This window comes from Microcoleus sp. MON1_C1, from assembly GCF_036701945.1.
Taxonomy (GTDB): Bacteria; Cyanobacteriota; Cyanobacteriia; order Cyanobacteriales; family Microcoleaceae; genus Microcoleus.
Genome location: NZ_JAUBRO010000018.1, coordinates 1 through 57671 on the forward strand (window position 1 = coordinate 1; position 57671 = coordinate 57671).

General features: G+C 46.0%; 52 protein-coding genes, 2 tRNA genes and 1 pseudogene. 32 read left to right on the plus strand and 23 right to left on the minus strand.

Annotated elements, in window-relative coordinates:
* Positions 1 to 550: 550 nt before the first annotated feature.
* From QUA62_RS12250 to QUA62_RS12280, 7 genes and pseudogenes are all read right to left on the minus strand, one after another.
* Positions 551 to 1260, minus strand: a pseudogene (locus QUA62_RS12250) (IS1 family transposase).
* Between the two features lie 463 nt (positions 1261 to 1723).
* Complete coding sequence (gene aroF, locus QUA62_RS12255) at positions 1724 to 2785, minus strand: 3-deoxy-7-phosphoheptulonate synthase (RefSeq protein WP_190661930.1); 1062 nt, start codon at positions 2783 to 2785, stop codon at positions 1724 to 1726.
* Between the two features lie 199 nt (positions 2786 to 2984).
* Complete coding sequence (locus QUA62_RS12260) at positions 2985 to 3458, minus strand: PAM68 family protein (RefSeq protein WP_190733218.1); 474 nt, start codon at positions 3456 to 3458, stop codon at positions 2985 to 2987.
* Between the two features lie 95 nt (positions 3459 to 3553).
* Positions 3554 to 3823, minus strand: a complete 270-nt coding sequence (gene rpsO, locus QUA62_RS12265; protein WP_015174482.1) for a 30S ribosomal protein S15 — start codon at positions 3821 to 3823, stop codon at positions 3554 to 3556.
* Positions 3824 to 3973: 150 nt separating this feature from the next.
* Complete coding sequence (gene ruvA / locus QUA62_RS12270) at positions 3974 to 4597, minus strand: Holliday junction branch migration protein RuvA (RefSeq protein ID WP_190661926.1); 624 nt, start codon at positions 4595 to 4597, stop codon at positions 3974 to 3976.
* Positions 4598 to 4823: 226 nt separating this feature from the next.
* On the minus strand, positions 4824 to 5072 hold the full coding sequence (locus tag QUA62_RS29365) for a type II toxin-antitoxin system RelN family antitoxin (RefSeq protein ID WP_445301659.1): 249 nt from the start codon (positions 5070 to 5072) through the stop codon (positions 4824 to 4826).
* 38 nt (positions 5073 to 5110) lie between these two features.
* Positions 5111 to 7747, minus strand: coding sequence for an AAA-like domain-containing protein (locus QUA62_RS12280; protein ID WP_333404293.1), 2637 nt, complete (start codon positions 7745 to 7747; stop codon positions 5111 to 5113).
* Positions 7748 to 8715: 968 nt separating this feature from the next.
* On the opposite strand from QUA62_RS12280, the gene QUA62_RS12285 reads away from it, so the two are divergent.
* The 5 genes from QUA62_RS12285 to QUA62_RS12305 all read left to right on the plus strand — a co-directional run bounded on the left by QUA62_RS12285 (position 8716) and on the right by QUA62_RS12305 (position 11498).
* Positions 8716 to 8928, plus strand: coding sequence for a hypothetical protein (locus QUA62_RS12285; RefSeq protein ID WP_333404295.1), 213 nt, complete (start codon positions 8716 to 8718; stop codon positions 8926 to 8928).
* A gap of 259 nt (positions 8929 to 9187) precedes the next feature.
* On the plus strand, positions 9188 to 9760 hold the full coding sequence (locus tag QUA62_RS12290; RefSeq protein ID WP_333404296.1) for a hypothetical protein: 573 nt from the start codon (positions 9188 to 9190) through the stop codon (positions 9758 to 9760).
* 44 nt (positions 9761 to 9804) lie between these two features.
* Positions 9805 to 9969 (plus strand): hypothetical protein, encoded by a 165-nt coding sequence (locus QUA62_RS12295; protein WP_333177198.1) that lies wholly within the window; start codon positions 9805 to 9807, stop codon positions 9967 to 9969.
* A 23-nt stretch (positions 9970 to 9992) separates the two neighbouring features.
* On the plus strand, positions 9993 to 10709 hold the full coding sequence (locus QUA62_RS12300; protein WP_333404298.1) for a GUN4 N-terminal ARM-like repeat domain-containing protein: 717 nt from the start codon (positions 9993 to 9995) through the stop codon (positions 10707 to 10709).
* Between the two features lie 228 nt (positions 10710 to 10937).
* Entirely contained in the window at positions 10938 to 11498 is a 561-nt protein-coding gene (locus QUA62_RS12305; RefSeq protein WP_333404300.1) for a Uma2 family endonuclease, read from the plus strand.
* A 163-nt stretch (positions 11499 to 11661) separates the two neighbouring features.
* Here the strand turns inward: QUA62_RS12305 and QUA62_RS12310 are convergent, their stop codons facing one another.
* Complete coding sequence (locus QUA62_RS12310; RefSeq protein ID WP_333404302.1) at positions 11662 to 14271, minus strand: dynamin family protein; 2610 nt, start codon at positions 14269 to 14271, stop codon at positions 11662 to 11664.
* Between the two features lie 84 nt (positions 14272 to 14355).
* On the opposite strand from QUA62_RS12310, the gene QUA62_RS12315 reads away from it, so the two are divergent.
* Positions 14356 to 15627 carry a hypothetical protein gene (locus QUA62_RS12315; protein ID WP_333404304.1) on the plus strand — a complete coding sequence of 424 codons (1272 nt, stop codon included), beginning with the start codon at positions 14356 to 14358 and terminating at the stop codon, positions 15625 to 15627.
* A gap of 69 nt (positions 15628 to 15696) precedes the next feature.
* On the opposite strand, the gene QUA62_RS12320 is transcribed toward QUA62_RS12315, so the two are convergent.
* The 4 genes from QUA62_RS12320 to QUA62_RS12335 all read right to left on the minus strand — a co-directional run bounded on the left by QUA62_RS12320 (position 15697) and on the right by QUA62_RS12335 (position 20122).
* Positions 15697 to 16416, minus strand: a complete 720-nt coding sequence (locus QUA62_RS12320) for a DUF2786 domain-containing protein (protein WP_333404306.1) — start codon at positions 16414 to 16416, stop codon at positions 15697 to 15699.
* Positions 16417 to 16647: 231 nt separating this feature from the next.
* Complete coding sequence (locus tag QUA62_RS12325; protein ID WP_333404308.1) at positions 16648 to 17862, minus strand: DUF790 family protein; 1215 nt, start codon at positions 17860 to 17862, stop codon at positions 16648 to 16650.
* Positions 17863 to 17877: 15 nt separating this feature from the next.
* Complete coding sequence (locus QUA62_RS12330; protein WP_333287922.1) at positions 17878 to 18339, minus strand: DUF3598 family protein; 462 nt, start codon at positions 18337 to 18339, stop codon at positions 17878 to 17880.
* Between the two features lie 244 nt (positions 18340 to 18583).
* Complete coding sequence (locus QUA62_RS12335) at positions 18584 to 20122, minus strand: DEAD/DEAH box helicase family protein (RefSeq protein ID WP_333404310.1); 1539 nt, start codon at positions 20120 to 20122, stop codon at positions 18584 to 18586.
* A gap of 719 nt (positions 20123 to 20841) precedes the next feature.
* Here QUA62_RS12335 and ald point away from each other — a divergent pair.
* From ald to mutT, 6 genes are all read left to right on the plus strand, one after another.
* Positions 20842 to 21930 (plus strand): alanine dehydrogenase, encoded by a 1089-nt coding sequence (gene ald, locus QUA62_RS12340; RefSeq protein ID WP_333404312.1) that lies wholly within the window; start codon positions 20842 to 20844, stop codon positions 21928 to 21930.
* Positions 21931 to 22193: 263 nt separating this feature from the next.
* Positions 22194 to 22275, plus strand: a tRNA-Leu gene (locus QUA62_RS12345).
* A gap of 73 nt (positions 22276 to 22348) precedes the next feature.
* Entirely contained in the window at positions 22349 to 23125 is a 777-nt protein-coding gene (locus QUA62_RS12350) for a TrmH family RNA methyltransferase (protein WP_190733185.1), read from the plus strand.
* Positions 23126 to 23831: 706 nt separating this feature from the next.
* The gene (locus QUA62_RS12355; protein ID WP_333287912.1) at positions 23832 to 24791 is read left to right on the plus strand and encodes an RNA polymerase sigma factor, RpoD/SigA family; all 960 of its coding nucleotides are present in this window, start codon (positions 23832 to 23834) and stop codon (positions 24789 to 24791) included.
* Between the two features lie 221 nt (positions 24792 to 25012).
* A complete protein-coding gene (locus QUA62_RS12360) occupies positions 25013 to 25354 on the plus strand; it encodes a DUF760 domain-containing protein (protein ID WP_190733183.1) in 342 nt (113 codons plus the stop codon).
* 160 nt (positions 25355 to 25514) lie between these two features.
* A complete protein-coding gene (gene mutT / locus QUA62_RS12365) occupies positions 25515 to 25919 on the plus strand; it encodes an 8-oxo-dGTP diphosphatase MutT (protein ID WP_190733181.1) in 405 nt (134 codons plus the stop codon).
* A 54-nt stretch (positions 25920 to 25973) separates the two neighbouring features.
* On the opposite strand, the gene QUA62_RS12370 is transcribed toward mutT, so the two are convergent.
* On the minus strand, positions 25974 to 27212 hold the full coding sequence (locus QUA62_RS12370; protein ID WP_333404315.1) for a histidine kinase: 1239 nt from the start codon (positions 27210 to 27212) through the stop codon (positions 25974 to 25976).
* Positions 27213 to 27265: 53 nt separating this feature from the next.
* Between QUA62_RS12370 and QUA62_RS12375 the strand changes: the two genes are divergently transcribed.
* The 3 genes from QUA62_RS12375 to QUA62_RS12385 all read left to right on the plus strand — a co-directional run bounded on the left by QUA62_RS12375 (position 27266) and on the right by QUA62_RS12385 (position 31835).
* Positions 27266 to 28990 (plus strand): DUF2079 domain-containing protein, encoded by a 1725-nt coding sequence (locus QUA62_RS12375; protein ID WP_333404317.1) that lies wholly within the window; start codon positions 27266 to 27268, stop codon positions 28988 to 28990.
* 251 nt (positions 28991 to 29241) lie between these two features.
* Positions 29242 to 30429 carry a glycosyltransferase family 4 protein gene (locus tag QUA62_RS12380; RefSeq protein ID WP_190661880.1) on the plus strand — a complete coding sequence of 396 codons (1188 nt, stop codon included), beginning with the start codon at positions 29242 to 29244 and terminating at the stop codon, positions 30427 to 30429.
* A gap of 161 nt (positions 30430 to 30590) precedes the next feature.
* Positions 30591 to 31835: an MFS transporter gene (locus tag QUA62_RS12385; protein WP_333404319.1), complete on the plus strand. Its 1245-nt coding sequence runs from the start codon at positions 30591 to 30593 to the stop codon at positions 31833 to 31835.
* Positions 31836 to 31930: 95 nt separating this feature from the next.
* On the opposite strand, the gene QUA62_RS12390 is transcribed toward QUA62_RS12385, so the two are convergent.
* Positions 31931 to 32004 (minus strand) — tRNA-Arg (locus QUA62_RS12390).
* 78 nt (positions 32005 to 32082) lie between these two features.
* On the opposite strand from QUA62_RS12390, the gene moaC reads away from it, so the two are divergent.
* The 3 genes from moaC (at position 32083) to QUA62_RS12405 (ending at position 33316) form a co-directional block, all read left to right on the plus strand.
* Positions 32083 to 32604, plus strand: a complete 522-nt coding sequence (moaC, locus tag QUA62_RS12395) for a cyclic pyranopterin monophosphate synthase MoaC (protein WP_333077685.1) — start codon at positions 32083 to 32085, stop codon at positions 32602 to 32604.
* Between the two features lie 88 nt (positions 32605 to 32692).
* Positions 32693 to 32950 (plus strand): 2TM domain-containing protein, encoded by a 258-nt coding sequence (locus QUA62_RS12400; RefSeq protein ID WP_006633890.1) that lies wholly within the window; start codon positions 32693 to 32695, stop codon positions 32948 to 32950.
* 63 nt (positions 32951 to 33013) lie between these two features.
* A complete protein-coding gene (locus QUA62_RS12405) occupies positions 33014 to 33316 on the plus strand; it encodes a DUF3181 family protein (protein WP_333219336.1) in 303 nt (100 codons plus the stop codon).
* Positions 33317 to 33390: 74 nt separating this feature from the next.
* Here QUA62_RS12405 and murJ read toward each other — a convergent pair whose 3' ends face one another.
* Positions 33391 to 35004 carry a murein biosynthesis integral membrane protein MurJ gene (murJ, locus tag QUA62_RS12410; protein ID WP_333404321.1) on the minus strand — a complete coding sequence of 538 codons (1614 nt, stop codon included), beginning with the start codon at positions 35002 to 35004 and terminating at the stop codon, positions 33391 to 33393.
* Positions 35005 to 35496: 492 nt separating this feature from the next.
* Between murJ and sfsA the strand changes: the two genes are divergently transcribed.
* Complete coding sequence (gene sfsA, locus QUA62_RS12415; RefSeq protein WP_333404323.1) at positions 35497 to 36234, plus strand: DNA/RNA nuclease SfsA; 738 nt, start codon at positions 35497 to 35499, stop codon at positions 36232 to 36234.
* 1 nt (position 36235) lies between these two features.
* Here sfsA and QUA62_RS12420 read toward each other — a convergent pair whose 3' ends face one another.
* The 3 genes from QUA62_RS12420 to QUA62_RS12430 all read right to left on the minus strand — a co-directional run bounded on the left by QUA62_RS12420 (position 36236) and on the right by QUA62_RS12430 (position 39063).
* Entirely contained in the window at positions 36236 to 36463 is a 228-nt protein-coding gene (locus QUA62_RS12420) for a ketohydroxyglutarate aldolase (RefSeq protein ID WP_190661868.1), read from the minus strand.
* A 150-nt stretch (positions 36464 to 36613) separates the two neighbouring features.
* On the minus strand, positions 36614 to 37891 hold the full coding sequence (locus QUA62_RS12425) for a S8 family serine peptidase (protein WP_333404325.1): 1278 nt from the start codon (positions 37889 to 37891) through the stop codon (positions 36614 to 36616).
* A gap of 593 nt (positions 37892 to 38484) precedes the next feature.
* The gene (locus QUA62_RS12430; protein ID WP_333404327.1) at positions 38485 to 39063 is read right to left on the minus strand and encodes a PEP-CTERM sorting domain-containing protein; all 579 of its coding nucleotides are present in this window, start codon (positions 39061 to 39063) and stop codon (positions 38485 to 38487) included.
* A gap of 25 nt (positions 39064 to 39088) precedes the next feature.
* Here QUA62_RS12430 and QUA62_RS12435 point away from each other — a divergent pair, with 25 nt between their 5' ends.
* From QUA62_RS12435 to QUA62_RS12450, 4 genes are all read left to right on the plus strand, one after another.
* A complete protein-coding gene (locus QUA62_RS12435) occupies positions 39089 to 39382 on the plus strand; it encodes a hypothetical protein (protein WP_333404329.1) in 294 nt (97 codons plus the stop codon).
* A gap of 352 nt (positions 39383 to 39734) precedes the next feature.
* Entirely contained in the window at positions 39735 to 41057 is a 1323-nt protein-coding gene (locus QUA62_RS12440) for a 3-isopropylmalate dehydratase large subunit (protein WP_333077709.1), read from the plus strand.
* Positions 41058 to 41903: 846 nt separating this feature from the next.
* Entirely contained in the window at positions 41904 to 42662 is a 759-nt protein-coding gene (locus QUA62_RS12445; RefSeq protein WP_333404331.1) for a DNA-binding protein, read from the plus strand.
* A gap of 222 nt (positions 42663 to 42884) precedes the next feature.
* Positions 42885 to 43373: a gluconokinase gene (locus tag QUA62_RS12450; RefSeq protein WP_190661941.1), complete on the plus strand. Its 489-nt coding sequence runs from the start codon at positions 42885 to 42887 to the stop codon at positions 43371 to 43373.
* Between the two features lie 222 nt (positions 43374 to 43595).
* Here QUA62_RS12450 and QUA62_RS12455 read toward each other — a convergent pair whose 3' ends face one another.
* Positions 43596 to 44573: a carbohydrate kinase gene (locus QUA62_RS12455; RefSeq protein WP_333404333.1), complete on the minus strand. Its 978-nt coding sequence runs from the start codon at positions 44571 to 44573 to the stop codon at positions 43596 to 43598.
* Between the two features lie 178 nt (positions 44574 to 44751).
* On the minus strand, positions 44752 to 44952 hold the full coding sequence (locus QUA62_RS12460) for a hypothetical protein (RefSeq protein ID WP_333404335.1): 201 nt from the start codon (positions 44950 to 44952) through the stop codon (positions 44752 to 44754).
* A gap of 60 nt (positions 44953 to 45012) precedes the next feature.
* Between QUA62_RS12460 and QUA62_RS12465 the strand changes: the two genes are divergently transcribed.
* The 6 genes from QUA62_RS12465 to QUA62_RS12490 all read left to right on the plus strand — a co-directional run bounded on the left by QUA62_RS12465 (position 45013) and on the right by QUA62_RS12490 (position 49827).
* Positions 45013 to 45288 (plus strand): photosynthetic electron transport-dependent transcriptional regulator PedR, encoded by a 276-nt coding sequence (locus QUA62_RS12465; RefSeq protein WP_006633901.1) that lies wholly within the window; start codon positions 45013 to 45015, stop codon positions 45286 to 45288.
* A 34-nt stretch (positions 45289 to 45322) separates the two neighbouring features.
* The gene (locus QUA62_RS12470) at positions 45323 to 45604 is read left to right on the plus strand and encodes a hypothetical protein (RefSeq protein ID WP_190661939.1); all 282 of its coding nucleotides are present in this window, start codon (positions 45323 to 45325) and stop codon (positions 45602 to 45604) included.
* A 102-nt stretch (positions 45605 to 45706) separates the two neighbouring features.
* Positions 45707 to 46981, plus strand: a complete 1275-nt coding sequence (hisS, locus tag QUA62_RS12475) for a histidine--tRNA ligase (protein ID WP_333404337.1) — start codon at positions 45707 to 45709, stop codon at positions 46979 to 46981.
* A gap of 138 nt (positions 46982 to 47119) precedes the next feature.
* Positions 47120 to 47869: a Uma2 family endonuclease gene (locus QUA62_RS12480; protein WP_333404339.1), complete on the plus strand. Its 750-nt coding sequence runs from the start codon at positions 47120 to 47122 to the stop codon at positions 47867 to 47869.
* 96 nt (positions 47870 to 47965) lie between these two features.
* A complete protein-coding gene (locus QUA62_RS12485; RefSeq protein WP_333404341.1) occupies positions 47966 to 49099 on the plus strand; it encodes a DNA cytosine methyltransferase in 1134 nt (377 codons plus the stop codon).
* An 80-nt stretch (positions 49100 to 49179) separates the two neighbouring features.
* Positions 49180 to 49827 carry a hypothetical protein gene (locus QUA62_RS12490; protein WP_333404343.1) on the plus strand — a complete coding sequence of 216 codons (648 nt, stop codon included), beginning with the start codon at positions 49180 to 49182 and terminating at the stop codon, positions 49825 to 49827.
* Between the two features lie 51 nt (positions 49828 to 49878).
* Here QUA62_RS12490 and QUA62_RS12495 read toward each other — a convergent pair whose 3' ends face one another.
* Positions 49879 to 51090 (minus strand): class I SAM-dependent methyltransferase, encoded by a 1212-nt coding sequence (locus QUA62_RS12495; protein ID WP_333404345.1) that lies wholly within the window; start codon positions 51088 to 51090, stop codon positions 49879 to 49881.
* 234 nt (positions 51091 to 51324) lie between these two features.
* Positions 51325 to 52509: an NAD(P)H-quinone oxidoreductase subunit H gene (locus QUA62_RS12500; RefSeq protein ID WP_006633911.1), complete on the minus strand. Its 1185-nt coding sequence runs from the start codon at positions 52507 to 52509 to the stop codon at positions 51325 to 51327.
* 58 nt (positions 52510 to 52567) lie between these two features.
* Between QUA62_RS12500 and rsmH the strand changes: the two genes are divergently transcribed.
* The 3 genes from rsmH to QUA62_RS12515 all read left to right on the plus strand — a co-directional run bounded on the left by rsmH (position 52568) and on the right by QUA62_RS12515 (position 56631).
* A complete protein-coding gene (gene rsmH, locus QUA62_RS12505; protein ID WP_333216744.1) occupies positions 52568 to 53470 on the plus strand; it encodes a 16S rRNA (cytosine(1402)-N(4))-methyltransferase RsmH in 903 nt (300 codons plus the stop codon).
* 568 nt (positions 53471 to 54038) lie between these two features.
* A complete protein-coding gene (locus QUA62_RS12510; RefSeq protein ID WP_333287874.1) occupies positions 54039 to 55712 on the plus strand; it encodes a SpoIIE family protein phosphatase in 1674 nt (557 codons plus the stop codon).
* 496 nt (positions 55713 to 56208) lie between these two features.
* Entirely contained in the window at positions 56209 to 56631 is a 423-nt protein-coding gene (locus QUA62_RS12515) for an ATP-binding protein (protein WP_006633914.1), read from the plus strand.
* Positions 56632 to 56985: 354 nt separating this feature from the next.
* Here the strand turns inward: QUA62_RS12515 and QUA62_RS12520 are convergent, their stop codons facing one another.
* Entirely contained in the window at positions 56986 to 57411 is a 426-nt protein-coding gene (locus QUA62_RS12520) for a nuclear transport factor 2 family protein (protein WP_333287872.1), read from the minus strand.
* Between the last annotated feature and the right edge of the window lie 260 nt (positions 57412 to 57671).

A 57671-nucleotide genomic window follows, 5' to 3' on the forward strand; every position in this document is an offset into this window, starting at 1 on the left:
TCTCTATCTTGATTTTTTTGACGAGGTTAATAGTGCTTTAAGCTTTCAAACTATTCTTTTTTCTAGGTTCAGTTTTTACCTTCCGGTTCGGGTTCAGTGAACCGCTTCCCTTCTGGCGCTTTATTAATGTATCAACTCTCCCCAGAGTTGTCAAGCGTTTTGCGAAAATATTTTTGACTTTTTTTTGAACCTATACACACCAAGGGTTTCGGCTCTCATTCACCGCTCGGCTATCCGAAACCTGACTCCTCTTTAGGGCTTGGGTCTGCTTTTTGACCCCGGAAATACACTTGGGGCCGGGACTTGGTTGAGTCGATGGAAGGTAGTCGGGTAAGGTTCGAGAGTCACCTCTGTCCCCTCCCCTAAGAACGCAGCATGAGAGTTTCCAGCTCACTGCGCTCAAGCTTTGGGTCGTGCAACAAAAATCTGTGGGATACGTCGAGTTGAGTGAGTGTTGGTAGTGCTTTTATGTAAAGGATGGAGAAAATTGAGGCGGTTGAACTTTCAGCATTCCTAATCGGATTTGGTGATTGTAGTCATGAATGAAGTTTCAAATAGCACCCTTGTGATTCTCCAACTTTTTAGAAAACGATAACGTCTTCCTGACTAATCGCGAAATTCGTTGCCTGAGAGTATTGTTCAATCGTTCAATGTCACTGGTTAATCCGCTTTCCTTGCCGACGGACTTATGCCTTTTACTTGGTAAAACTACGGCATAGGCTTCCCAGGGAGCGGTATAAATCTTGGCACATTGGCGATCGACACTTGGTAGTCAATCCCATAATGCAAGAGCCGATTTCGAGGAGCGGTCTCCAATATGACATCCGATCACTTCCCGAGTCTTGGTATCCATTGCTAACCAGACCCATTGTTTATTCCCTTTGACGTCTACTTTCATACCAGAGTTCATCCATTTGGACTGTGTGTTTTCCAATTTCTTTCGGAATGACTGTGGCTTTGAGTTCTATTGCACCGTACAAGTGGTTCACATAATTTTGGAGCCAGCTCTGGGAAACGCCCATGACTCGGGCAATACCAGCCAGGGAAATCCGCTCCAACAGAAGTAACTCAATTTTTGCCAAAATGTCGGTGTCTTTGGGTGTCCAAGTTCGGATTTTCGACAAACTGCCGACCACATTCGCGACATTTGTGGTTTTGTTTTCCCCGACGAGTCATCCCATTTTTCATCACATCGTCAGAACCACAAGTGGGACAAATTAGATAGGGTTTCAGGATGAGACTCCTCAAAAGACTGGACATAGAGGTATTATCCTCCATCCTTTACATAAAAGCACTACCCGATGAACGGATATTAATGATGGTATAGGATGAACGTCCCTGGCTGTTGTGTCGATCGCAGCCTCCACGAGTTCGGTTCATCAACACCTCGCAAGAGGGTTAACCAGACCCAGATTCTATCAGCCATTGCACAACTGGTGAGCGTGCTGGTGGTAGCTGGGTTTTGTTCGCCATCATAAACGGGGTAAGTAACCCAGATTGGGTATTATAAATTTGTGCGCTGGTTGCAAGAAAATATAGAAGTATTTGCGACTTATAAAGCCACTTTGGGCTTAATTTGGGTTTAATTTTTGTTTAAGTCCTGCTCGAAGTACGATCGCCCCTGGGCTTCTATTCCAAAAACAGAATAACAAAATCCCCGACTTCTTAAAGAAGTCGGGGATTTAACCGCGATCGCATTTTAGGTTAGGCGTTTCGCCTGTTTTTACGCCAACACTGGCACGGGTTGCGGCCAACGACCCATGACTTTACCAATCACCGCCAATTCTTCCATCAACTTGTCGAACTGATCCGGTGTTAAAGATTGTGGCCCGTCAGACAAAGCTTTTTTCGGATTCGGGTGCACTTCAATCATCAGCGAATCAGTACCAGAGGCGATCGAAGCAAAGGCCATTGAAGGTACAAACTGCGCCCAACCGGTGCCGTGACTGGGGTCAACCATAATCGGTAAGTGAGTCAGGGTTCGCAATACTGGTACTGCCGACAAATCTAGCGTATTCCGCGTATATTGCCTGTCATACCCGCGAATTCCGCGCTCGCACAAAATCACGTTCGGATTGCCAGAAGCCATGATATACTCAGCAGCCATCAACCATTCTTCAATGGTGGCGGAGATGCCGCGCTTCAGCAAAACGGGTTTATCTTGAGCTCCGACTTTCTTCAACAGTGAGAAATTCTGCATATTTCTCGCCCCGACTTGGATCACGTCGGCTACTTCCACGATCGCACTTAAATCGGCCGCATCCATAACTTCGGTGATAATTCCCAAACCGCTAGCTTCCCGCGCCGCAGCTAGCAATCCCAAAGCACTCTCGCCGTGGCCTTGGAAAGCGTAGGGGGAAGTTCTCGGTTTGTATGCGCCACCACGGAGGAAATGAGCACCAGCAGCTTTGACGCGCATTGCCGTTTCGACAATCATTTCTTCGTTTTCGACCGAGCAAGGACCTGCTACGATCGCGATCGGGTGATGCAAGCCGATCGTTACAGTTCCTAAAGGAGTAGCAACCGCTACTTCGCTGGCTTCTCCTTGGCGGTACTCCAGAGAAGCGCGTTTGTAGGGTTTTTCCACGCGCAGCACTTCTTCAATCCAGGTGCTCATTTCCCGCAGTTGCAGAGGTTCCAGCTCAGCGGTTTCGCCTACCAAACCCATAACAACTTTGTAACGGCCGACGATTTTTTCTGGTATCAAACCCCAGTTAGTGCGGAGCTCTTCGTCTAGTCTGTCGATCTCGGCTTCTGGAGTGCCGGCTTTCATTACAATAATCATATTTTTTTTGCCTTTTTAGTGGGGCTAGAAACGGATGATGACTCTGATGCACTGAGAAAAATAGATGCAATGGCGATCGAGAATCTATTTATATCAGTATTATTAGCATTGTTGTGGGGCGGGTTCTTGTTCCCTCCCCCAATACAAACTCGCTAATGGTTAACAGCTTACTTTTTAGCTAATGACTCATGACTAATGACTAACTTTTTGGCTTCGCGGCGCGCCACGCTTCTCGCATCCGTCCAAAATTGGTATTAAATTCTTCCCACCCCAGAGTGCTTCCTGAAATTTCTTCATCCCAGGAAGCCGAGAGGACTCCGTAGCTTAATCCCAGAACGCCTAGACCAAAACAGCCCATGCTTACCAGCAATACTGCTGTGTTGGGCAAATCAAACAAGCCCTTGCTGACTACGAAATAACTCACAAAAAATGTGGAAATTCCCAATAGGGTAGGTACGCCGCAGAATACCGCTATGCGGGATATCATGCGTTGGCTGACTACTTCGGGGATGGATTGCGACTGTTTTCGAGTTTTGTTAGCTTTGGGCTGCTTGTCGGCAGAATCCAACTCTAAGGCTACGCTTGGTTGGGGTTCTGGGGGCTTTTTAGGCGTTTTTTTACGATTGGTTGCCGGTTCAAAGGGCAAGCGCTTGCGGGGTGGTTCGGAGGACATATTTTATCTCTAACCTGAAATCTCGAACATTTTTCAATAATTCTTGGTGTTTGTCCAAGATTAAAGAATATTGTCGCAAATTTTGGCTGTGGTGTTTAGCCGCGAATGCCTAGACGGGCAATCAATGCTTTGTAGCGATCGGCATTTTGCTTTTGGATGTATGCCAGCAGGCGCTTGCGGCGGCTGATCATCATCATCAAACCGCGCCGGGATGCGAAGTCTTTTTGGTTGATTTTCAGGTGGGCGCTGAGTTTTGTGATGCGATCGGTCAGCATGGCGACTTGGACATCTGCTGAGCCGGTATCGGTTTCATGGGTTTGGAAGTCGCCCATGATTTCTTGTTTGCGCTGTTGTGTAAGAGCCATGAATTGATTTTAGTTTTTTTTGTACGATTGTCACAATCTCCTATGTTATCACAGGGGAAGCATAACAACGATAAAATTTTTGCCAGGGATGGGTTTGTTGGCCCGGCGGAATTTTGGTTTTTATTCCCGGTTTCGGGCTCGGGTAGGGGATTATCGGCTCAAATAAGCGATCGCCTCACGTATCCAATCATCAGCATTCGCTTTGGCCGACAAAGTGCTGTCTTGACTGAGGGTTTGCAGCGCTTGCAAGACTTCAGCCGCAGTGTATCCCATCGCCAGCAGGATCATCTCGACTTCTTCTTGAATAGCTGGGGGGACTCCGGCGGCGACTGAAGTCGTCAAACCTGCTTGCTGTCGCCATTCCGAGAGTTTGCTTTTGAGTTCGAGGGCGAGACGTTCTGCGGTTTTTGTTCCCACGCCCGGAGTTTTGGCGAGGATGCGAGTGTTACCGCCGACGATCGCCTGGACTAAATCTTGTAATCCTAAAGTATCGAGAAGTGCGATCGCCAGTTGAGCACCCACACCGCTAACACTCGTCAACTGCCGAAACAAATCGCGTTCTGCCGCGCTGCCAAAACCGTACAATACGATTTGGTCTTCCTTAACTTGCTGGTGGGTAAAAATTTGGGCGACTTCGCCGGATGCTGGCAATTGACCGGTCACGCGGGGCAAAATTTGGATTTCATAGCCGATTTGATTGACTTCGAGAGTCAATATGACGCGGTTGCTGCCTTTGGCGATATCGGCGACTGTGCCTTTGAGATAGCTAATCATAGAGTTAATAATACACCGCTATTGGCTTTCATCAAAATCGGCGATGATGTTGCGGATGGAGTTGAGGCTGATGTGTGTGCGATTCCCTTCGGGAGAGCTCCGCTTCACGGATTTTGAGTATATGGTTAACAAAAGTACGATCGACGGCTATTCAACTCGATCGATCATGCGATCTTCTAAAATCTCAAATCTAAAATCGATCGATTCTCTCCCACACTGCCGAGATTCATCTGGTTGTTCCGGCTTTGGCTTGCGGCAAGAATCTTCTGAGACTGGCTTTTACTTCTGCAACTAAAGTATCGTCGGGGTCTTCTTCAGCTTCATCTGTAGGTTTCTGAAAAAGGAGGATGATTCGCACGCGGCTGGGAGTTTCTGCGGTTAAAGGTCGATCGAGAATTAATTGACCTTTTTCGTAGATCGTTGCTGTGACTTGCCCGGCTTTTATTTGTTTTCCCGTGACGTTTTTTAAATTAATACTAAGCTATCACGCTGAGCGAGCGCTTTTGTAATTTTTTAATTCAAAATAAGATGCTGTTTAACCAAAGACAAATCCGTCTTACCAAAATTCACAACCAAAGCTACATTGAAATTTTCCAACGATTTGACAAACCACATAATTTCATTAGAAGCTTTACCTTCATAGTGATTAAACAAAATAGAAAATCGCTTTTCCAACTCTGGTTTGACCTTGCCCGAAAGCAGTACAAGTTTTAGCAGTAAACCCATTGTTCTGCTGGCACCGAGGTTGTACACCAAGTCGTAAAAAACGTAGTGGCTGGGATGTTGGGAATTTTCCACTACTAAGAAGTTGAACAACTGGTGGCAAGTCCGAACTAACAATGAATTATTGAATTTCACCGAGTCATGTTCTCGCAGTGTATTTTTGATTTGTTTGTACAAACGGTCATTAAATTGACGCCCCCCGTATTCTGGTTCGATAGACGCTATTAAATATTCATATAAATCCACTTTAAATGAGGCGTAAGATGGAGTTTGTCGGGAATCTCTCAGGAAAAATTGAGCCGCTTCTTTGTAGCTGCGATCGCCTGCTACTTTTCCGGCAAATTCCCTGACCGCTAAGTGCAGTTCTGCATCGTTCAAAAGTGTGGGATTAGGCGCTCGCTGCACAATTCCTATTTCTGTATTCCTCGGCTCAACCAAATAATTTAAATATTGAGACAAATGTGTTTCAAATTGTTGCTGTCTTTGAAATGCCAGTTTTTGAATGGTTTGTTGGTCTTCCTCAATGCTGCCCTTGCTCAGTAGAGAATAGCCGTACAAATAAGGATACCGACATATCAATTCGCCCAAAGGAGAATCAGTATCTTGTTGCTGCGCTTCCGCCTCTCTATCTAGGGCTTTTACTAAGCGCTCTAGGGTCTGAAATTCTTCACTTTTAGTAAAGAAAGCTATTTGTTCTTGCAAGCGCTTGACTATGTAAAATTCCGTCCCGAATCGGGGAGAACTCTGCTTAAATAAAGCTACTAAATTTGCGATCGCGAACTGGTTGTGTGATTGCAATTGCCAGCGGTTGATCGGGATGTAGCAGCAGCGGTGTAGGATATATTTAAAGTGCTGATCCAATCGCTTGACGGAGACTATACTGTACAAAGTTGCTTCAATCTCTCGATCGGGATAGCCCATGCCGTCGATAAATAGCTTTCGGAACCGCTCGATCACCTGTGCGGGGGATTCTGTTTCCACGCAGGAGACGATGTGATCGTACAATATCTGTTCGTTGCTGCCAGTTGGAACACTATCTGAGGGCGGGGTGAGGATGCGGCTGTCTGCATCTGTGTCTACGCTGCTGTCTGCAACTTGTGCGACAACCACTGTCGGTTGTTCCCCACAAGTTCGATCGGGATTCAAGAACCAATAGTGTTCTTGGCTTAATTGTTTGTTCGCAGCCCAATCCAAAGCTGACTGCAAACTTTCCCCTGTCAATAACAGCGATTCATCTTCGCGGTCTGAAGCCAGCCATGCTGCTAGCGCGGAGTGGTAGGGAGCCAATTTCCCCAGCTCTTTTTCTACCCAAAATTGATTAAAAACTGACAGATAAATTAGGTTGGAAACTATTAATTTACCGTGAGATTTAACAACCAGTCCTGACAGTTGCAATTCGAGTTTTTCGGGAGAGTATTCTGCTGGTAGTCCCTGCGATTCCCCCGGTTTTGTTGCCTTGACAGGTTGCAAAGCTTGCTGGTACACGGTTAACAGCCGCGTGAGGTCGCAGTGGCTATGGAAAATGCGATCGCGTATGGGTATCAAATGTTGGGGTTCGTCTTCTTCTTCCCAATTTTTAATAATTCTGTGTTTGATTAGTTTTTCAACCTGCTGAGCTTCGGAATTTCTGCCAATAAAAGGCCCGTATTCAAGTACCAAGTGGCAAAGTTTGTGAGTGAGAAACGGTTGACCGCCCGTCCAAGCTAATATTTCTTGGAGCACTTTTTGGGGGCGAAAAGCTTTCAGGGCTAATCCTTTTGCTAGCGGCAAACTTTCGTGCAGTTGGAATCGACTTAAATGAATCTGCCGTCCAATATTAAAAGGGTTGCATCTTGGATCTCGGATCAATTCTGAGGGGGCTGCTACTCCCATAACAGCAAAAGTCAGGCGATTGTATTCCGGTTGCTCTGCCCGCTTGGAGTAACAAGCCCGGATCAAGGCAAAAAAATCGCTGGTACTGAAATTTAGGCTGCTGATGCTGTCAATGTCATCTATGAAAATTACCAGATTTTGCTGAAGTGACTTGAGCAAAACTTTTTCGATAAATATCTCCAATCGCTGCACCGGCGATAGCAGTTCGCGATCGTTCCACCACTTGATGGCATCAAACCTGTTTGTGATGTGTAAACTGCTTGCCATGCGGTACATGATTCCTGCGTACCACTTTTGGGGAGAGATATCAGGGCTGCTGATGCTTCTCAAGTTGATCGCGGCAAAAACTGTACCTTCGGCTTGCAACCTTTTGGCCGTTTGCACTAGCAGGCTGGACTTGCCCATTTGTGGCGAACTCAACACGTAGCAGAAGTCTCCGGCTTTGAGTCCTTCGTAGAGCTCGCTGTCTGCCGATCGCCTGACATAGGTGGGCGCACCGGCAGGCAAATATCCTCCGACTTGATAGTGGTACGTTGAGTTGACTTCTGCTGTCATCTGGGAATTCATCAAGATTTTACGCCCCTATGCTGTGCGATCGAAAGGTTACAAGGTGGAATTATTGCCAGCTTACTATGGTGGAAAATTTTTGTTCCTCTTTCTCTATTGTCTACTAGCTGAGCTTTCTCCTTGTCAATCTTTACCGTATCTTTGCAAGCGTTCGCCCCAAATCCTACGATCTGCTGAATCGTAGCCCGCCACTTAATTTTTTACACTCGTTCACATAATTGATGAATTTTCACTCGATCGGATTAAGAACGCTAAAACGCCCTTTTTTTTCACATTTTTTTACAATAATACTTTAAATATCACCCGGTGGTATGATGTTGGCAGGGAAACTCATAACCACACCGCCGTCTACCTTCTGCCTTCAGCTCCGCCTGCCGGATGCCAGAGAAAAACGCTGAAGAATGGCTGCCAATAAAAAACCCCAGCGTTTTGCTGAGGACTGCTTGAGTGGGAGATATCGTTAATCTGCGTTTTTTTAGTTGACTTAGATTGCATGGAATTCCATGCTGCTGACTTTCCCCGGGCTTTCGCGTTCGGGGATTCCTAAAGAACAAACTTTTCAGGATGCATCCACAAAAAGTTTAATTCTTAAAGGCTTTGTCAGTACCAGGCTAACCACTTACTCAACTATAAAAGTTAAGTCGGTGGCTAATTGTAGAAGATGCGCCCTGATGGCTTAACTACCCGATGGATTAGCACCCTGATGGCATAACTCCCTGATGGATCGACGCCCTGATGGCTTTCGCTCCACTACCCAAAAAATTCGGGTTGATGGATGATCGTGGACGTTAGTAACACGTCACTTCCGGCGTTTCCGATCGCAAGCGGGTGTGCCTGTCTGAATTGATTATGGCAGGCAGATTTATCAGAAGACAAGTGGGCTATTGCATCAACCCATTTCTGACAGATCGGGTTAGCCAAAAAGTGTCAATCTACGGAAATCAGGGTCATCGAACATGAAAAACAGCATCTTAGTATTAGGGGTAATTGCCTCGGCTGGCTTCGGCTTTTTCCAGGCAGGCAGCGCCAGCGCTTCCGCGATCGCCCCACAACATTCATCAGCCAGCAGTTTGACGGCTTGGGAGAGTCGTCCCGACTTTAACTACACTGGAACGAATGAGGATGGGGAGGCAGAAGAGGTAAAAACGGGTGGTAAAGCCAGGAAATAATTGGCGCTATTGTATGGTTCGCTCTGATGCGGTTGTGGTGCTTGTTGTCCCAACGGCCTCTGATCGAGGTAGTTAAAACTCGATCCCAAGATCAGTCTACCTAATCCCAGGGGTGGGGATCAGTTTCAGAGAACGGTGGATGGGAAAATAAATAGGTAAGGCGAGTCTGTCGGTGGAGTTTCCCGCCTATCAACTTCCTTACCTTCTGATGTTCGGGATTTGGATCTGGCACAATCGTATTTCATCTCGTAAAAACCCAATGGAAAATACTCTCGAAACTACCCGCAGACAGCGCGTATTGACAAGAACCCAGGAACGGCGTCAGGCAACACCCAAAGAAAAACAGTTGATTCACCTGCTGGCCAATATGGCTTGCAGTTTGATTAAATACGACTACAAACACGCAGCCGGGAAGGGCACTCTCCCGCCTTCGGAACGCAAGCGTTTAGCGGAATGGCACTACCTGCGAGTTCAGCAAATTCGCCGGATCGAACGCTCATTGGAGCCCGTAGCGACCCTTAAGCGCGTGTACTACAAGAGCATCCTCAGTCCGAGAGATCTGAAGTCTTTGAAACTTCTGTGGCTGGAGGAGGACAAAAACCGCGTCAAACGGGTCGATCCTGACTTGGACGACATCCTCAGCGAAGCTTTGGATAGGGGAGATACTTTAAAACAGCTATTTCACTCGATCGAAGCCAAAGAACGCACCTTTTCTGCAACTCCTAGCCCGGGCGCCGTGCCGCTTTGGGTCAAAGAGTGGGAAGACTCGGAATATGACATAAACTTTTTTCCGCCTTCCTTCCCTGCATGGGTTTCGATCGTGGACGACTAGGTTCAAGAAAAACTCTTTGACATGGCATCGATCGTAAAATTCAGATGGTAGACTTATTTGCTATTGCTGCCATTGGCGAAGAGGGTGGGGGCGATCGGCTAAACCAGGCGGCGTTGCGCGCAGGCATCCGAGTACAGAGAAGTGAATCGGAGTCAGTACCATTGTACAATGGGGGAAAACCAGGGCTTCAGCTAATCGCTGATAGCTGATAGCTGATAGCTGATAGTTTCTCATGACTGACTCGATTTCTACTTCTCCTCTAGACTCGGCGGCCGATACAGCCGAACTCCGCTCTCAGTTGAGGTCGGGTTCGGAAAAAACTCAACTGCAACTGCTGCAACAACAAATAGCAGATTCCGGTTGGGATGTATTGATGGAATTTTTATTAGAGCGCAAGTCAGATGCACCGACTGCGGTAATGGGTAAGGCTTACCAAATTCTTTACAGTGCTAATTCTCCGAGAGCGAGGGAGTTTTTGCAAGCGAATTTTCCGACTGGGCTTGTGCCGCTGCGATCGGACTCTAACATTGATTACACTCCACTGCAACAATTATTGGCGTTACAGGAATTTCAAGAAGCCGATCGCATGACTTTAGACAAGCTTTGTGAATTGGCGGGTGATACAGCTTCCGTGAGAAAGTGGCTGTATTTTACGCAAGTTGAGAGTTTGCCGGTGGTGGATTTGCAAACAATTAATACGCTGTGGAAAGTTCATTCCGAAGGCAAATTCGGCTTTTCAGTGCAGCGGGAAATTTGGCTGAGTTCGGGCAAGAATTGGGATAAATTGTGGCCGCTAATTGGCTGGAAAAAGGGGAATAATTGGACGCGCTACCCGCAAGAGTTTATCTGGAACTTGAGCGCGCCGAGAGGGCATTTGCCGCTGTCAAATCAGTTGCGAGGAGTGCAGCCGTTTGCGGCTTTGATGGCTCATCCTGCCTGGTTGAAGTGAATGGTTTTGGGGCTTTTGGGGAATGTGGGGCGGCTGGATAGCCGGCCCCGCTATTGTTTTTGGGGAATTGGGATTTTGATTTTTGAGGCGCAGAAATTCACAGAAATTCACAGGCGGGACGCCTGTTCCACTTTTGGTATAGAGGGAGAAGGGCGATCGCACTTCTAGGAAGGTGGGGAAATTTTGTATAATTGATATTTGAATTAATTAGCGAGAGGGCTGGGAGTCATGGTAGGCATCGGAACCAAACTCACTTTAGCAGAATTTCTAGCTTTGCCCGACGGAGATATATATTGTGAGTTTGTAGATGGTGAAGCAGTTCCGAAAGTGTCTCCAAAATTTTTTCATTCCAGTTTACAGGGAGCTTTGTGTCGCCTGATTCGTGTATGGTGTAAAGGACGCGGGCGAGTGCTTCCAGAATGGGCAATTTTGTTAAAACGTCCCGATAAAGATTGGGTACCTGTTCCCGATTTAACGTACATTTCTTATGAACGTCTACCGAAAAGTTGGCGCCAAAATGAAGCTTGTCCCGCAATTCCTGAACTGGTGATTGAGATTATCTGTCCTGGTCAAACGATGCAGGGATTTGAAGAGAAGGCGAAAGATTATTTGGCGGCGGGCGTTCCGCGAGTTTGGGTGATTGATCCAGAGGCTATTTTAATTAGAAGTTTTTTGACCGATGGTTTGAGTCAAGTTTATACGGATAATACAGTAATTGTAGATGAGTTGCTGCCGGGTTTGGAGTTGACGACTAGACTGATTTTTGAAGAAGCCGAATTGATTGATTAATTGAGGGCGATCGTACTCTGTGCAAGATATCAGTCGTAGGGTGCGTGACAGCGGGAAAACTTTAACTCGTGGCGGTGGGACTATTGACTGTCACGCAATGCGACAAAACCATAGTATTCACAAGGTACTATGGTTTTTTTGCGCTTACCCGTTACTCATTGAATTAGCGAGCACTTTGATTTAAGATTGTTTGAATTTGATTTTGTACTTGTTCGAGTTCTCGACGTTTGTCAGCCAGCCACACTTTTTGGGACTCGCATTCTGCTTGATTTTGGCTATCGCGCTTTTCCTGCTGTTCTAATAAATTTTCCCACAGCGAGATAGCTTTTGACATCGCATCGCTATTCGCATCAGCGCGATCGTCAAATACTGCAATAATTCTTTGTTGTACCTTCTCAAAAATAGACTCTGCCGATTCGCCAAATTTCTCAAAGCCTAACTCACAAACTTTTTCCTTAATCTGGGCTTTAACAGCATCGCCATCTAAAAAACTCCAGCCCAAACCGCCACCAGCACCAGCGGCTAAGCCACCCAAAACAACTCCTATAAAACCAAGTCCTGTAAAAAATAGCAACGCAGCACCAACTGCTGCACCAATTCCTAAACCCCCAAAAAATCCTCCATCCTCAATCTCGCCAATTGATGAAGCTATTCCGCTTCCACTGCTGCCAATTCCGCCTAAGCTACTTGTTGTTGCTAAGTTATTGAATTGAGCCACAAGGCTAGTGCTGAGTTGCTGGTCAAACTGTTGAAATTCTTGGCGTATTGCATAAATATCTTCACCGATTTGGCTGTCTAGCACTCCCATATTTTGTTTTAAAATAGACTGTACTTTTTGATTGCCCCAGTCATCAATTTCTTCGGTGATGTCTCGTACAAATTGCTCTGCATAATCTTTAGTCAACTTGTCTTGACTCATGATGTGTCCGTGTTCGGAAGTCCAGCGATGACTTTTTGCCATCAGGCGTTCTCCCAATCCTTCCACCCATTCATTCCAAGATTCAATAGCTTCTTCTACAGATTCCTCTCTCAGTTCATTAGCTAAAAGTTTGATTTTCACATCGCGGCCGCTTACTTCCGCTATTTGTTCAAAAATCTTCGCCTTATCTCCTTCAGAAACTGTCAACTTTCCTTCTAGCATTTCCCTATATTGACTCAATTCATCGCAGCCAGTATTAATAATTTGCTTGATTCCGGCTGCGGATTGGTTAAGTGCGATCGCCCCCCGTTCAACTGTCAAAAACTGTTCCATAGATTTTGTAAAATCCTGAAAAGATTTCACATACTCATTTTCCGTCCCGTCCAAAATAGCCTCAAGTGCAGATTGAGCAGAAATCAAATGAATCCGGTTTTCACCCACAATCAAATTTTGTTTTTTAACAAACGTTTCTACCCTTTCTCTTGCCTGCTTGCGGCTTCCTTCCCGACGCAGCAAATCGGCAAAATTAACTAAGATAAAAATATTTCTTGCAGCTTCATCATCTCGCTCGGGATTCAACTTTTGTTTCAAATACAAAAGAAGTTCCCGCTCTTTTTCTGTCAAAAGATTCTGAGCGTGAGTCAAAAAAATCACCGCATCAGTTGTTTTGAGAACCTGTTCCGTAACTAACGTGCGTTCCGCTTGTTCGTTCAATCCGGGAGTATCAATAATTTCTACACCATTGGTACACAATTCGAGATTCGGATGCTCGAAAATGATTTCTTTGATTTCTGAATTGACAATTTCATCCCCAAAAGAACCTAAAGCCGCTTCCTCAGAAATCGATGCTTTATCTTTATATTGCTCAGGTGAAATCTCCTCTTCACGTCCGTCTGTGTATTTGCAGATAACCCGCTGCTGTAGCCCGTATGTCAAAACTGTCACCGTACCGCTACAGGGAATATCCCGCACCGGTTGAATTTCCTCCCCCAGCAAAGCATTGAGCAAAGTTGATTTGCCTTTACTAAACTCGCCGACAACAGCAACGCGGAAACGCTGAGATTCTAATTTACGAGATATCTTTGTTACTTCTTCTGGTAAATTAGGAGAGAGCACGTTGCGATCGCTTCCATCTCGCAGACTTAAATATAGTTTGCCTTTGTCGCAAACCGCATCCAATAATTGTTGCTGATACTCGTGAAACTTTTTCAACTCCTGATAGGACGAAACTGACTGCTTTGGATTGCTTTGCTGTTTGGGTTTTGCTGGCAAATGTTCGATAATGTGACTGGCAGCACGGACAAACAAAGAATCGATAGATTGAAATCGTGCGGGAGCGAGTAACGAGTGGACTTCTGCTAAAGCTGCTGTATCGCTGATTGCTTGATTGCTAAAACTCGCTTCCAAAACAGTCAAAAATCGCGCATCGATTCCGAGTCTGTTGGCGATGATCGTCAAATACTCTTTTTCGCGTTTATCTATTGTCCCATCTGCCGCCGACATTTGATACCCAAAACTAATCAGCAGCAGTTTTTCCTCCTCAGAAAAACACCCTGTCAGCGCCAGCAACGCCGTCAATTTCTTGTAAACTTGCTGTTCCCGCACGCTCTTAACCATCGGCATTACCAATGGGCGCAAATTGTTGTTAGCGGGAATAAGTTCCGTAAAAGTTGTCCGCAGCCGCTGGATTTCCTCAGCACCAACCGTACCGTCGGCATGAATAACTCCCAGCAATACCGTCACCAATCCCGCCAGAAAAAGCACGGGCGGATTAATATCCTCTTTTCGGAGGCTTTGCCCTGTCAGTCGGGAAATAAGCTCAACCGTTTGCGGACTAATTAGTGAAGTGTCCATTTGCCGCGCCTTTAGATAATTTTTTTTATTTAAACTATCATAATATATTAGTTATTCTGTGGATTGGTAACACGGTAAAAATTGATGATGAACTTTGTATTTCCCCCGGCGGTACAGGCTGCGATCGAGGCTGGTAAGTACGCACAAGTGTTTACATCTGCTGGAGTGCCGATCGGCATGGCGAGAGATGCAGCGACGGGAGAGTTCGTAGCCCATGCCGTTGGCGCCGCCCTCAACAACAACCCACTATCGCCCTTAGTGTCTCCCATGCAGTTCGTTATGGGCGGCTTGCAAATGCAGCAAATGCACATGGGCTTTCAAGGCGTCCAAGCCACTTTGGGGGTGCTGCAAGCGACAACAGCCGTCATTGGTGTGGGAACTTTCGCCGGGGTAGCCTTGTCAGCGGTGAATTTGCACCAGACATTGAAACTAAAAAAAGCGGTTGAAAAGCTGGAAGTTAAAGTAGAAAATGGTTTCATCAATTTAGAACAACTTTTGAAAGGTCAAGGCGCAGAAATTAAGCAATTAATTTCGGAAGTGGTTGCAGATATAAAATTTGAGAACCATCGCCTAGTCTTAGTGCGGGCTTACGGGTTATTTAATCAAGCAATTCAACGAATGCGATCGGCTTTGCAAATTCAAGACATTAACCGTCGCAATGCTGAAATTGACGCAGCGCGGGGGATGTTGTTTGAAGCTTTAGCAGACTACAGAAATCCACATTTATTAGAAGAAACTTGTGCGGCGGGACAGTTGCGGCGGTTAGAGTGCAGTTGGGCGATCGAGCAAAGTATTATCGGCACGTATCAGGTGCAAAATGAATTTGGTGCAGCGGGCGATCGGCTTTCTCAGCTTCAACAACAAATCCGTCAAGATGGCTTAAGAATAATTGATGCTTGTGACTCTGATGACGAACTAGATTTTCTGTTTCCTGAAATCACGCGAATTCACAATCACGATTTAGCTACCTTAGACATTTGGCTTAATCAGATTGAATGGACTAAAGCTTTGCCCGAAAGTGAGTTAAAGCAGTTAGAGAGTGCTGATTTTAGTAAATCAGACTTAGCTTTTATGGGGGATAAAAATTCAGCCAAAACAGCTTTAGCGATACCGGATGAACAGTTATTTTATGAAAATTTGAGGCCGAAGTCTCATTTTTATGCGCTTTGCACTCAACTGGAATTAATGCTCGATCCGCAGCAGCGTCAAGAGTACGAAGATTATATCATTGAGCAAGGGGAAATAGCGGGTCATAAAAGTTTAGTATCGTCGAACTTGGAAAAAGCCTCGAATTTGGCTGTTGCTAATCTTTTTTACTATTTCAAAGTCCGAGATAAATCAGAAGAATCGGAATAATCCGACCTAATTTGTAATTTGCTTTAAGTTTAGCCCTGTTTTGATTATCCATCAATTACTATCCAGAACTCAAAGACATTCATTAAGTTGCTTCATATCCCCTTGCGGCTGCACTTGCTTGTGCAAACTAATTTTGTCGCCCACTTCATACCCCGAATTAAAACCCGCCGCGCTGCTGACTTGAGAATCTGTTCTAGTTTTAACTTTAACCCCTCGGCCCTCTAGATAATCCGCGATCGCCTGTTGATTTTTCTCAAACATCGATCGCACTACAATCCCTGGAGTCGCCGCCACATCCCCCGAACCCGGAATCCCCGACTCTTCCATCTCCTGTTTTTGTTCCAACAATCTTTGTCTCAACCTCGTCGCGCATCCAACCCGAAAAGCATTCAGATACGCCAACCCCCTGCCGTTTCCTTTGCGGTAATTTGCTCTTTTTTCAATTGCCGAACTCAAATACTCGTAAAGATGTTTGCAAACAATCAGGTTAGTAGAAGTTCCCACCAAAAACATACTGCCTGTATAAGTATTTCGCATGGCATTGCAACCGTTAGCGTCGGCAATTCCCGAAAGCAGCATCATTTTCCAAGTGACAAATTTCGATGTTGTTTCAACTGAGTTTTCGTCAATCTCTTCTTGGTGATTTGGCCCTAAATCCGCGAGGCTGAGATTGTACTGTGCCAGTAAAAGGGAAGCTTTTTCGGCTGCCGCAGTCGATTCGTTTTCATTGGATGAGGTGGCGAGGGCTAAAAGCTTTTTGATTCTTTCGACAATACTTGTGTCTGCCATTTTTCAATCAATTTTAGGGTGAGAGTAAGCGGTGGCAAGGATTCGGCGATATTCTCATTTTAGTATAGCTGGGAATGTGCGAGGTTTTTTGAGGAGGATTTTTTTGAACCGCAGAGGGCGCAGAGGGCGCAGAGAGAGACAGAAAACAGTAGATTTATTTTTCTTTAAACTCTTGTGGGGTGGGCTTTGAGCAGCGCCCTAAAAGTTAATTTTAAATGCAGAATAACTTAACTATTCAAGGACTTCCAGGACTGATTTGGGCAGCAATTTATCTTTAAACCAGACTACTTTTGCTGGCACGTCATTTACATCCACCCCGGCTTTTTCTAAATTCAGGCGTTCGGAAATAGCTAAAATCAAGTTATCGCATTCAGACTTCTGTACTTGTGCAAATTTCTTTTGCAAATACTCCGGCCGCCAATAGCCAACTATTTCTAATAAAAATACTCGCCCGTCGGGATGCACCAACCGAAAGTCGGGAATCATCACACTACCTGGAATCGGAATTAAATCCACTTCTCGCTCTAGTTGCCACTCGGTTTTTGTGGAATTCCATCTTTCAGCAAATGCCGCTTCTAACATACTATCATAAGGCTTGCCAGGGGGATAGTGGCTAACTAAACCGCAGTCGGAATTTAGGGTGAATTTACCGGTTTTCAAAACGCCACTAAAAGGGTCTTTTGTGTGCAGTGTCGAGTGCATACTCCATTTGGTGACGTGCAGCAGTGCGGGCAGCATTTTCGCGAGGGCTAAGCCGTAGCGGGTGCTCGGTTTGAATAAGCTTGTAGGGCCGTCTATTGTCAATGTAAAACCGTGGTCTGCATCGCCTTCGATGTAAGTCATTAATTGAAATAGTTTCAGATAGCGAAATAAGAGTTTGTATTCTCCTGGATCGTTGCGGTGGGCGGTTAATTGAACTTGACTTGCTCGGTAAAATATGCCTTGAACTTGAGAAAGATTGTATTTGTGAAGCAAGTTTTCGGGTGTTGGTGCATTAAACTCAGTGAGGATTTTGTTTTCGTTTAAATCGGCGTATAAACCTGTAGTGATTTCGCTGGGTAAAACTTCTCTGTTTAACTCTTGGCTGAGTTCACTTGCTACTTTTTCCAGGGTTAATTGGGTGGATTGAGGGCTGGGAGTCGATCGCGCCGACAATGCAAAAACCCGCTGTCTCAACTCTGAGGGTTCTAGGGGACTGATGACTTCTAAGGTGCAGAAACCGCTTTTCAGCAGGTGCGCTAATCCCCGTTTCAGCCGATAATCCGGGCTGTCGCCTTCTAATTCTAGCAAGCGTCCGTCGAGTTCGCCTTGGGTTTTGCCGATCGACTCTTGGAAGCAGTCGATCATTTCCTTAGCTGCTTCTAAGTTTTTAGCATCTATCTTGAGGCGTAGCGGGACGATTGATTCCCCGTTTTGGCGGTGACTTAATAAATCAGTGGGTAACATAAGCAGTGAAAACTTTTACTCAATTTTTTGTTCAACAATCACCATAACTCCCCTAAGTTTTCCCTCTTCTGTCAAGCTTTGGGTAGTCCGAATTCGGCGATCGGAACTGACGAGATTGATTGTTTCAACCGCCCTCAGAATGCCAGTTGCTTTGTCCCATATTTGAAAAATTATCAAATTATCTCCAACTTCTGTCGCTAGTGTCTTGTAGTTGGAAAAAACCGAGTCTGGACTTTCAATTTGCACTTGCCCTTCACCGACAACATGACCCACAAAATTTTGGGTTTCACTCTTGCCATTGGCATAAGTTTGAACGTTAGTTTGCCTCCACTCGTTGTCAACTATTTTCTGGGTTAACACTGCTGTAAAACGCACGGTTTCCTTGCAGTCGGCATCGAGTATTGTCCAGTCTCCCTCCCATACTCCTGTATGTTTGGGGAATACTTTAAAGTTAGTTATTTGTGCAGTTTCGCTCATTTTTAGTAATGTAAATTAGTTGATATTGAGATTATACTCTACTTTGGCAATCTTCAATCTTCCTTATAATCATCATTTTTTTCTCCCCATTTTGCTGGCGATTCGGCTGCTTTTTAGTCGCCTCTCGGTTGACTCCGTAAATCGATTGTAGATTGTAGTTTTTAAATAGACCTAGGACTGATTTAATTATCTAGCCATCTTTTCGCTAAGACTACCCATCCCACAACTAACTTATTTAGGCTTACTACCAGGGAATTTCATCATTGTCTTCTCCCCATTTGGCGGGTGATTCTGCTGCTTTTTTGGTTGTCTCTCGGTTGACTCCGTAAATGGGTGTCGGTTTGACAGTTTCTAATTTCTGATATTCGGGCTTTGGCGGTTCTATTTGTGTTTGTGGTTGGGGTTTGTGAGGCTGCATTCCTCCTCGGCGGCGTTGAGAAGTTCTTTCTTCGCTGGTGTCTTCGGTGACGACTTCGTAGAGAATTGCTAACTTATTTACATCGCTGCTTTTGCGGAGAACTCGACCCAATCGCTGAATGTATTCGCGTTCGCTGCCCGTACCTGACAATATGATAGCAATTCTGGCGTCGGGAACGTCCACTCCTTCGTTGAGAACGTGGGAGGCGACGAGGGTTTTGTATTCGCCGCTGCGAAAGCGATCGAGGATTTCGTGGCGTTCTTTGACTGGGGTTTGGTGGGTAATTGTAGGGATGAGAAATTCTTGGGAAATTCGGTAAACTGTGGCGTTGTCTCCGGTAAAAATTAGGGTGCGCTGGGGAGAGTGTTCTGCTAGTATTTGGGCTAAAATTCGCAGTTTTCCTTCGGTACAAAGGGCGATTTCTTTGGCTTGGCGGTGGGCTAGCATGGCGCGCCGTCCCAGGGGCGATCGCGCGCTTGCCATGATAAACTGTTTCCAACCTTCGAGGCTTGATATTCTGATATTAGACTGTTTTAAGAAGTCGTTGCGAATGTTGATTAATTCGGCGTAGCGGTCGGTTTCTTCTGTGGACAGTTTTACCATAATTTGAACTATTTTATGGTCCGCTAAAGCATCGCCTGCCAAATCTTCGGGTCTTTTGCTAAATACTGTCGGGCCGATGAGGAAATGCAAATCGCTGTGGCGGCCATCTGTGCGATCGGGTGTAGCTGTCAGTCCGAGTTTAAAAGGCGCGATCGCATATTCGGAAATTACTCGATAAAAGTCCGTTGGCAAATGGTGGCATTCGTCAAAAACCAGCAAGCCGTATTTATTGCCCAAAGTTTCTGCATGAATACTTGCGCTGTCGTAGGTTGCGACTAAAATTGGCGTTTTGTCCCGCGAACCTCCGCCCAACAATCCGATTTCGATGTCGGGAAAAGCTGCTTTTAAATTAGCGTACCACTGGTGCATTAAATCGAGAGTTGGTACTACAATTAATGTACTGCGACCAGTGACTTGCATGGCTAATTGCGCCAGATAAGTTTTGCCGGAAGCGGTAGGGAGGACGACTACTCCTTGGCTTCCTGCTTCTTGCCAAGCTGCGAGGGCTTGTTCTTGATGTGGGTAAGGCTGCATTTCCACGCTGGGTACGAGTTCGAGTAGTTCGTATCCCCTAGCTTCGTCCGTGAAGTGAATGCACTCGGCTTGCAGGCATTCTACCAGCGGGCGGTAGTGAATGGCTCGAATGCGGTATTTTTCCACGCGATCGTCCCAAGTGGCAAAGTCCACCCAGTCTCTGCCTTTGGGCGGCGGGTGTAGCAGTAGCGTTCCGCGATCGAATGTTAAGGTAGGTATCCGTGGCATTGGTTTAGATAGGGGGCGAGTTATGCCTGTTAAATTATAAGTGACCGCTCAAATATATTGACATCAGACTCTCTCTAAGTTAGTTTTTTTTAAAAGCAAATCTCTAGAACCACCATCTACTTTATACCGTTTAGGGCTGTTTGTTGAGATTTTGACCTTTTTTTTGAGCCGATAAGTTGGCAAAACTGTCAAAAGTTTATTTGCACCTACCTACTTAGTTGAAAGTCGGGCGAAGATATTTGAATATTTAAGATATTATGGTTGCTGAGCTGGTAACTCTATACGGGTGCTTTGCAGAAAAAATTAGTTCTCTTACCAAGCCCCAAAAACTGCAGAGCATTAATTATAATTTGGACTCATTTAAGGAAAAAGTAAGTCACCAAACAAATATTAAAAAAAGAGAGTATAAAAGGTAAAGGTAGAGCTTCCCGAAGGGAATTATTTAACCATTTTAAGTAGCTTTCCTTACGAGAATTTTGACGGAATCTATATCAAGGGCGACCACGGATATCAAATAAAGTAGGAACAAGCTAAAAAGACGATCGACTTGATGGAAAACGATCAATTTGGGAAATTGCGATCGCACTGGCGGAAAATCCAACAAAAATTATCCTAGCCCAGCCGGATTGCCAAATCTAAAATCTACCAGAGTATTGTCCCGCTGGGGATGGTTTTTAGGTTAGATTCGATCTATATATGCCTGAGATTAGAGGTTATAGATGGAAATAGGCGTCCCCAAGGAAATCAAGGATTTAGAGTTTCGGGTCGGGCTCAGTCCCACAAGTGTCCGGGCTTGTTCGGACAAAGGCCACACAGTTTTTGTGGAAACGAATGCTGGTGCTGGGGCCGGTTTCGCGGACGAGGACTACGTTGAAGCAGGCGCTAAGATTGTTTTAAAGGCTTCAGATGTCTGGAATCGCGAACTAATTGTTAAAGTTAAAGAACCGCTGCCTGCTGAGTATCCGCTGATGCAAAAAGAGCAGTTGCTGTTTACATATTTGCACTTGGCGGCCGATCGCACATTAACTGAGCATTTAATCAATAGCGGAGTCCAGGCCATCGCCTACGAAACCGTCGAACTCCCTGACAGAAAATTGCCGCTGCTGACGCCGATGAGTATTATTGCAGGGCGTTTAGCCGTGCAGTTCGGAGCTCGGTTTCTGGAACGACAGCAAGGTGGCCGGGGCGTACTTTTGGGCGGCGTACCGGGGGTAAGACCGGGTAAAGTTGTGATTTTGGGCGGCGGAATCGTTGGCACAGAAGCAGCCCGAATTGCTGTAGGAATGGGCGCGAGAGTGCAGATTTTAGACGTAAATGTCGATCGCCTAGCCTATTTAGAAACTCTGTTCGGTTCCAGAGTAGAATACCTCTACAGCAGTCCTTTGCAAATTGAAGCAGTTATCCCCGATGCTGATTTGTTAATCGGTGCGGTTTTGGTCTTAGGTAAAAAAGCTCCAATTCTGGTTTCTCGCGAATTTGTTGCGAAGATGCACCCCGGTTCTGTGATTGTTGACGTAGCCGTTGACCAAGGCGGCTGCGTGGAAACTTTGCGGGTAACTTCTCACACAAATCCTACTTATGTTGAGGAAGGAGTCGTGCATTACGGCGTGCCGAATATGCCCGGGGCAGTGCCTTGGACCGCGACTCAAGCTTTGAATAACAGCACTTTGCCTTATGTTTTGCAGTTGGCAAATAGCGGGATTAAAGCTTTGGAAATGAATCCGAGTTTGGCGAAGGGATTGAACGTGCAGAATCACCGATTGGTGCATCCGGCCGTGCGCGAGGTTTTCGCAGATTTGGCCGATTAGATTCCCCTTTTTTCAGCAAATCCCGTAGGGTGCGTCAGATCAAAGCTTGTGGATTATTAATAACGGGACGCGATCTGACGCACCCTACTCAACTACACAGCGTTTTGCAATGTTTAGCTAACAGTAAATTCTCCAAACTAAAGGATTTCTCAACCCGAACAGTAATTTGTGCAAAATATTACTTGCAGCCCAGAAAAAAATAAATTCCCCAAAACACTTGACAGATTCGCGAACTTATGGCAAAGTAGTAATTCGTGACCGATGCGGAACTGGCGGAATTGGTAGACGCGCATGATTCAGGTTCATGTGGTGCAAGCCTTCCGGGTTCAAGTCCCGGGTTCCGCATTCCAAAGGCAGAAGGAAGTTTGGGGTTAACCCGGTAAAGGCAATAACCCCATTCGCTCTGCTGAATTAAACAATGCTGACAAGTATTCAAAACCCCCTAGTTAAAGAAATTCGCAAGCTGCACAGCTCGAAGGGACGCAGGGAACAACAATTATTTTTACTCGAAGGGACGCACTTGCTCGAAGAAGCTTGCGCTGCCAAATACCCGCTAGCAACTGTTTGCTGCACTCCCGAATGGCTGGATCAGCACGGGGAACTTTGGGAGCAAGTTGGTAATTTAGCCGATCGCACAGAATTAGTAAGTGCAAAAGTGTTAGAGTCGATCGCCACTACAGTCCAACCCGACGGCATTGTCGCCACCGCACCCCGCACTGCAACAGAGCCTGCAGAATTGTCAACTTTAGGAATAGCCCTAGAAACAATCCAAGATCCGGGGAACTTGGGGGCGATCGTCCGCACGGCTGCGGCTGCTAATGCCGACGGTTTGCTGCTGAGCGCAGACAGCGCCGATTTAGACCATCCCAAAGTGCTGCGCGCCTCTGCTGGAGCTTGGTTTAAGCTGCCAATGGCAGTCAGTCCAGATTTAACCGCCGAAGTCTCCGCCTATAAAAATCGAGGAATGCAAATTTTAGCAACCGTCGCCGGGGCTAGTTTAAGTTATTGGGAAGTAGATTTGCGAGTGCCGACTCTGATAGTTTTGGGGAACGAAGGCTCTGGTTTGTCGGAAGAATTGAGGAGTTTGGCCGATCGACAAATCCAAATTCCCCTGAGTCGTGGCGTAGAATCTTTAAATGTGTCGATCGCCGCAGCCCTCATGTTGTACGAAGCTCAACGGCAAAGAACTGATTAGACTTATTGCATAAATTTTTGATTGATAGGGAAACCGCAGATAAACGCAGATGCAACGCAGATTCATTTCCAGATAGGAGAGCGAATGCCTGCAATTCAAATCTCTTATTTAATTGTTAATTAATCCTTATCTGTAGGGCGGGTTCATCAATATGTGTAACTTCAGATTTATACCCTTGGACAGACGGGTGGCCTGAAATCGGGTTTTTTAACCAAAATACCTCCTTACAGCCCGCAGATTCGCTAAAAAGCCCGGTTTCTTGGGTTCGAGTGCGATCGCCAAATGAAGCTGCCGGGCATTTAAATTGTATTTTTCACTTCGCTCTGCCCCAGCGTTTCCTTCCCCTCTCCCCATCTACCCCTCTGAGATGTGGCGGATGTTGTTTATATTGATGCAAACTGTAAAGCCAGGAAAGGGGGTACTCTCGTATCAACAGTCCTGGCTGGTATGAAATAAATATGAAGAAGTGTAGCCAAGTGTTCTCACAAATGTTAAGATTCTTAACATAACGTAGTATTGTGCACGCCCCAACCAAAACCTAACCTGAGATGGTGCTGACTGGGAGTAGTAGCTCGCTACCATAAAATTAAGCCTCTTTAAATGGAAGGAAAGCGCAAGTCCCCGCCCGCTTTCCTTCCCAGCTAAAGCTAGGGGTTTGCGACTACCGCAAACCTTTAGAGGCACAGATCCTCAGCGGGAAAAGCTCATGAAAACTCTTAAGTCCTCAGATACAGATTCTGTTCGCGCTTACTTGCGGGAAATCGGCCGCGTTCCCTTGTTGACCCATGAGCAAGAAATACTCTTCGGGAAACAGGTACAGCGCTCAACCGCACTGCATCAGGAGAAAGATATTTTAGCCGAAGAGTTAGGCCGCGACCCGACGGCGGCTGAATGGGCACAGGCAGTTGGGCTGTCTGAGGCACAGTTGCAGCGGACGATCGAGCAGGGGGAAAGGGCAAAGCGCCAAATGGTGGAAGCGAATCTCCGCCTGGTAGTGTCTGTTGCCAAGAAATATATCAAGCGCAACGTAGATTTACTGGATCTAATTCAGGAAGGCACGATCGGGATGCAGCGGGGAGTAGAAAAATTTGACCCCACTAAGGGCTACAGATTTTCTACTTATGCTTATTGGTGGATTCGTCAGGCAATTACCCGGGCGATCGCCGAAAAAGGTCGCACCATCCGCTTACCGATCCACATCACCGAAAAGCTCAACAAAATTAAAAAGGCTCAGCGCCAACTTGCTCAACAGCTCGGTCGCGCGGCCACGGCTGCTGAATTGGCATCAGAGCTAGAATTGACTCCCAAACAGATTCGCGAATATCTCGATCGCGCGCGCCTGCCACTTTCCCTGGACTTGCGCGTGGGAGACAATCAAGATACAGAGTTGGGCGATTTGTTGGAAGATACGGGTACTACGCCAGAAGATTTTGCCCTGCAATCTTCCCTGCGGACTGACTTAGACCACCTGATGGCGGAACTGACTCAGCAACAGCGAGAAGTGCTCGCCTTGCGGTTCGGTTTAGAAGACGGACAAACCCTAACTTTGGCAAAAATAGGCGATCGTCTCAACATCAGTCGGGAACGAGTGCGGCAAATAGAACGGGAAGCTTTGACCAAACTCCGCAAGCGAAAGCAAGATATCAACGATTATCTAGCCAGCTAGGTAGATTGGGGATTGGCGATCGGGTCCCCCCCACTTGCAATCCCCAATCTAAAATCGTAAAAACCGCCGCTTTTAATTCGGTTGTGCCCACTTGGTTGCTATGACTGTCCTGCTACATTAGTAATTACTTAGTAATAAACATCAGCAGCGATCAGATAAGGGTTATTTAATTTAACCGCCCGCGTCTAACATAACAAGCTGTGTCTGAAACGGAGGTACTCGTGAGCAACTCATCTAATAAATCCCCAGAATTCTTTGAAGAAGACGGAGAAAATACCAACTTATTATGGCAATACGTGCAGTCAATGGCTCCGGACACAGTTTCTCAGTTGTCTAAGCCGACTTCTCACGAAGTGTTTCAAGTAATGGAGCGAAATATTGTTGGACTTTTGGGGAATTTGCCTTCGGAACACTTCGGGGTGACAGTGACTACCAGTCGCGAACATTTGGGTAGATTGCTCGCCTCGGCTATGATTAGCGGTTATTTTCTGAAAAATGCCGAACAGCGAATGACTTTTGAAAAGTCCCTACAAGCCAGTGAGAGACACGGCTCGGACGATTAGTAGATTTTGAACATTTAAGTGATCCAAGTGTCAAGCCCCCCCTCGCAAGATGGGGGCTTAATATTTTAGATTTTAGATTTTAGATTTTAGATTTTAGATTAAATAATTGAATAATTATTGATATTATTCTTAAATTCCCAATACCCAATTCCCAATTAATATGTCTCTTCCTCCTTTGGCCCACAAAGTTATCGGCGTTGCTGCAATCTGGAACGATCGCCAACAAATTTTGATTGACAAGCGCCGACAACATGGACTGCACGGGGGTTTCTGGGAGTTTCCGGGCGGAAAAATAGAGCCTGGGGAAACAATCGAAGCTTGCATAAAACGGGAAATTATGGAGGAGTTGGGGATTGTCGTAGAAGTTGGCGATCGCTTGATTACAATTGACCACGACTACACTAAATTTACAGTTAGACTATACGTGCACCACTGCCGCCACGTCAGCGGTGAACCGCAAACGATTGAATGCGATGAAATTCGCTGGGTGACACTGGACGAAATTGACCAATTTACTTTTCCCAAGGCAAACGCACAGATTATTACTGCACTGCGGAAAAGTTGAGCTGTAATATAAAATTCGGTTGCTACTGAACAACTGACAAATGACAGCTAACTTTTATTTTTGGACGGGCAGAGTAAAGTGAAAACAACTGCCTCTATCGGGTACAGAATCTACCCAAATTTGACCGTAGTGGGCGCGGATGATGCCTTGACACAGAGACAGTCCAATGCCGTAACCGTCTGTTGATTTATCTCGCTGCAAGCGAAAGCTGTCTTCAAAAATGCTCGCGCAATCTTCTTCAGGAATTCCCGGGCCGCTGTTGCAAATGCTGACTTGAACTTTGTAAGCGGTGCGGTGGAGAATTGAAAGATTAACAGTTCCTCGGTCTGGGGTGTACTTGCTGGCGTTGTCAAGCAGGTTGACCATGACTTGTTTGATGCGATCGGGATCGGCATAAACCAAGGGCAAATCTGCGGGAATGTCTGTTTCTAAGTTTAGACTTTTCGCCTGAAATTTGTCTTGAAACTGCAAGATTACATCTTGACAAATCTCCCCCAGTTCGATTCTTTTTGGTTCAATGTGGAGTTGAGCGTTTGTACCCCGGGCTGCTTGCAGGATATCTGTAATCATACGATCGACAATTTGGATTTGGCGGCGGGCTTGTTTCATCAAATGAGCCGCCAGACTCGGTGTCAAACGCGACTTTTCCCCCTCTTTCACCTTCTGACTTGACTCCAAAGTCTCCAAAGCCAAAGATGCTGCCGTCAAGGGATTACGCAAGTCGTGAGCTAGCATCGCAATAATCCGGTCTTTCAACTGCAACTGCTCTTGCAGGTGTTCTTTTTCCTGTTTGAGGCGAAAAACTTCATCAGAAAGCTGCACAAGTTCGGCGGCGCAAGCAACGGAATAGATGGGCTTTGGGTTAGTCAGGCTTTCAGCAAGTGCTGGGGCTGACTGCTGCTGAGCTGCGTATTCTTCTACAGAACGCTTCCAGCGGGGCCACCAGTGTTCGAGTTGGGCGATCAAATTGCTGCCGGCGAGAGTTTGTCGCGGCTCGGGATGAATTTTGAGCAGCGAGGGAGTGGCTACAAGTTTAAAGTGTTCGGCTAAATCGGGCTGTTCTCCTACGTCGATGATTTGAAGCTCAAAGTCGCACTCTGCCTTCAAATCCTTTAGGGACTTGCGGATGTGTCTGGTCTGTTCCCGGGAAGAGGAACGCTTGTCTACAAACAGCAAAAGCTGTAAAAGCGGTGCGGAATTGACCTGCTGTTCGGGAGAACAGTCAGTGCCACTGGTGCCGGGTGTTGGATGGACGCTGTTGAGCTTTTCGATCGGGTGAAAATAATTGAGCATTGCCGAGCCGAGTTATTTCACTTCTACTTTAATTTAATACTTACTTTAGATTTATGCTATTGTCCGATAATTTCATTACAAGCGGGCAGATGATATTTTTGAGATGGAAGAAAAATGAGTCGCTGCGGGTGGTGGTTCAAGTAGCGGCCGCCTTTTTTGTGCTGTGCCTGTTGCTGACGCTGCACCGCTACTACAGCTTTTACGCTACTTACGACCAAGGCATTTTCAATCAACTTTTTTGGAACGGCACTCGGGGTCACTTGTTTGAGAGTTCCCTCTCTTCGGCTTTGTCCACTAATGTGGTTCACCAAAACCAGCTCCCGGAAGTATCTTACTATCGGTTGGGGCAGCATTTCACCCCGGCGCTAATGCTGTGGTTGCCAATTTACTCGCTGTTTCCCTCGCCCGTCACTTTGACTGTGTTGCAGGTGACTTTAATTACGGCGGCGGGAGGAGTGCTCTATGCTCTCGCCAGACACTATCTGGAACCGAGGCTGTCGGCGACAATTGTTGTGAGCTATTACTGCGCTAACGCGGTTATCGGCCCGACTTTGGGCAATTTTCACGATATTTGTCAAATGCCGCTGTATGTCTTTAGCTTGCTGCTGGCGATGGAGAAGCGCTGGTGGCCGCTGTTTGGGATTCTGGCAACTTTAATTTTGGCCGTGCGAGAAGATGGGGGAGTTGTTTTATTTGGCGTCGGAGTTTACCTGATTTTGAGCCGGCGCTACCCGAGGACTGGTTTAGCCGTCTGCATACTCAGTTTTGGTTATATGATCGTCCTGACCAATCTGATTATGCCTTTGTTTTCTGCTGATATATCCCAGCGGTTTATGATGGAGCGCTTCGGTCAATATGCCGATGGAGATGAAGCTTCTACTCTAGAAATTATTTGGGGAATGGTGAGCAATCCCGGGCGGTTGCTGGCTCAATTATTTACGCCGTTTTTTGGTAAGATTAGATACCTCCTTGGCCAGTGGTTGCCATTAGCTTTGGTTCCAGCTTTCGCGCCTGCGTCTTGGATGATTGCTGGATTTCCGCTGCTGAAGCTATTTTTAGCGAAAGGAGAGTCAGTGCTGGCGATTAATATTCGCTATGCGATGACTGTGGTTCCAGGGCTTTTTTATGGGGCGATTCTGTGGTGGGCCCAGCGTCAAAAGGAAGAAGATAGAATGGTGAAAGAGGAAAGAATGTTTTTGCGTTTTCCTTCTGCTTTATTTCCTCTGCCTTCATCTTCAAAGTTTCGCCGCTTTTGGGCGTTTTGTATCTGCTTGTCGCTATTTTTTACCTTCACCTCTAACCCAAATCGGACTTTTTCTTTGATTTTGCCCGATGCGATCGATCCTTGGGTGCAGGTTCCTCTCGTCAGACAATGGCAGCACGTTTTGCAAGTGCGGCCGCTGTTGGCTCAAATTCCTGCTGATGCTAGCGTGGCAGCAACGAATACTATTGTGCCGATTTTGTCAAGTCGCCGGGAAATTCTCAGGTTTCCGATGTTTGAACTCCGCAATGATGCGGGGAAGGCAGTGAAGATGGAATATGTAATTGCCGATCTCTGGCAGTTGCAGCAGTATCAGGCTGCGTTTCGCGCGGAACGGGGACAGTTGCGGGAGATCGTACCGGCGATCGATCGAATGTCCAAATCGGGAGATTACGGAATTGTTGGCTTTGAAGACGGCGCGATTTTGATGCGTCAGGGTGCTGTTTCTAATTCTGCATCGGTTGCTGCTTGGACCAGTTTTCGCCGCGAATTGGAGCCGATTTTGAAGAAACGGTAAGCGGGTAGACGATCTCGCCATTGCTTGCTTCAGTGGCTCAAATCTTGAGGAAACCTGTTTTTTTGGCAGCAATGGCGATCGAGCAATTTCGTGCAAAAACCAGGTTTAGGCATGATTTTCTGTCTTTGTTGCTGCCAAAAGTCAGGCATTGGGCATCAACTTACGATCACCTCAAATTTGAGGCTGGTTATTATACAATAAATCTGTTAATCCTAAACATTAAGATATATAAATTATTTGGAGGGAGAAAGATGAAAATTTTGGTATTGGCATGGGAGTTTCCTCCCAGAATCGTAGGCGGTATCGCCCGCCACGTATCGGAACTATATCCAGAATTGGTGAAGCTGGGGCACGACATTCACTTAATTACAGTAGAGTTCGGCCATGCGCCGATGTACGAAGTGGTGGAAGGAATACGTGTGCATCGGGTGGTTGTGGGGCACGCCAAGGACTTTTTTCACTGGGTGGCGAACCTCAACCAAAGCATGGGCCACCAAGGCGGAAAACTGATGCTTGAGGAAGGCCCCTTTGATATCATCCACGCTCACGATTGGTTAGTGGGAGATGCGGCGATCGCCCTGAAGCATACTTTTAAAGTACCGCTAATTGCCACCATCCACGCCACGGAATACGGGCGCTTCAACGGCATCCACAACGAAGGGCAGCGCTATATTAACGCCAAGGAAAACGACCTAGCTTACAACGCTTGGCGGGTAATTGTTTGCAGCGATTATATGCGGCGGGAAGCCGAACGGGTACTATCGACTCCGTGGAACAAAATAGAGGTAATTTACAACGGAATCAGGTCGGAAAAAAAGCCCCGCTGGCACGAATTTGACGCGATGAACTTCCGCCGCCAGTTTGCGGCAGACGACGAAAAAATAGTCTATTATGTAGGAAGAATTAGCTACGAAAAAGGCATTGCTGTATTTCTGAATGCTGCACCTAAAGTAATTTGGGAAATGGGAGGTAAAGCGAAAATTGTAATTGTTGGCGGCGGCAATACAGACCATCTCAAACACTTAGCTTGGAATTTAGGAATTTGGAATAAGTGTTATTTTACTGGCTTCATGTTTGAGGAACATCTCGACAAATTCCAGACGGTGGCTGACTGCGCGGTTTTCCCGAGTCTTTACGAACCTTTTGGGATTGTAGCATTAGAAAGCTTTGCTGCAAGGGTGCCGGTGGTTGTGTCGAATGCGGGCGGACTTCCAGAGGTGGTGGTGCACAGTAAAACTGGCGTTGTTACTGAGGCAAACAATCAGGATTCTTTGGCCTGGGGAATTTTGGAGGTGCTGAAAAATCCGGGTTACGCGCGGTGGTTGGTTGACAATGCTTATGAGGATTTGGAACGCCGATTTAGTTGGCAGAAGTTGGCGATGGAAACCGAGTGGGTTTATCACCGGGTTGTGGAGGAAAGGGCTGAGGTTGATTGGTAAGAATGCTGACTGTTGACTGTTGACTGTTGACTGTTCACGGTTGACTGTGAGTAGAATATCAAGTTTTTTTGTTGCAAATATTAAGAAATTGTAACACAATGATATAGATACACTCGACCTCAGCTTGAGCGCACTCAGAAGATTTAAAGGGAATTAGCATCTTGAATATTTTTAGGGACATCGATCCCCAACCCAGACGCAGCTTGCTGACATTATTCACCGCAGGGCTGCTATTCTGGTCAAGTTTGGCTTCGCTGCTGCCAACTTTGCCGCTGTACGTTCAATTTGTGGGCGGAACAAAACAGCAAATTGGCTTTGTGATGGGTGCATTTGCGATCGGACTTTTGCTATCGAGGCCGCAATTGGGTAAAATAGCCGACAGCAGAGGGCGAAAACAAGTTTTGCTTCTAGGTGCGTCAGTCGCTGCGATCGCCCCTTTGGGCTACCTGTTAGCTCAATCTATCCCCTTACTGTTACTTATTCGCGTTTTTCACGGCATTAGTATCGCCGCTTTTACCACAGCTTACAGCGCTTTGGTAACAGATTTATCGCCGCCAGGAAAGCGGGGCGAATTAATTGGTTACATGAGCTTGGTGAATCCTATTGGTTTAGCAGTTGGGCCAGCTATTGGCGGATTTGTGCAAGCTTGGGTTGGTTATACTCCTTTGTTTGCGATGTCGGCGGCGTTCGCTGCAATGGCTGTATTTTTTACCTGCAAAATTGCCGAACCTAATTTTGCAGATTTAACACTCTCGGACTCGCTATCTGAGGACAAAAATAGCCAAAAATACTGGGAAATGCTCTGGAATCCGAGAGTGCGGATTCCGGCTTTAGTGTTATTGGTGGTTGGTTTAGTATTTGGAACTTTGAGCACTTTTATGCCTTTGTTTCTCCAAGAAACCAAGGCTAATTTGAATCCTGGATTATTTTATTCAACGGCGGCTATCGCCAGTTTCGGTATACGGTTGCTCACGGGACGGGCTTCGGACAAATACGGCCGCGGCTTGTTTATTTCTGGCGGCTTAATCTGTTATGCCGTATCTATGTTATTGTTGTATTTTGCTAACAACAGCAGTGCTTTTTTAATAGCAGCTTTGGTTGAAGGTTGCGCGGGCGGTACGGTTTTGCCGATGATGGTAACGCTGATGTCGGACAGGTGCGAACCTTATGAAAGGGGCCGCTTGTTTTCGCTTTGTATTGGCGGATTTGATTTGGGAATTGCGATTGCAGGGCCGACTTTAGGCTTTGTTGCTGAACAAGTTGGCTACAGAAATATGTTTGGTTTTGCGGCTGGACTCGCTGGCTTGGCTTTGCTGGTTTTTATTACTCTGTCGAGCAAGGGGTTGTCTCATTCGATGAAATTTGCGATCGGTCGAGGCAAAGATATTTATGCTTTGAATCAGTAAACGTACCAAATTAAAAAAGTTATGAATCTTGAATGTTGAGTTGAATTAATTTCTTAATTCACAACTCAAAACTCAAAATTCATAACTTTTAGTAGTGGGCTTGGAGGGATTCGAACCCCCGACCTCATGGTTCGTAGCCATGCACTCTATCCAACTAAGCTACAAGCCCCTGTTGAGTTGAGATTTAATCTAAAATTGATTAAGTTCTTTTCTCACAGAATCTAACAGTAACACCATTACCAAAATAATGCAAGACCTTTCCCAAACTTTTTCTAAATTGCCCGATGTGGCACAGCTAACTCACCTCGACAACAGCGGGGAAGCCCAAATGGTGGACGTTTCAGCGAAGGTGCCGACTGTGCGACAAGCTGTAGCTGCTGGCAGGGTGCGGATGTTGCCGGAGACTTTTGCAGCGATTGAAGCGGGGAATGCGCCGAAAGGTGATGTGTTGGGTACTGCAAGGCTGGCTGGAATTATGGCGGCGAAACAGACTGCACATTTGATTCCTCTGTGTCACCCTCTGCCGCTGAGTAGCGTGGAGGTGCAGGTGATGCCGGATGCTGGGTTGCCGGGGTATCAAATTCGGGCGACGGTGAAAATTAAGGCGGAAACAGGGGTGGAAATGGAGGCGCTGACGGCGGTTTCGGTGGCGGCGCTGACTTTGTACGATATGGCTAAAGGATTGGAAAAGTCGATCGCCATTGAGTCAATTCGACTGGTGAGTAAAAGTGGCGGCAAGTCTGGAGACTATGAAAATGTAGAGGCATAAGTTTCCTGCCGAAAGAGGGATGCAGCATTAAAAAAGCTGCACTTATGATTAAAATAGGCACTGAACTACTAAAATCAAGTGAAAAACTATGCCTCCTCGTTGGCCCCGCAAACCCGATCGCAATGATCCCGAGTACCGCCGCTTAGATGACCGGATGAATTTTGCTATCCACGTCGGTCTTTTTTCTGCTACCAATTCAGGTTTGTGGTTTGTTCACAATTTGCAAAAGGCTGATTGGCCTTGGGCAATTTCGGTAACGGGTGGATGGGCTCTCGTAGTTTTGGCCCACGCGATTTACCATTTTGCGATCGCCGATTATTCGCCACTCACCAAAGATTCTGGCTGAAGGCAGTTGGCGGCGATTTGTTAAGTCTTTTGATTGATAACAAATAACTTTCGGCTTTTTGATATGGCTAATACTACACAGGCGATCGAATCCTTAGCAGCCGAAATCGGCGAAAATGTCTACATTGACATTGCCAAGTGGCATTTGTATCTCAATGACGCCCACCTGCATACCGTTGTTGCCCAACAACTTTATTCAATGCTGGAAGATGGCAATTTAGATGCTGACCAAGTTGAACGAGTTTTGCAAGGAATTCCAGTCAAGTTGGGCGGCGGCAAGCGGGAAGTGCCACTGGCAGATTTAATTCCGATGCAGTGTCAAGTTCAATTGATGGATGTTCTTGAGGAATTTCAGCGCAAAATGTAAAGTAAAGGGCGGGTTTTGTACGCAGATTGTGGGCGTTGTGTCTGGTAGTTCGCCCTTAACCCGCCCCGACAATTTTATTTGCGAAAACGCCCCCGAATGCGATCGACAAACATATCAACTTCCGGCAACTTCATCTGACTGACAAACACGGCAAAAACTCCTAACCCTACAAAACTTGCCACACTCAACTGCACTAATTGAATTACCAAACCTTCAGTACCCAAAACTCTTTGACAGGCTTGCAGAGTAGCCAAGGTAACGAATGCAGTTAGAGAACTGCCAGAAGTTAACCCCAGAAAAGTCAAACTCCACTGCCCCCAAGGCAGGCCACCCAGCTTTTTATCTAATAAGTACAAAAGCATAACCATCGAAAGAAGATTCACTCCCACCGTCGCCAAAACTAATCCGGGTGCGCCAAAAGCTCCTACTAACAAATAATCTAGTAGTCCGTTCAAAAAGATATTGATAATACTGACACGAAAAGGGGTTTCTCCGTCTCCCAAAGCGTAAAATACCCGTACCACAACGTCGCGTCCCAAATACACAAACATTCCAATACTGTAAGCCATCAATATCGGCGTGACAAACTCCGACGCTGACCGATCAAAAGCATAGCGTTCGTAAACCACGCGGACGATTGGCCCAGCCAGCGTTACCATTAAAGCGCTCAGCGGCAGCATCGTAATCCCGGTCAAAACTAAAGATTGACGAATTTTATCTTTTAATTCCGGCCAGTCTTTGGGTTCGGTGAGGCGAGAAAATATCGGCAAAAATGGCACTAAAATTACATTAGAAATGATGCCTAAAGGAGTCATAACTAACAAGCCACTGTAACCCAGCGCAGAGGCAGCTTGAGGGATGTAGGATGCAAAAAATAGGTCAGTATAGACGTTAATTTGCAGCATTCCCGATGATAAGGTAGCAGGAACCATCACCTTAATTACTTCTTGCACTCCGGGGCGTTTAAAATTAAACCGCAAGCGCAATGTTCCCAGGCCCGCACGCCACTGCGCCACCAGTTGCACCAACCACTGCAAAACTGCGCCCGCTAAAGTTCCCCAAGCTAACACTAAGCCACCAATTAGTGCGTATTCTGGTTGAATAATTTTGTCTCCGAGTTGCAGTGCGAGAAACCCCAAACCGCCGACAAGTGCAACGCTGGAAAATAAAGGGCTAATCGAAGGCAACCAATACATATCGGCCGCGTTGAGAGTGCCGAAACCAATGCCGATCAAGCCTGAAAGTAATGCCATCGGCGCCATAATCCGAAATTGCTGGACGGCAATTGCTTTGATTTCTAAACCTTCTGCTGTTCTATTTAATCCCGGTGCTACCAAATCGATCAGCGGATCGGCAAAAATAATTAAAGCGACTGTTACCAACAGCAATATGCCCCCGACTAAGGTGGTGATAGTCTCGACTAAAGGTGCTGCTTCTTTTTTATCTCGGCGGGCTAAAACACTGACTATGGCGCTGTGAAAGGGCCCGTTAATGCCTCCGAGCAAAATAAATAAGAAACCGGGGATGACGTAGGCGTAGTTGTAGGCATCGACGGCGACACCGACTCCAAAGGCTGCGGCGATCGCAATTTGGCGCACCATGCCGAAGACTTTGCTAATTAGAGTGGCGAGTGCGACAATGCCGGCAATCCCTGCGAGGGAACGAGAGGGCTTCTGTAATTGGGACACAAATGGTTACAAACGCTAATGCTAAAAGGATTCACTTATTTTAATCGCGAATCGGGAGAATCATATCACGAACTCATAAAACTTCTAGGGGGAATTGCGCTTATACCGATTTTATCGATATTACTGACTTGCGGAAATTCAATAATCGATCGGGACTATTCGCCCTAACTACAAACCGCCGTTTCGTGGTATGATGCGTCAATCTACAATCTACAAATGATGAAACAAATGAGTTGATAAAAGAAGATAAATAACCTAGAGTTAATAACAGATGACTGATTGTGTTAGGTTCCAGACTTATTTAAAAAGTTCGGAGTCCGGTATTGGGTTATAGGGGGAGCATTTCAATGAAAGCAGCCCAGCTAGAAATTGGAGTTGGGAGGCAGGAAGAAAGAGGAAGAAGCAAGGAGCCAGAAGAAGTGCTTTTACAAATATGAGATGCTCCCCGTTAGAGGTTCTATCTAAAATCTAAAATCTAAAATCTAAAATCTAATGAGTGGCTTAATTTACAAATATCCTCCTCTTTTACCCGGAATTCTCATCAAACGTTACAAGCGATTTTTTGCCGAAATAGAACTAGATTCGGGAGAAATAATCACCGCGCACTGTCCGAATACTGGCCCGATGACTGGTGTTTACATTCCGGGCAATCCAGTGCTAGTATCTGCCAGCGACAATCCTAAACGCAAGTTAGCTTATACTTGGGAATTAATTAAAGTTTGCGACACTGTGCCAACTTGGGTGGGAGTTAATACTGGGCTGCCAAATCGAGTAGTTAAATTAGCTTTGGAGTTAAAATTGTTTCCCCAGTTGGGCAATTACAGTTTAATTCAACCGGAGGTTGTTTATGGTACTGATAAAAAAAGTAGAGTGGATTTTTGGCTGACTGGTGAGGAAAAACCGATTTTTCTGGAAGTGAAAAATACAACTTGGGTAAAAGAGGAGTTGGCTCTATTTCCCGATACAGTGACGGAGAGAGGACAGAAACATTTGAGAGAATTGATAGAAGTGGTACGGCAGGGTTCGAGGGCTGTAATGCTGTATTTTATTAATCGCGGAGATTGTACAGATTTTGCTCCTGGGGATAGTGCCGATCGCCTTTACGGAGAATGGTTCAGACAGGCTATGAGTGAAGGTGTCGAAGTTTTGCCTTGTCGGTTTGACGTGACGCCGGAAGGGATTCGCTATTTGGGGTTAGCAAAACTGGATCTACTAACCCTAAATGATTAGTTTAAATTGCCTGCATTTCTCGATCGACCTCGACACCAGCGACACCCGGTACGCTTCTTAGTCCTTCTAGCTTCGATTGAGAAACTTCTCCAGTAATGATGCCAGTAACAGCTAGCACCTGTTCCACTTTCATTCCCGCCGATTGTAACGCAGTCACAACAGATTGAATTACCGATAAGTTTTGGTCATCAACAGTTACTATGATGCGCTCTACTTGTTCATCAGACATATTCAGCCTCCTTTGGGCTAAATCCATTGAGCTATTGTCCCTACTGTATAGTTCAATTCAGTGAATTATGTTTGTAGAAGGAGGTTTCTGAACACAGATAACCTCCTTCTACCGATAGGAAGTGCTCCCTAATTTCGATCGCTGTCGTGATTACGGAGCTTGTAGCAACCCACTTCCGACACGAGCATTTGGTAATGGTAGTGCCATAGCACGGGAAGTTAGCAATTGCCAAAGTTGAGAACCTCGTTTACCAGTCCATTGGGCATACAGAGCAGCGAGCCCAGCTACGTGAGGGGTAGCCATGCTGGTGCCATTGAAAGCATCATAACGCCCTTGATTCACAGGCACTGATGAGTATACTTCCACTCCTGGAGCGGCAATATTAACTTTAGCCCCTAGAGATCCGCCAGAGGTAGCCGAGAACGTAGCCACTTGGAGGCATTGATCGACGGCTGCAACAGCCATAATCGACGGGCTATTCGCTGGTTGTCCGACTTTTCCGGTTGGCCCGTTGTTGCCCGCGGCTGCCACGATGAGACACCCATTTTCGAGTGCCCGACGGCCCACAGTTTCGTAGGCAGTAGACGGTGTTGGAGTCTCGTTTCCTAAGGACATCGAGATCACTTGACACCCGTTGACGATCGCCCATTCCATCGCAGCGAGAATCCAGGCACTAGCGCCGCTACCAGCATTGCTCAACACTTTACCGACATAAATGGTCGATTCGTAAGCGATCCCGTACCGCCGGCCGTTCAGATCCTTGAACCCGCACGCTGTCCCAATGCAGTGGGTACCGTGACCGTTCTCATCTTGTACGTCCTCCCCAGGCACGAAGGACTTCGATACGATCGATCGGCCTACGAAGTCGGGATGTAATAGATCCATCCCCGTATCCAGCACCGCAACTTTCATTCCTTTACCAGTCAAGACAGAGTTCATGACCTTCGTTGCCTTCAGACCCCAAGTAGATTCGATATCATCAGCAAAACATCCTTGTTTGTTGATTCCTTCTACCTCTGTAGTAGTGGCTTTCTCGTACAGGTTATTCACCGCATCGCGATAGCCGCGCAAATAGTCTAGGGACAATCCATCGCCAATGGCGTAGAAAGTGCGCTCGGGTTCGATCGCCAGGATGGCGGAATCCTCTCCCGCTGATGTCATAATGCTGCTGAAAGCCCCTTCCTCTAGGGAGACGACAGCCACGCCGAGAGTTGGGAACACCGCTCCTCCTGCTGCTGAAATTTGGCCCAAGTCTAAAGCAGATTCCGGGAAATCGGCAGCATTTGCCAGTCCTCTGATACCAGCTTGGTCGCTCAAGAGGTCTAACCCTTCTCTCACCGCATCATCGCGGAAAGTAACAATGTAACGCCCTGTTGTTTCATCGCCCCGGGCAGTTCCTGGGATGGGAAAACTAGGTTGTTCAGACATAAAATACCTCTTATTGAGTGTTGGACGGTTTGACTGTGATGAGCAATCTCTCACAGCTTTCCTGACATTGATTCCTATTCAGGTTTAATTGCCGAAATTAAGCTGTCTTGCTCCTGATGAAACCCCGTATTTTTTTGTTAAGTCAATTAGCTTTGGATAATGGGTTTAGTTGCAAAAGAGAGTTATTTAATCCCAAGGCTGTTTCATTTTCCAAATCTAAGCTTGCAAAAGCAACTGACAAAACTGACTTAATCTGATTGCGGCGAAATTCTCATTTGTAGGACTTACGCTGCATTCCTTCAATTTTGACACTATGTGTACTTGTATGGTGCGCCGCAGAGCACCCTAAAAGTACAGTCTTTGCATAAGTCGTATAATAACAGTCGCTAGCTGTTAGTTACCAGTCGCATAATCGAGTGACTTGCATAATTTTTATTTTTGTGTTAATCGAAGTAGAGGCTCTTGTAGAGATTAGTGGCGGAAAATAAAGTGATAGTTAATCGATTTTAGATTTTAGATTGAAGAAAGCGACCCCAAGGATTTATCCGGGGGCTTGTACCGTGGTTGTTTTCAGCCCGGACAAAATTTTACTATTAAATCCGCAAAATATAAATTTCTACATTGGAGGCGAGCGCGCTTATTGGAAAAATGCGATCGCTTTCAACACCTAGCCCTGTAAAAAAACCCTCACCTAGGCGTTTCTTAATCTTGAATACAAACAATCCTAATCCTGCAACAGCAAGGGCAGCAATATTGCTGGGTTCCGGCACTGCTTCGGCAATACTGAGAGAATTGATGCCCAAAGCCTGAGCTCCCTCAGAACTGCTATAGACGAGTCGCGAAATGTTGGCAGTATCGCTGCGAACTCCGAGAAACTGTGCTGAATTATCTAGTGCTAATGAGGATGTTCCTGGTGTTGAAAAACTGCCTAACAAATTATTATTACTGTCAAATGCCGAGATCGATGCAGTGAATAAAAATGTATCATCTACCGCTATTTGCGTCCCGGCGGCCGCTACGGGGCGATCGAAGGTAATCGTTAGCGGGCCTGGGTTTCCCAGCGCTGGCGGCGGGCCTGGCCTTAAACCTGTAAACAAAATGAAATCGCCGCTGGCAAAGTTGGTGGGAATGCCTGGTGAAGGCAAGGTTTGAAAAAGTAAAGGAGGCGTCACTCCTGGAGTTGTAGCCGGGGGAATATTGACATTAATTCCGATTCCTTGTTCCGAGGTGACTGAGAAGGAGTTGGGCAATACTTTAAACGGCGGCTGGATTGGCCCTAAAATCGACCAATCAACGCGATCTGTACCTCCCAAGGCCGCGCGATCGCTCAAGAATGTAAGATTAACAGCTTCAACCGGCGGTGCTCATAGGATTAGCAGAGGGTCGATCGCAGTTCCCGCAGCGGATATTTTCAGCGATCGGGTTTTTGGGGCGATCGCTGCGAATTCCGAAGTGCGATCGCTTTGTAATAGCTGCACTTTGAAAGGTTGAACTTTTTCGCCACTCCTAGTAATTTCTCCCTTCGACTTTTCGATAAAATATTACAAAATTTTGCTCATGCCCCAACTGAATGTTTAAATTAAGTTACCGTCCAATATACTTTACATTTTGATAATTCACTCTAATTATTTAACAACACATAACATTACGCATAATTTCGTAAGGTGGGGATTTGCCGCCCTACAATTGATGTTCAATGCAATTGAAAATTGCTATAAAGCTGGACAGTTTCCTAAAGTTGGAAGTACATCCCAGACATTTTCCTGCCTCAGTATCTTGGGTAACAGGGAATGTTTCGCTTACAATACACTTGTAGCATCTAATAAAAAAGAGCGATCGCACTATGGGAATGACTCTGACCGAAAAAATATTAGCCAAAGCATCAGGCCGCACTAAAGTCGAGCCCGGAGAAAATATCTGGGTAGAAACAGATGTATTAATGACCCACGATGTCTGCGGGCCCGGCACCATCGGCGTTTTCAAACGCGAATTCGGTGAGAATGCTAAAGTCTGGAACCCAGACAAAATCGTCCTCATTCCCGACCACTACATTTTCACCAACGACGAACGCGCTAACCGCAACGTCGATATTCTCCGCGATTTTGCCAAAGAACAAGGGATAAAATACTTTTACGACATCACGGATCGATCGGACTTCAAAGCAAATCCCGACTACAAAGGAGTTTGCCACATCGCGCTAGCACAAGAAGGCCACACCCGGCCCGGCGAAGTGCTCTTCGGCACCGATTCCCACACCTGCAATGCCGGCGCTTTCGGACAATTTGCCACCGGTATCGGCAATACAGACGCGGCTTTTATCATGGGAACCGGCAAACTGTTAATCAAAGTTCCCGCAACTATGCGCTTTGTGTTCAACGGTGAACTGCCGGATTATTTGTTAGCAAAAGATCTGATTTTGCAGATTATTGGTGATATTAGCGTGGCCGGTGCTAACTACCGGACAATGGAATTTGCGGGCGATACAGTTGAGCGTTTGACGATGGAAGAACGGATGACGCTGTGCAATATGGTGATTGAAGCTGGCGGTAAAAACGGCACGGTTGCGCCCGACAAAACTACGTTTGATTACGTTACTTCTCGGACTGACAAACCCTTCGATTCATTTTACAGCGATGGGGATGCTAAATTTTATAGCGATCGCACCTACGATGTCAGCAAATTAGAACCAGTCGTCGCCAAACCGCACTCTCCCGACAACCGCGACTTAGCCCGCAACTGCCGCGATGTCAAGATCGATCGAGTTTACATCGGTTCCTGCACCGGCGGCAAAACCTCCGACTTTCTGAATGCCGCCCGCATTTTGAAAGGAAATCAAGTCAAAGTTCCGACTTATTTAGTACCAGCAACTCAGAAAGTTTACGAAGATTTGTTTGTCACAAAATACGAAGGTCAAACGCTTTCGGAAATCTTCTTAGCTGCAGGCTGCATCGAACCCGCAGCGCCTTCTTGCGCCGCTTGTTTGGGTGGCCCGAAAGACACTTTTGGGCGGATGAACGAACCAGAAATTTGTGTATCTACAACTAACCGCAATTTCCCCGGCCGCATGGGGAATAAAGAAGCGCAAGTTTATCTGGCTTCGCCTTATACGGCGGCGGCTTCTGCCTTGACTGGGTATGTCACCGATCCGCGCGAATTCCTGTGTTAGAAAGTAGGTGATGTAAGGTGCTCTGCGGCGCACCCGGAGGCCCCTGGAAGGTGCGCCGCAGATTACCCTACGAGATGAATGTAAGGTGTTCTTCGGCGCACCCGCAAAAATGAGTGTAAAATGACCTATAAAAAAGTAGGATGACGATATTAATGCCAAACTATCGCCGATTTTAGCTTCCTGGTGTAAGTTTATTCCTAACGCTTGTTACCTACAATCGTACACCGCTATTTTCCGAGTCAGAAAATGTCTGGCGACTCCGCAATGCTGTAGGGGCGATTAAATCAGAATAACCTTTTGAAATTATTGGGCCGTTGTAATGCCAGACTACATTCATTTTTTGTGAAAATTACCTCCTAATCATACTCCCTATCCCAAGCATATTGGAGAGATAAAAGTTATATTTACACAATCTTTGCGAGGTCAAGGAACTTGGGTTCAAAATATGTCATTTTCTGGTTTCCAGAGTCTAGAAAGTGATGTTTGATATCGGCGCTTTTGGGGATATCCTATTTGCCAACAAGATGATTGTGAACGGCATTTAAACGATATTCACTACAATCATGTTAAGTACAATTTAATTTATTGTCCGCATTTGTGGTATTATTTTAGCTTTAGCTTCTGGTTAAAAAAGATGTTTATTCAGTTGGTTGGTGCTGCTGTCGTTCTGGCAGAAATCCAAAAATACCAAATTTTGATGCCATTTCCTATAGACTAAGAGAATACATTCACAGGGCTTACGTAAAAATTGGTTTGACAGGCTACTTATAGCGGTAAGGTGCGCCGCAGAGCGCAACCCTATCATTGTGTAAGGTGTGCACTGCTTGAATTGACAGGAGATTTGCTTTGAAGACACTATTTTTGGCTTGGCAAAGCCCGCGCAGCGGTTCTTGGTTTCCGATTGGTCGATTGACATTTAACGGTAAAGAATATCAGTTCAATTATACAAATGGTGTTCTAGAAGCTAAACTTAAGTGCGGGTTTCAGCCCTTGCCATCTTTCCCAAATTTCAATAATGTTTACACTTCAGAGAAAGTGTTTTCATTGTTTTCTAATCGAGTGATGTCGCGATCGCGCCCTGACTACCCTGAATTTGTACAGTGGTTGAATATCTCTGAACACGAACATGACCCAATTGCTTTATTGGCGCGCAGCGGAGGCAAACGGGCAACTGATAAATTTGAGGTGTTCCCTTGTCCCGAACCAGATGAAAATGGACGTTACTGTATCCATTTTTTTGCGGATGGACTGCGATACCTATCAAAGTCGGCAATTGAACGGATTAATCGGCTTCAAGTGGGCGAATTTTTGTACTTAGCCCACGAATTTCAAAATCCGGGCGTTTCCCGTCTCCTTCTGTGTACTAAAGATCACTGGATTGTCGGCTATTGTCAGCGCTATCTTGTGGAGGATATTTTTGAAATTATGTCGCAGCACCCAGAAGTGGTTCGCGTAGAAGTCGATCGCCTCAATCAACCCCCAGCGCCGCTACAGTTTCGCTTGCTGTGCAAGATTACCGTCGATTGGCGAGACTTTCGCCCCTTCTCCAGTGCGATGTACCAGTCGGTTAGCAGTGATATTTTAGCTGCAAGTGCGATCGGATAATCAGCCACAATAAGTAAAATTATCATCACAAAGTTAGGGAAGAACCCAAGTTAATTATTGTGAATTCCTTTGACGCACTCGGGAATAAAATTGCTCTAGAATTAGAAAGAGACTGGGTTTGTTGAATTGTTTATAATTGTATGATTCATCGAACCACTTACGAAACCCGGTTTCTCGATCGCACAACTCGATAAAATTGCAAGTATTCGGTAAATAAACGTGATGATTACAATCGTGATGGGAGTCTCAGGTTCTGGCAAAACTACTGTTGGCAAGTTGCTGGCGCAATCTCTCAACTGGGATTTCCGCGATGCGGACGATTTTCACCCATCAGCTAATATCGAGAAAATGAGTCGCGGCCTTCCTTTAGAAGATGCGGATCGCCTTCCTTGGCTATTACAATTGCAAGCGGCAATAGACAGGTGGCTGTTAGAAAATCAAAATGTGGTTTTGGCTTGTTCTGCTTTAAAAGCATCTTACCGCGAAATGCTCTGCCGCGACCAACAGGGGGTGAAAATTGTTTATCTCAAATGTTCTTTTCAGATATTGGCAGCCCGGTTAACAAGTCGCGAAAATCACTACATGAAAGCAGACTTGTTGTTAAGTCAGTTAGACACTCTCGAAGAACCAGAAGATGCAATTATCATAGATGCTTCGCAACCGCTAGAGGTAATCTTGCGCCAAATTAGAAATCATCTGAAGTGCGGTTAATGGCTCACAATAAAACCTCTCATACCAAATCTGGCTTAAATACCTGTTTATTTTTTAGTCCCTGTCAGCTAGGACGAGAGTTTGTATAGTAGGGATTCCAAACGCCGAGTCTTATCGACGCTTTTTAACGGAGGTTTAGTATAAGAATTATTTTTTTTCAGCTCCCGGGTTTCTGAAACAAATTTAGTTCCCTCTCCGTTTCCGGGGGAGAGGTGTGGCGTGCTAATGTTTGTACAAATACAAGAAAGCTTCTACTTCAGCAGCGGTTGGTTGAGCTTTAATTGCCCCGGGTTTCATCGCTGTCATCGAACCTACCGCATTCGCATAAGTTACAACTTTTTTTGTTATTTCTGGATCGGCTAAACTCTTAATTCCCACCTTGCACAATTGGCTGACAAAACCAGCCAAAAATGCGTCGCCGGCACCATTTGTATCCTCAACATCTACTTTAAATGCGGGGATTTTTCCTTCATTTTCCGACATACAATAGGCGCAACCTTTCTCGCCCGCAGTCACCAAAACGCCTTCTACGGAATCGAGGCGGTAGGTAATAGCTCCAGCGTCGCTAGTGTCAAACAACCATTCGGCTTCTTCCTCAGATAACTTGACAAAATCAACTTTTTTTAATAGTTTTCTAATGTGCGCTTTTGCTTCGTCTGGATTGGACCAAAACACCGGACGCCAATTGATGTCAAGTATAATTTTAACGTCGTACTGTTCTGCTAGTTCGATCGCTCGGGCGATCGCCTCTCGACTCTCAGGATAAGCTAATTCTAAAGTGCCTAGCACTAAAAAATCCGCATTTTCAAACAGCACCTGGGGTAGTTGTGCCGCGAGGAGGTGGGTGTCGGCAAAATCCGCAGTATCGAATTCGCCAAAACCGGCAAAAGATCGATCGCCCGCTTCATTCCGCAAGACATAAACTTGCCGCGTCGGCCCACTCGGATGGCGCTGCACTCCAGCGATATCAACCCCTACTTCTTGCAATACCTCCACTAGGGAATCCCCCAATTCATCCTCACCTACAGCACCGATAAATCCCGCCGCCGTCCCCAATTTAACCAAAGCACAGGCAACATTAGCAGGAGCACCACCGGGATATGCCGTCCAAGATTCTACCTCTTCGAGAGATACTCCTGGTTGATCTGCTAAACAATCAAATAAAACTTCACCCAGACACAGAACGCGAGGATAAGTCATAGAAATTTGAGATTTGAGATTTGAGATTTTAGACCAGCAGTAGACAGGTCAATAATGATTTTTAACCCATCCCAGAAAAATTGCAAGATATTTTTTTATGGCTGCTCCTATAATATCAGACTTATTGATACTGGCAGTTACTCGCTCAACGCACTGCAGTGCGGGCGTATGAGTTGTTTTACGTGAAAACATCTGCGGGTTTGACCCGGATGTCAGATGGGGGTAGGTAAAGGCAGCATCCGCCACCAGGCGCACAAGCAGTGCAAGTGGCTGTACGTCTTGCTGTGTCAGCGCGGGGTTGACACTCCTGGCGATTCTGCAAGCGAGTTGGTGCTTCGGGCCCGAAAGAGTAGCACAGCAAATTTAATTTTCTCTTCATACTCGATCCCTCATCCTTTAGAATTGTAGATAGGTAAATATGCAGACATAGGAAAAGTTTATGAGTGGGATTGTCTCTGGGACCCCTGTCACCCTGTCGGACAGAGAATTGCAAGTGGTAGAGTTAGTAGCGGCCGGATTGACTAATGAGAAAATCGCCGAAAAGTTAGAGATTAGCAAGCGTACTGTTGACAACCACATTAGCAATATCTTGAACAAGACGCGCGCTGACAATCGAGTTACGCTTGTACGCTGGGCGTTGCAGTGGGGAAAGGTATGTTTGGACAATATTAACTGCTGCCCTTTACCGCGGCCGATCGATAAAGAAGTATCTTAAGTAGGGGATCAGGTTGGGTACAGGCAAAGAAATGATGCAAACGGCACAAGAAAAACAACTCCGCTATCAAATTCAAAGCCCTGGATTGCCGCTGGCGGTGTATCGCGAAGTGGCGGTCCATTTGCGTCAAGTTGAAGGGGTGCAAACCGGTTTAATTCCGCAGCAGTCGCAGCGGTTTGATTACGGCGACAGCCAAATTGGGGGTTTGTGGATACAGTATCCTGAAGGGTTCGATTTGGCAGGTCGCCAGCGGGTCGATCGCATTTTGGCTTATTATGGCGATCGTTACGGAGCGTGGGAATTATTAAGTCATTAGTTATTGGGAATTGTTAACTGTTGAATGTTGACTGTTAACTAATAACTAAGAACTAATGACTAATTACTAATGACAACTGCCAACTGACAACTGACTAACAAAATGAGTGCAATTAAAACTTTACCGGGAACGCGGGATATTTTGCCCGCTGAAATTCAATATTGGCAAAATATAGAAGAAGTCGCTAGAACCATTTTAAAAAAAGCGGCTTATCGAGAAATTCGGACGCCTATTTTTGAACAGACATCTTTATTTGAACGCGGCATCGGCGAAGCTACCGATGTTGTGGGCAAAGAAATGTACACTTTTAAGGATAAGGGCGATCGCTCGACTACTTTGCGTCCAGAAGGCACCGCCGGAGTAGTCCGAGCTTTTATTCAAAATAGTTTGTACGCAGCAGGAGACGTGCAGCGTCTGTGGTATGCTGGGCCGATGTTTCGCTACGAACGCGCGCAAGAAGGAAGACAGCGGCAGTTCAATCAAATTGGCGTGGAAGTCTTGGGGAGTGCGAATCCTCGTGCGGATGTCGAAGTAATTGCGATCGCCTGCGACATCCTGCAAACCCTCGGTTTAAAAAATTTGCGCCTCGATATTAATTCTGTCGGAAATAAGGAAGACCGACAAAATTACCGACAAGCTTTGATCGATTATTTTACACCGCACAAAGACGAATTAGACGCGGATTCTCAAGATCGCTTGACTCGCAATCCGCTGCGGATATTGGACAGCAAAAATCAGCGTACTCAAGAAATTGTAGCTGGTGCGCCTAGCATTTTAGAATATTTGGGAGAGGAATCGCGCTCGCACTTCGAGCAAGTGCAGCTTATGCTCACAAATTTAGGAATTAGCTATCAGTTAAATCCCAGATTAGTGCGCGGTTTAGATTACTATACCTACACCGCATTTGAAATTATATCCGACGATTTGGGAGCGCAAGCAACAGTTTGCGGAGGCGGTCGCTACGACGGTTTAGTCAAGGAATTGGGCGGCCCAGATACGGCGGCAGTCGGTTGGGCAATGGGTATAGAACGGTTGATTATCCTGCTGCAAAAGTTGCAACCTTTGCCCGTGCCGAAGTTGGATTTTTATTTGGTATCCAGGGGCGAGAAAGCTGAACAGCAATCGGTATTGTTAGCTCAAAAATTGCGAAGTGCGGGGTTTAGTGTAGAGATAGATTTGAGTGCTAGTGCTTTCGGGAAACAGTTTAAAAGAGCTGACAGAAGCGGTGCAGTTGGGTGTTTAGTTTTGGGAGATGCGGAAGCTGAAAACGAGACGGTACAATTGAAGTGGTTGGCGAGTGGTGAACAAAGTGCGATCGCGCAATCGGAACTACTAGCAATGACAAACGAGCTACAGCAGAAAATTAACAACCCTTAAAACTCTCGGTTCCTCGTTACCAGGCTCTGCCCGGTAACGCATATCCAGAGGCTCTGCCTCGTCATTAAGCCATTAACATTAATCCCAAAAACCAAGAGATATAACTTAAGCATTAAAACATTTAACCTCTGATAAACTATGTCTGTAGCAGCTAAAAACCTAGAAACAAAACTCACAATCACCTGGCCGCTACTACCAGAAGATTTTCAACTACCAGACGACCCCGTGGAAGACGAAAGCCAACCATTATTAGCAGCAGCTTTGCGCCAGCCGCTAACAGGATTTCCTGAATTAATGCAGGATGCCTTAATTGTTTCCAACTTTGCCTTGTGTGCCGGAATTAGTTTCCCAGGTTCAACCAGCGACGAACAGCGTATTATCTGCAAAGCGCCCGATTGGATGTACGTGAAACCCGTCAATCCAAAAAATATTTCTCAAGTACGCCGTAGTTACACGCCACACACAGAAGGAACCATCCCCCAAATTGTGATGGAATTTCTTTCAGAAACCTATGGAGAAGAATACTCCGTTGAATTTACCTCGCGGGTGGGAAAGTGGTATTTTTACGAGCAAGTAATCAAAGTTCCCAGATACGTCATATTTCGAGCAAAAACAGCTCATTTAGAAGTTTACGCTTTAGAATCATATCACTACAACTTGCAAAAACCTGATGAAAACGGACGTTATTGGATACCGGGATTAGACTTATTTTTAGGAGTTTGGGAAGGAACTCACGAAGGGAGAACAGGCTGTTGGTTGAGATGGTGGGATGCAGAAGGCGAGTTGTTGCTGTGGTCGGAAGAACGAGCCGATCGCGAACGACTGCGCGCTGAAAAATTGGCCGAAAAACTGCGTCAAGCTGGAATCGAGTTAGATGATGAAGAGTGAAATATCAATTGATGAGTCGAGTTCGATCGGGTTTTGGTATGATGACACTCTTGTGGTGCGGGCATCCAGCCCGCCCTTGGCTAACTTTACACTCCTATGTTAATCGAACGTCTCCAGCCGATCGCCTGGACAAAAAAACCGCGACTCATATCCTTATTTTCTGGTTGCGGCGGCATGGATTTGCCATTCCACCAAGCCGGATTTGAGGTAGTTTGGGCGATCGACTCCAATCAATACGCCTGCAAAACATTCAGGAGAAACATCGCCGATGTCATCATCAACGACAGTATAGAAAATATAGACATTGCACAAGTTCCCGAAGCGGAAATATGTATAGGAGGGTTCCCCTGTCAAGATTTCTCCCTAATTTGGAAACGTCCGGGACTTGAAGGAACCAGAGGCAATTTATATACATACTTTCTCGATTTTGTCAATAAAAAAAAGCCCAAAGCTTTTGTAGCAGAAAATGTCAAAGGCTTATTAAGTGCAAATAATTATCAAGCAATAAAACAAATAATTTCTGACTTTGAAAGTATCGCTCCAGGCTACTTAGTTAAACCTAAACTTTACAACTTTGCTGATTACGGAGTTCCCCAATTTCGCCAAAGAGTGTTATTAGTTGGCATTCGGATGGATACAGGATTTAACTTTGTGCATCCTCAGCCAGAATACGGTCAAGATCGCAAAAATCCTTATCGAACTGCGGGCGAAGCACTCAAAAATGTGGAAGCAGTTCTTGACAATAACAAACATCATAAAATTCAAGCCCGCACCGTTGAAATTTTAAATCGAATTAAACCGGGAGGCAATTTCTCTGATATTCCCAAGGATAGTCCATACTATGTCAAAGGCATGATCAGTCACGTTTATCGGCGAATTCATCCAGATAAACCATCCTCGACAATCATTGCTGGTGGAGGTGGCGGAACTTGGGGTTATCATTATTTAGAACCGCGTTCTTTGACAAATCGTGAAAGAGCAAGATTGCAAACATTTCCAGATGATTTTGTTTTTGAAGGTTCTACTACTGAAGTGCGGCGGCAGATTGGCAATGCAGTGCCGCCGCAGGGAATCGCTGCTGTTGTGGAGTCTTTGATTCCGTTATTTAAGGGGGATTATCCCCAAGTTAATTTATATGAAATGAGTAAAAACTTGCAGGGGATGTCTATTCAAGAACGATTAAAATGGGCTGAATACGAGGGATTCGAGCAGAGTTTGCAGTTAATTTGAAATGGGGCGGTAGATAGGAAGCTTAAGATTAGCTTTTTATTGGTTTATGCTTAAATAAAATACATCAGGATGGAAAGTCAATGATCAAGTTTGATCTAGGTCACTACACCGATTTTAAATTGACCAGCAACTCAACTATTCCCGAGCAATTACAGCAAACACTTCAGACGGTTTGGGACAGAAAATATGACGATTTATACGAACGAGGTGGAAAGTGCAATGTAGAAGAAGCTTTTGTAGAAGTAATGACAGCCTTTGGAATGCCTAATGATGAAATATCCCATCAGCGATACGTCTATATGGCTTATGGAATAGCATTAGCAGCTAAACCGACCATTAAACATTACTTTCCTGAAGAACACAAAGCTGATATCGTTGAAGCAATTGTATCTTGTTGGCTTAAGGATGGCTGTGAAATCCCAGAAACTTGGGCTGATACCTTGTTTCCTAATATCAACAAAATTGGAAAATATCAAGCTAGTAACGAAGCTTATAATATCTTCTACGGCTTGCTGCAAACACTCAACACCAAAACAGCCTATAAGGCAATTTTGGATATTTTGTATGATGCCATTACCGGGGATGCAATTTCTGGTTTTGCTGCGGCTCAACGAGATATGTTTAATTGGTGGTTGATCGAGGTGGTTCCTGCTGCTTATTGTTTAAAGCTACCATCTACTTTATATTCGGGAAAATGGGAATTTCCGCCGCTGAGTCAGTGCGCTTAAGTGATGACAAAAGTAATTGGAAAAGAGTGCGTGTTGCTGATTTTAGTTAACTTAAGGCACCGTGAAACCTTTGAGCGATCCCACTTTTTCCTCCTCCCTCAACCCCTTACACTGCACCAAAACCCCAAAACCCCCCAAACCCATCGGATCGATCAACTGATGCAAAGCCTCCCGTCGGCGCAAAAACGTGGCCAAATCCAATACTTCCGCATCATTTGTAGACAGAGAAGCAATACGATCGCCCAAACCCAACGCCATCAAAAACAAAGCCTGCTGAGTAAACCCTACCACATCTAAACCGCACAATTCACCCTGCCTTTCCAGCGCCGTAAAATCAACATGAGCCGTTAAATCCTGCCGCCCCACATTAATATAAGGATTGCTGTGATATCGGTGGCGATAATAACACTGTAGTGTCCCCTCGCTGCGCCTCGGATTATAATAGCGGTGCGCCGGATAACCGTAATCAATAGTTAACAAATATCCCCGCTGCAACTTTTGAGCAACTGTACTCATCCAGTCCAAAGCCGCCAAATTCACCTCACTGCGATAACCATTCCCATAAACGCTCGCCGACAAATCGAGTCCCACCAAATCAAAATATTCAGCAATTTTAGGCGTGGAAACTTCGCCAACTACCTCAACAAATTTTATTTCTTCTAGCTCATTTTTGGGGGTTTCTGCGGCAACGTAAATCTCCCTAACTTGCCCTTCTTCCAGAATAAATTGATGCACTGGAAAAGCATCCACTAACTCGTTAGAAAAGAAACACCCGACAATTGAATTATTAATTATCTCATCCCACTTGCACCACTTAACGCACTTGATATCACTTAAGCTTTGGCGTTGTTCCGCTTGAAGTCTTGGCGAAATTTCAACAATTATGTATGTTAAATTTTTAAATAAGTCGGGATGTTGCCGTTGCAGATATTCCAGCACATTAGCTGCAAAAGTTCCCCGCCCAGCGCCCATTTCTACGATCGCGAAATTGAAAGGGCGATCGAGAAATTCCCACATTTCCACAAACTGCTCTGCCAAAACCTCCGCAAAATCAGCACCCCAATGAGGCGACGTGATAAAGTCGCCTTGTTTGCCGATCGACGGGCGATCGCTATTATAATATCCGTGCTGCGGATGATATAATGCCAAATCCATATATTCAGCAAAAGTAATACGCTGCTGGGGACTGGCGGCAATTCTTTCGCAGATTAAAGCGCAGAGTTCCCAGTTGCTGTCATTGATATCTGATTGCTGAACTTTCATAATTTATCCAATCAAAGTTGATGTTATTTCATTTGTGAAGGAGAGATTTTTTTTTATTAACCGCAGAGGGCGCAGAGGGCACAGAGGAAGAGAGAAGAGAGAAACAAGGTACATTTTAGCGACGTTAACACCCAAATTAATCGATATCTATCCGCGTTTATCTGCTGTTAAAAAAAAATCAACCCGGTTCCAGAAAAAAACCGGGTTAAATTCTCAGATAAAAACCGACAAAATCTACCTATCAACCGAGCCCATAATAATGTCGATACTACCCAAAATTGCCACCAAATCGGCAATCTTCACACCGCGCACAATGTGAGGCAAAATCTGCAAATTATTAAAATCCGCAGTCCGAATCTTCCAGCGCCAGGGAAACACAGTATCATCCCCGATAATATAAATCCCCAACTCACCCTTGCCGCTTTCAACGCGGACATAATGTTCGCCCTTGGGAATCTTAAAAGTCGGCGCAACTTTTTTGCCAATAAACTGATAGTCAAAACCATTCCATTCAGATTTTGGCCCGCTTTCTAAGCGCTTGGCTTCCAAATTCTCGTAAGATCCACCGGGGAGTCCTTTCAAGGCTTGATAGATAATCTTAACCGACTCGCGCATCTCCCGAATCCGCACCACATACCGGGCCAAACAATCGCCAGCAGCTTCGGTACAAACTTCCCAGTCGAAGTCATCGTAACATTCGTAATGGTCAACTTTCCGCAAATCCCACTTAACGCCGGAAGCGCGCAACATGGGGCCGGAAAGTCCCCAGTTAATCGCTTCTTCGCGAGAAATAGTACCCAGGCCTTCAATCCGGCGGCGGAAGATTGGGTTGTTGGTAATTAAACGTTCGTACTCGTCAATTTTGGGAACGAAATAATCGCAGTAATCTTGGCACTTATCTACCCAACCGTAGGGCAAATCTGCGGCAACTCCGCCGATGCGGAAATAGTTATTGTTCACCATGCGATAACCTGTGGCTGCTTCCCACAAGTCTAAAATCATCTCGCGATCGCGCATAGTATAGAAAAAAGGAGTTTGCGCCCCCACGTCCGCCAAAAACGGCCCCAACCACAACAAATGGTTAGCAATCCGGTTCAACTCCAGCATGATTACGCGAATGTAACTCGCCCGTCTGGGGACAGCAATATTCGCCAACTTTTCCGGTGCATTGACTGTCACCGCTTCGTTAAACATCCCCTCGGCATAGTCCCAGCGGCTCACGTAGGGCACGTACATCACGTTGGTGCGATTTTCGGCAATTTTTTCCATCCCCCGGTGCAGATAGCCCAAAACTGGCTCGCAGTCCACCACATCTTCCCCGTCCAGGGTGACAATTAACCGGAGTACCCCGTGCATGGAAGGGTGGTGCGGCCCCATGTTGAGCACCATCGGTTCGGTTCTAGTCTCAATTCTTGACATAATTAAATGAATTAATGATTACTGACTATTGTTGATTTTTGTTTGGCTGTTATAGATTATGAAGGATATCGAGCTCTGTGAGAAGGATACCCCTGGATCGGATGTCAGTATTGACACCTATCACGTTCCTGTTTTGGGTCAAGAATTAATTGCGGGTTTGGCTGTGCGTCCTGGCGGCCGCTATTTGGACGCGACGCTTGGGGGCGGCGGACACACGAGTTTGATTTTAGCGGCGGCGCCAGATGTTACAGTGGTGGCGATCGACCGCGATGAACAAGCCATCCGTTTTTGCCAAGCCAGATTTGCAAACTCGCCCGTTGAGTTTTGGCACGGCAACTTTGCTGAATATCAGTCCTCAGAAGCCGAATTTGATGGTATCATAGCAGACTTGGGCGTCAGCTCTGCTCAGTTCGATACACCGGAACGAGGATTTAGTTTTCGCCACCCAGCTCAACTAGATATGCGTATGAACCAGCAGCAATCTTTGACGGCAGAAGAGATTATCAACCACTGGGAAGAAGTTAAACTAGCAGATATTATTTACAAGTACGGCGAGGAGCGGCTGTCGCGGCGCATCGCGAGGCGGATTGTGCAAGGGCGTCCTTTTCAAACTACAACAGAACTTGCAGGGGCGATCGCCTCCAGCTTCCCCCCCAAGCAGCGCAACGGCAGAATCCATCCGGCCACCCGCACCTTCCAAGCTTTAAGGATAGCTGTCAACTCCGAACTCGCTTCTTTAGAAACTTTCCTCCACCAAGCGCCAGGGTGGTTAAAACCAGGTGGGAGAATCGGAATCATTACATTTCACAGTCTGGAAGACCGACCAGTCAAGCACCAACTCAGAGGAACACCCAATTTGCAGGTACTGACAAAAAAGCCGATCGGGCCACAATCCGAAGAAGTAGCTAGAAATCCCCGCTCTCGTTCTGCTAAGCTCAGACTGGCAGAAAGATTAACTTGATTCGGCAGTCGTAGTAATATGCTTGCTGCAAAAAGTTCAGAGATTAGGGAGACTTGAATGCAGCAATCAAGTGCGATTCGGCAAAGATGTAGGGAATAGCGCCAACAACCCACCACTAACCCTCCGGGTACAGTGCGGTCTGAAATACAGCCGGTGTTGACCAGACTTAGGTAGCCATACCTGCGTTAGTAGTAAGTGTTAAAATTCACACCGAGGACAGTGCCCAGCTAGTTAAGAACTCTGCAATCAGAGCATTAATTAGCCGTTTTGAATGCTGGTGTGTTTAGAAAAGTACCGACTGCTAACAAGGTCATTGCTCGTATCACAGCGTGAAAGCTGACTCGGGAATTTTCCCTATTGAAGCGGCCTACCGAGGCGGGTTACAGTATCGAAAGCCTCTCATCTGTTGTGCGAACAGATGGTGCGAAAGGAATGCTCACCTTGAGGTAAAACGGGTTTCTTTAACTCAACTTGACGTAACTGATATGTTGCATATATCCAGCCCCCCTTTTCCTCCCGCCACCTTGCTGATTACAGCTATGGTGGGGGTTTTCAAGGGGGAAGAAAGATGAGTCGGGGAGATGGAAGCAAGCTGAAACTGATGGTAGTCGATGACGAACCCGACAACTTGGATTTATTGTACCGGACGTTTCGACGCGACTTTCAGGTTTACAAAGCAGATAGCGCGCTCAGCGCCCTGGAAGTTCTAGACGAACAGGGCGAGATGGCGGTGATTATATCTGACCAGCGGATGCCAGAAATGAATGGCACCGAGTTTTTGGGGAAAACAGTCGAGCGATTTCCCGATACGATTCGGATTCTGCTAACGGGATACACCGATGTTGAAGATTTGGTTGAGGCCATCAACTCAGGTCAAGTTTTCAAATACATCACCAAACCGTGGAATCCAGAAGAACTCAAATTGGTGATCAATCAAGCCTCAGAAACTTACAAATACTACAAGCAGCGCAGCGTTGCATTGCGCCGCGCTTTACGCAAGGAATCTCTTTTCAATGAGGTAATGAGCGTCATTCGCGGGTCGCTAGATTACTCTAGTATGGTACAAACTATTGTTCAAACCGTAGGTCAAACTTTTGAGGCCAACTATTGTATGCTGCGGCCGGTAGAGAGCGATCGACTATTGCCGAGTACCTTCCCCTACCAAGCCCACACCGACGATGCCAGTACCTTTTCTTTTGATGAAAATTTGCTGGTTCAAGCTGTAGCCACCCGCCAAACTCAAGTGAACTCAAACAGTGGGGGGCATGGTAACTCGGTTGAGATTGCCGTGCCCCTGACTTACCAGCAAGAATTGCTGGCGGTACTGGCTTTGTGCCAGATTGGCGGCACTAACCCTTGGTCGGCAGAAGATATAGAGTTAATAGAAGGTGTAGCAGCTCAAGCTGCTCTCGCCCTGTCTCAAGCTAAGCTCTACCAGCGCACTCTGGATTTAGCCAAGCAGATGCAAAACGAGTTGGAAGTGGCTCGCCAAATCCAAACAAACTTGTTGCGCCAAAGTTGGCCGGATTTTGAAACTGTCAGGGTGCAAGCTTGCTGCTATCCCGCGCGGGAAGTTGGCGGCGACTTTTTTGAAGTCTACGTCCACTCCCAAGGCGATATTTGGATAGCGGTGGGAGATGTTTCGGGTAAGGGAGTTCCGGCTGCTCTATTTATGGCGAGCGCGATTTCGGTGATGCGGCGGGAACTTTCCCAAGAAGTTTCTCCCGAACCCGAGCGTGTTATGCACAATATGAATAGCAGTATGTCTGACGACCTGATCGGGAACAACCATTTTATTACAATGGTTGTAGCTCGTTACACTCCGTCAACGGGACACCTCGCGTTTGCTAATGCCGGTCACATTTATCCGATCGTTTGGTCTCACTCGGAGGTGAAAGCTCAAGCCGCTAGCGGTAAAACGCCAGCCGAGCCGAATTTCCTGAAAGCTCGTGGCATTCCTTTGGGGATACTACCAGTTTGGAGAGGCAAAGCAGGTACGATCGAATTAAAGTCAGGAGATGTATTTCTGCTGACGAGTGACGGAATTACTGAAGCGAGCGTGACCACTGAAGCGGTCGCAGGGGGTGTACCAACCCGTTCTATGCTACAACAAGAAGGGCTTTGGCAACTCTTGATTCAGGAACCTGGTTCTTTCAACTTGGACAATTTGTTGGCTCACATCCGAGCCGACAATCCCGTTCAGGAAGACGACCAAACCATACTCTCTCTGGAGGTTCTTTGAATCTGTCAGCTACTCCCGGCGCATAGTCGGGGGTGAGAGCCGAAAAAACTTAAGCCCTGCTGGTTGACGGCCCACAGAGTAGTCCTGCAAAGGACGGCGTTATCGTCAACAGTAAAAAACCTAGCCGGCGATGGCGCAGCTAGTTTCCTGAATCGCTTTCCTGGGGGATTAAACACCTGTAAAAGGTTAACGTAGAAGGCATTCGTGAGAAAAAACCAACGCTTAAAAGCCAAGGATTGAAACACAGATTTTTTATACCTCGCTGCTTGCAGTCTCGGTATAATTATCAATTGTTAATGGGCTTTAGGCCCATAACTAAAGTTTTCAAATATACTCTTAACCTCTGCCTTCTACCGAATCATGAATGCCTGATTTTTAAACAGAAAAGGCTGTTATCCCCCGAATAGCGACAAGTATTGAGGCCGAATCCATTCGGCGCGTCGTGTTTCATACCTGGTGTGAAGACACAGGGTTTTCAAACTTACGGGATTTTTTTATGAATACTGAGCTTCATGTGCCAAGCGACTTGCGATTTTTAACAATTGTTGAAAATTGGTTGCTGAGCAGTTTGGAAGTAGAGCTAGGAGAGCACGTCGATTGGCCACGTCAGTCGAATCGTTTGCGCTTGGTGTTAGCAGAAGCCTATTCTAACGTGATCCGCCATGCTCACAAAGATCAACCCAATTTGCCCGTGTTAATTCGTTTGAATTTAAAAAATAGGGATATTGGTTTAGAAATTTGGGATTACGGTAAAGGTTACGAAATGGATACTTACAATCCCCCGAGGCCGGAAGCTAAACAGGAAAGCGGCTACGGCTGGCTGATTATGAGCAGACTTATGGATCGGGTGGACTACACTTTGCAAATAGACGGTCGCAACTGTCTAAAGTTGGAAGCCAGTTTGCCGGAAAAATCTTAATTAGTGCTTAGTCATTAGTCATGAGTGATTAGTGATTGGCCATGCACTTTTTGACTCGCTTTGGCTGTCTGTCGCACGCTGCGGTGACAGCCACTTTGTCGTTCCGTATCGTCGGCCCAACGCCAGACTGTAAGATTGTAGGAATACAGTCCCGATCGCACAAATACCGAAGAAACGGGATTTTTATACCGTGAGTGGCACTTCACCAAAGATTTGCATAAAAACCCGGTTTCTGCCTCATTCTTGCCAGAAAAAGCCGATTAACCTGTCGATCGCACGATTTTAGCTATTACGTGCGATCGACAGGTCAAACCAAAATAGGCAATTTAAATGTGAAACACCTTATCAAACATCTTATTTCTTATGTGACCGCAGATTTAGCAACTCTTGGGGAGAAGCTAACAGTTTGACGGTGACAGAAAGGAGTTTTTGGTCAGAATTGAGCAAGAACAGCCATCCGACATTAACACCAAATGCGGGAGTTTGCACCCGGCCGCTGACCTGAACTTCTACCTGGCCATCTTCTAAAATTTGGCTGACACCTTGCTGGGGTTCTAGCTGCATTCCTCGTGCTTCTTTTTTGAGATAAGTGGCGATCGAGATGTTGCCAATAATTGGCTCTTCAAACGGCGCGTGCAGAACCCCATCCTCGGCAAATAAATTAGCCGTCGCTTCAAAATCGCCCGCGTTTAAAGTTTCAAAATATTGCAGTATCCCTGGCATTGTGATGCCTGGAATCTTTATAGAGCTAGTTAAAATAGGTCGAGTTGTTGCGGTCATAAAACAAGTGATTTCAAATGAATGAGTATACTGTAATCATTCTCTTTGTCGCAGCAAATCCCTCAAAAGATATAAGTAGGGGTAGGAAAATAATTCTCCGAAAAAAGGAGGAACCGGGAACCGGAGAGCGTCGAGCGCAGCTTTCAAAGCGATCGACCAAAATCAATACTACTGTCAAAAAATACCAGTGTAGCCAAGCTGCAAACCCTGATACCATCAGTCATTTTCCATCCTTCAATTCTTGAAGATAAAATTTAAAA

Excerpts from the sequence above, each read along its gene's own strand:
- QUA62_RS12380 (WP_190661880.1), top strand. The coding sequence starts at position 29,242 with ATGAAAATTTTGGTATTGGCATGGGAGTTTCCTCCCAGAATCGTAGGC.
- rpsO (WP_015174482.1), bottom strand. The coding sequence starts at position 3,823 with ATGGCTCTTACACAACAGCGCAAACAAGAAATCATGGGCGACTTCCAA.
- QUA62_RS12290 (WP_333404296.1), top strand. The coding sequence starts at position 9,188 with ATGGAAAATACTCTCGAAACTACCCGCAGACAGCGCGTATTGACAAGA.
- QUA62_RS12335 (WP_333404310.1), bottom strand. The coding sequence starts at position 20,122 with ATGCCACGGATACCTACCTTAACATTCGATCGCGGAACGCTACTGCTA.
- QUA62_RS12440 (WP_333077709.1), top strand. The coding sequence starts at position 39,735 with ATGGGAATGACTCTGACCGAAAAAATATTAGCCAAAGCATCAGGCCGC.
- ald (WP_333404312.1), top strand. The coding sequence starts at position 20,842 with ATGGAAATAGGCGTCCCCAAGGAAATCAAGGATTTAGAGTTTCGGGTC.
- QUA62_RS12280 (WP_333404293.1), bottom strand. The coding sequence starts at position 7,747 with ATGACAGCAGAAGTCAACTCAACGTACCACTATCAAGTCGGAGGATAT.
- QUA62_RS12450 (WP_190661941.1), top strand. The coding sequence starts at position 42,885 with ATGATTACAATCGTGATGGGAGTCTCAGGTTCTGGCAAAACTACTGTT.
- moaC (WP_333077685.1), top strand. The coding sequence starts at position 32,083 with ATGCAAGACCTTTCCCAAACTTTTTCTAAATTGCCCGATGTGGCACAG.
- QUA62_RS12305 (WP_333404300.1), top strand. The coding sequence starts at position 10,938 with ATGGTAGGCATCGGAACCAAACTCACTTTAGCAGAATTTCTAGCTTTG.
- QUA62_RS12425 (WP_333404325.1), bottom strand. The coding sequence starts at position 37,891 with ATGTCTGAACAACCTAGTTTTCCCATCCCAGGAACTGCCCGGGGCGAT.
- QUA62_RS12260 (WP_190733218.1), bottom strand. The coding sequence starts at position 3,458 with ATGTCCTCCGAACCACCCCGCAAGCGCTTGCCCTTTGAACCGGCAACC.
- rsmH (WP_333216744.1), top strand. The coding sequence starts at position 52,568 with ATGAAGGATATCGAGCTCTGTGAGAAGGATACCCCTGGATCGGATGTC.
- QUA62_RS12355 (WP_333287912.1), top strand. The coding sequence starts at position 23,832 with ATGAAAACTCTTAAGTCCTCAGATACAGATTCTGTTCGCGCTTACTTG.
- QUA62_RS12470 (WP_190661939.1), top strand. The coding sequence starts at position 45,323 with ATGCAAACGGCACAAGAAAAACAACTCCGCTATCAAATTCAAAGCCCT.
- QUA62_RS12400 (WP_006633890.1), top strand. The coding sequence starts at position 32,693 with ATGCCTCCTCGTTGGCCCCGCAAACCCGATCGCAATGATCCCGAGTAC.
- QUA62_RS12480 (WP_333404339.1), top strand. The coding sequence starts at position 47,120 with ATGTCTGTAGCAGCTAAAAACCTAGAAACAAAACTCACAATCACCTGG.
- mutT (WP_190733181.1), top strand. The coding sequence starts at position 25,515 with ATGTCTCTTCCTCCTTTGGCCCACAAAGTTATCGGCGTTGCTGCAATC.
- QUA62_RS12510 (WP_333287874.1), top strand. The coding sequence starts at position 54,039 with ATGAGTCGGGGAGATGGAAGCAAGCTGAAACTGATGGTAGTCGATGAC.
- QUA62_RS12455 (WP_333404333.1), bottom strand. The coding sequence starts at position 44,573 with ATGACTTATCCTCGCGTTCTGTGTCTGGGTGAAGTTTTATTTGATTGT.
- QUA62_RS12460 (WP_333404335.1), bottom strand. The coding sequence starts at position 44,952 with ATGAAGAGAAAATTAAATTTGCTGTGCTACTCTTTCGGGCCCGAAGCA.
- QUA62_RS12320 (WP_333404306.1), bottom strand. The coding sequence starts at position 16,416 with ATGGCAGACACAAGTATTGTCGAAAGAATCAAAAAGCTTTTAGCCCTC.
- QUA62_RS12350 (WP_190733185.1), top strand. The coding sequence starts at position 22,349 with ATGCTGACAAGTATTCAAAACCCCCTAGTTAAAGAAATTCGCAAGCTG.
- QUA62_RS12300 (WP_333404298.1), top strand. The coding sequence starts at position 9,993 with ATGACTGACTCGATTTCTACTTCTCCTCTAGACTCGGCGGCCGATACA.
- QUA62_RS12495 (WP_333404345.1), bottom strand. The coding sequence starts at position 51,090 with ATGAAAGTTCAGCAATCAGATATCAATGACAGCAACTGGGAACTCTGC.
- QUA62_RS12295 (WP_333177198.1), top strand. The coding sequence starts at position 9,805 with ATGGTAGACTTATTTGCTATTGCTGCCATTGGCGAAGAGGGTGGGGGC.
- aroF (WP_190661930.1), bottom strand. The coding sequence starts at position 2,785 with ATGATTATTGTAATGAAAGCCGGCACTCCAGAAGCCGAGATCGACAGA.
- QUA62_RS12490 (WP_333404343.1), top strand. The coding sequence starts at position 49,180 with ATGATCAAGTTTGATCTAGGTCACTACACCGATTTTAAATTGACCAGC.
- QUA62_RS12515 (WP_006633914.1), top strand. The coding sequence starts at position 56,209 with ATGAATACTGAGCTTCATGTGCCAAGCGACTTGCGATTTTTAACAATT.
- ruvA (WP_190661926.1), bottom strand. The coding sequence starts at position 4,597 with ATGATTAGCTATCTCAAAGGCACAGTCGCCGATATCGCCAAAGGCAGC.
- QUA62_RS12405 (WP_333219336.1), top strand. The coding sequence starts at position 33,014 with ATGGCTAATACTACACAGGCGATCGAATCCTTAGCAGCCGAAATCGGC.
- sfsA (WP_333404323.1), top strand. The coding sequence starts at position 35,497 with ATGAGTGGCTTAATTTACAAATATCCTCCTCTTTTACCCGGAATTCTC.
- QUA62_RS12325 (WP_333404308.1), bottom strand. The coding sequence starts at position 17,862 with ATGTTACCCACTGATTTATTAAGTCACCGCCAAAACGGGGAATCAATC.
- QUA62_RS12315 (WP_333404304.1), top strand. The coding sequence starts at position 14,356 with ATGATGAACTTTGTATTTCCCCCGGCGGTACAGGCTGCGATCGAGGCT.
- QUA62_RS12375 (WP_333404317.1), top strand. The coding sequence starts at position 27,266 with ATGCTATTGTCCGATAATTTCATTACAAGCGGGCAGATGATATTTTTG.
- QUA62_RS12485 (WP_333404341.1), top strand. The coding sequence starts at position 47,966 with ATGTTAATCGAACGTCTCCAGCCGATCGCCTGGACAAAAAAACCGCGA.
- QUA62_RS12285 (WP_333404295.1), top strand. The coding sequence starts at position 8,716 with ATGAAAAACAGCATCTTAGTATTAGGGGTAATTGCCTCGGCTGGCTTC.
- QUA62_RS12370 (WP_333404315.1), bottom strand. The coding sequence starts at position 27,212 with ATGCTCAATTATTTTCACCCGATCGAAAAGCTCAACAGCGTCCATCCA.
- QUA62_RS12420 (WP_190661868.1), bottom strand. The coding sequence starts at position 36,463 with ATGTCTGATGAACAAGTAGAGCGCATCATAGTAACTGTTGATGACCAA.
- QUA62_RS12520 (WP_333287872.1), bottom strand. The coding sequence starts at position 57,411 with ATGACCGCAACAACTCGACCTATTTTAACTAGCTCTATAAAGATTCCA.
- QUA62_RS12310 (WP_333404302.1), bottom strand. The coding sequence starts at position 14,271 with ATGGACACTTCACTAATTAGTCCGCAAACGGTTGAGCTTATTTCCCGA.
- hisS (WP_333404337.1), top strand. The coding sequence starts at position 45,707 with ATGAGTGCAATTAAAACTTTACCGGGAACGCGGGATATTTTGCCCGCT.
- QUA62_RS12465 (WP_006633901.1), top strand. The coding sequence starts at position 45,013 with ATGAGTGGGATTGTCTCTGGGACCCCTGTCACCCTGTCGGACAGAGAA.
- QUA62_RS12330 (WP_333287922.1), bottom strand. The coding sequence starts at position 18,339 with ATGAGCGAAACTGCACAAATAACTAACTTTAAAGTATTCCCCAAACAT.
- QUA62_RS12500 (WP_006633911.1), bottom strand. The coding sequence starts at position 52,509 with ATGTCAAGAATTGAGACTAGAACCGAACCGATGGTGCTCAACATGGGG.